The organism is Paenibacillus sp. H1-7 (assembly GCF_022354825.1).
GTDB lineage: Bacteria > Bacillota > Bacilli > Paenibacillales > NBRC-103111 > Paenibacillus_S.
On sequence record NZ_CP031168.1, the window covers coordinates 3,571,452 to 3,629,122 of the forward strand.

Sequence of the window (57,671 nt, forward strand, 5' to 3'; positions counted from 1 at the left end):
CGAAGGCGACGCCCCGTCAGCAGGCGCAGCCAAGCGGACGCGCAAGCGCGGCGCTGCCGCGACGGGCGAAGCCGCAGCGGCCCCTGCCGGGAAGCGCACGCGCGCCAAGCGCAGCGCCGACGCGGAGGCGCCTGCTCCGGCGGGCAGCAGCGCGCGTACGCGGCGCAGCACGGCGGCGAGCGCAGCTGCGGCAGCGCAGCCCGCGCCTGCCGCAGCTGGCAGCGGGGCCGCGCTGCAAGCCCGTGCGCCGCGAGCCGCGAGCGATGCTGGCGGCGCTACCGCCGCCGCGGCTAGGCCGGGCATAGCCGCGTGTCCGCGCCCGGGATGCGGCGGGCGCATCATCATGGGCAAGCGCGGCTACGGCTGCACCGAATACAAAGCCGGCTGCGGCTTTGTCATATGGAAGGACAGCTATGGCGCCTCGCTGTCCGAAACGGCCGTACGCTTCCTTATCGAGAAAGGAAGCACGGCTTGGATGAGCTTGACGGACGACAGCGGCATGCCCGTAGAAGGACGTCTGGTGCTGCTGGACCCAAGCACCGGGAAGCTCGGGTTGAGGCAGAGCTGATTATATACCCGGTGGAGGCTCTGTAAGCCTCACTGTATTGACATCATGGGGAAGAGGGTGTGTGAGATGCTGGAAATACCGGTGCCTTACGTGCGGGCGAATCAGGCAGGTATCGTCTTGTTCGTTCTATTGGGAATCGTGCTTCAACAGCCGGCATGGATCGTAGTGCTGTGGGCGATTCAGGTCGTCGGATTGTGGCGCGGGGCTCGCGGCAATGCGTTCATCGCAGCAGCCGCACCTTTGCTGAAGTCGCGAATAGCCGGCGCACCTACCGAATCGCGGGAGCTGCAGCGGTTCAATAATTCCATAGCCGTCCTGCTGCTTACGGTCTCGACGCTATGGTTCCTCTGGAGTCCGGAGTCCATCGGCGGATATGTTGCTGCAGGGATGGTAGCTGTCGCCGCACTGGCAGCGCTTTGCGGATACTGCGTCGGCTGCTTCCTTTATTACCAATTCAAGAAAAATACGAGAAGAAGAAAATAATCCAAGCACGCTGCATTCGAGGCGGCAGCGTTTCTTGATATTCAAAAGACCGGCCTTCACGGGTTCTGCCCGAAGTGCAGCCGGTCTTTTTCTTGTCGGTTAAATAGCGGAATATGCTGCTAAGCGAGAAGCGGGAGTACGTACCCATAGACACAAATAAAGTGGCATACGCTGCCTGCTACGACGAACAGATGCCATACCGTATGGTGATATCGTACCGTTCTCCAGAAGTAAAAGATGCTCCCGATACTGTACAGCAATACTCCCAGTAGAAGCCAGAACATCCCTTTATGGGGCAGCACCAGCTGCAGCGGCCGGATTATTAGGACGACCAGCCAGGCCATCGCCAAATATTGACCGATGGAGAAGGTCATGAACCGTCCTGGAAAAGCAAGCTTCATGGACACTCCGACCATAGCCAGCAGCCATACGATGCCAAGCATTGCTAGCCCTAATGTCTGGTTGCGCAGAAGAAGCAGGAAAGGTGTATACGTCCCTGCGATAAGGATATAAATGGCGGCATGGTCCAGCATCTCGTAGCGGATCATGGACTTCTCGTCCGAGCTGCTGTGCAGCAGCGTCGAGCAGACGTACAGTACGACGAGGGAGCCGCCGAAAGCTATGCTTCCGCATGCGTGCAGCAGGCTTCCGGTCTTCACGGACTGCATGATCAATAGGATGAGCCCGGCGGCGCTGAGAATGGCTCCAAGTCCATGGCTCAAGGCGTTGGCTCGTTCTTCGTTCCATGTGGATGCTGCGTTCATGGTAGTTTCACTCCTGTTGGTCCATTTATCCAGGCTCTTCTACCATTGTGTCCAAGGAGCGGATTTTTTACCACAATAGAACTTTTAGATTCCGATGTCATCGGAATGAAATTTCTATTTGGCGATAAAAACTACCGCTGAACGCGGTCGCTCATCTTCGCTAGATACGTAGAATATTCAAACAATACTTGACACCGGAGAATAAGTGATTTAACATTAAATCTAATATTTATAAATACATTGAGAAGGAATAGTACGGTTTTTTAAGCGAACAGAGAGCTGTTGGACGGTGTGAAACAGCCGCGGAGAAAATCGGAACTCACCTTGGAGTTGCTCGCTGAACCAGTAAAGTAGGTGGAGCCGGAGCCTGACCGTTATCATCAGGAGGATACGAGGTTACTCGGTTTGATAACCCGTGTCCGTAGAGTGCATGCCTATAGGGCGTGAATTCGGAGTGGTACCGCGTAAGATATCAAAGTCTTTCGTCTCTGTTTATGGAGATGAAGGGCTTTTTTTAGTTCCGTCCGATTTTCGGCAAAGCAGCGCAGAAATTGATGAGAGGAAAGATGACCATGAAAAATGTTGAAAAGTACGCAAGAGGATATTTTACGCCGCCGGAAACAAGCTTGAAGTGGACACGGAAGGAATATATTACGGAGGCGCCTATTTGGTGCAGCGTCGACCTTCGCGACGGAAATCAGGCATTAATCGTTCCAATGAATTTGGAGGAAAAGCTGGAATATTTCAAATTGCTTGTGGATATCGGGTTCAAGGAGATTGAAGTCGGATTTCCAGCGGCGTCGGAGACGGAATTTACCTTTTTACGCACATTGATTGAGCAGGAATTGATTCCTGATGATGTAACAATTCAAGTGCTTACCCAATCGAGAGAGCATATTATCCGTAAAACCTTTGAATCGCTGAAAGGCGCGAAAAAAGCCGTAGTCCATTTGTACAACTCGACTTCCGTAGCGCAGCGGGAACAGGTATTCCGCAAATCCAAGGAAGAAATTATTGAAATCGCTGTGAGCGGCGCGAAGTTGTTAAAGCAGTGTGCGGAGGAAACAGAGGGTAATTTTCAGTTCCAGTATTCGCCGGAAAGCTTCACAGGTACGGAGATTGATTTTGCGCTAGACATCTGTAACAGCGTACTCGATGTATGGCAACCGACGGCGGAAAACCCAGTCATCATTAATCTTCCTGCGACGGTATCCATGTCGATGCCTCACGTCTACGCCAGCCAGATCGAGTTTATGAGCGAGCACATGAATTTCCGTGAACATGTTATATTGTCACTCCATCCGCATAACGACAGGGGAACAGGCGTGGCGGATGCGGAGCTGGGGGTACTGGCCGGAGCTCAACGCGTCGAAGGCACCTTGTTCGGAAATGGTGAAAGAACGGGGAACGTGGACATTGTCACGTTGGCTCTTAATATGTATTCGCACGGAGTAGACCCGCAGCTGAATTTTAATAACATCCCTGCAATCATCTCCGTTTATGAGCGACTGACCAAAATGAGAGTAAGCGAAAGACATCCTTACGGCGGCGAGCTGGTATTCACCGCATTTTCCGGTTCGCATCAGGATGCGATTGCTAAAGGAATGAAATGGCGCGACGAGCAGAAGCCTAGAAATTGGTCGGTCCCTTATCTGCTGATTGACCCGAAGGATATCGGCAGAGAGTATGAAGGCGATATTATCCGCATTAACAGCCAGTCCGGCAAAGGCGGGATTGGGTACATTCTACAGCAAAAGTACGGTCTTGATCTCCCGGCGAAAATGCGTGAAAGCTTCGGATACTGCGTTAAGAACGTATCGGATCAGCAGCAAAAGGAACTGATGCCGGAAGAAATTTACGATATTTTCTTGAAAGAATATGTGAATTTAAATACTCCAATCGAGTTTGTCAAGTATCGCTTTACGGACAATGAAGATTTTCAAACCATCGTCACTATACGTTCCGGCAATGAAGTCAAGGAGCTTGCGGGCACCGGAAACGGGAGACTGGATGCAATCAGCAATGCACTCCAAACCCATCTTGGAATAGATTATTCCGATTTGTTCTATAAGGAGCATGCTCTGGAAACAGGCTCTAAATCACAAGCTGTTTCTTATATCGGTATCACGGCTCCGAACGGCATCGTATATTGGGGTTGCGGCATTGATGTGGATATCATGACCTCATCTGTAAAAGCTCTGTTTAGTGCTGTAAATCAGATGAGCAATAATACCGCAAACGTAACAAAGTAGAGTCGCAACATGTAAGGCATGAACATGAATCAAGTCTTGTTATTGGACAGAACTGCAAAAAGAGGAGCAGCTTGAGTACTCAAGCTGCTCCTTTTTGTTACCACAATAGAATTTATAAGATTTCGAGATCATCGGATGAAAAATTCTATTTGGCGATAAAACCTACCTCTGAACGCGGTCGCTCATCTTTGAAAGGCCTCGGTAGAGGGTTTCTCATTTATAAGGGTGAGGTCTACTTCCCGCATTCAAGGATTAACAGTCTGGCTGCTGCCATCTTTTTTGGCTGCTTCCGAACAGTCAATCATCCACTCGGACAATACACGGAGCCGGCACTTCATTGCCGCGCTTCTGGGGAAACAGCCACAGCTGCGGCGTATCCGATACTCCCGTGATGGATATCTGGAATGGACGATCCGGAAAATGACGGCTTCGCAGCAGGACATTGCTTCCGTCGGTTTCGGCCGATTCCGGATGAGTGCTTGGAACGGGCTTGCTGTCGCATAGAATTTTATAATTCGTGACATCGCTGCCGGAAGCCGTATCGATCCTCTTCTGAAACTGAATCAGCACGGCTTCCCGGCTTTTCCTTACCGCGTTCATGGGACGCGGTTTTTCGTCGTACATATACTTGCCAAGGTGATATTCATAGGCCGTCCAGGTGGCATATCTTAGCTTATCCGATGTATTTGCGAATTGCTCCAGCCAGCCTCTCGATCGGCGCATGGGCTTCAGCGACCCGATGTCGGTTTGCAGGCCTAGCGGCAGGGCAGGATGAAGCGCGCGGATTTTGGCGGCAAAAGGCTCATAGCGGCTTGCGTAGTCGGCAGGAAGCTTCCAGCGCATCCAATCCGGCCAATGCGTCTGGATGAAATGAACGTCCGGGCGGACGAACGAAATCATCGACGGTGCATCGATACCTTGGTATTCGCGCACCTTATCAACCGAATCGGGGCCGGCGTCCACTCCGAGCGACCACGTGGCAATGCGGATATCGGGCCTTGCTTCTCTTACGCCGCCTTTTCCGTTGATGAGCTCATAAAGAAACCGGTTGACGGCGGTGACCCTGAACTCGATCCACTGACGGTACAAAATCGGATTTTTCTTATAATACAGAGGCGAGGAGGAATGCTTGAAATCCGGGATATCCGACCCGCACTGCTGCTTGAAGGCCGCTCGGGCATAAGGTCCCACATCGCCGTACACGCCGCTAGACAGCCCGTTCCACTCCGGAAAATAGGGCTCGGCAACCTCCAGCCCGTCGAACGGATAATTTCGTACCAGCTCGGCCAGCGCGTGTTTTTTCCATTCGACATAGCGATAGCTGAACGGACTAAGACGATAGTAGCCGTCGTTAACCGGTTTGAGCAGCGTCATTTGCCAGTCCGGCCAATCGCCCGGCAAATGCTCGGTCGTATACGTTCCGTTGCCCAGTACCGTAGCCCACACGCCAAACCCAGTGGAACGAAGCGTGTCCAGCAGCCGGCCGTTCACCTTCGTTTCATTCGTAACGAAAAAATGGATGACTCTATAGCCCGCCAGCCAGAGCTCATCGGCAATGCTTTGGTCGGACCGGTTTAAATAATAGGGAAATGACGGGTCGATCTGAATGGAGGGGCCAAGCCATTGTCTATTCATCTTTGCACCGCCTTTCGGGAAAAAATCGTGCGGGTTAGGTGTATCTTTCCATCATACCGCTCCTGTGCAGCAATATAAAGCTTGCGATAGTGAATGATGATTTTGTTCGGCATACAAAACATATATGACGATTGACTTTTAATAGATGATGATTGATAATAACTAATATATTATAGACGTATTTATAAAACGTTAGTTATTTAGACAGCGAAAGGGGAAGGTGTCGTGAATCGCAGAAAAGAATTGGTACAGCAATATTTGGAGAAGAAGACGGTAGCGGGAGTGTATCAGATCAAAAACACCCGCAACGAGAAAATACTTATCGACAGCACCAAGAACATCAACACGATCAACGGCAAAAAGTTTATGCTGAATTTCGGCTCGCACCCGAACAAGCGGCTGCAGGAGGAATGGAAGCAGTACGGAGAGGAAAGCTTTACTTTTGAATTGCTGGAGCCGTTGAAGATGGAGGACAGCCCTTATTTCAACGCGAAGGAGGCGCTGGCCAAGCTGGAGGAGAAGTGGATACATGAGCTTCAGCCCTTCGGGGACCGCGGCTATCACAATAATGCATAGTCGCGGCTTATACACCGTGTATTTGCGGGCAATTGATCGGCAGCATCGCAGATCAATTGCTTTTTTTGTTGTCTGCTCGACAGGTTTAATAGTAATTATTACTTATAATTTGACATTAGGAGCGGCTAGGACTACAATTTTCTACATAGGTGTTGAATTGTCAGATGTTAGAGGAGAGAGAAGTCCATGGCCAAAGCGGTACCCGTACACATTTTATCCGGATTTTTGGGCAGCGGGAAAACGACCTTGCTGTCGCAAGCGATCGATTATTATAAACAAATGGGCAAAAGGCCGGCTGTTCTCATGAACGAGCTGGGAGATGTCAATCTGGACGGTATGCTGGTGGAAGACGACGTACCGATGACGGAAATGCTAAGCGGCTGCATCTGCTGTACGATCCGCGGCGATCTGGGGCTGGAGCTGCGCGATTTGATACGCGACAACGACCCCGACGTCATCTTCGTCGAGTGCACGGGCGCAGCCAATCCGATAGAGATTCTGGAAGGAGTGACCGACGCTTCGTTATTGACGGAGCTGGAGCTGAAATCGGTCATTACCGTGGTAGACGCAGCGCAGCTGCTGAGCCATCTGGAGCATGGCAAAGGCAAGACGTTCCGGCTGATGCAAGATCAGATCCGCTGCGCAACCCAGCTCATTGTGAACAAAATCGACCTGGTCAGCCCGGTACAGCTGCCTAGAATTGAGCATGCGATCCGTGAGCTGAACGCGGTTGCGCCAATGACCGCCACCATCCGATGCCAGGTGGATTTGTCGCTGCTGGAGAAGTTGGAGAGGCAGCAAGGGGCAGTTAGCGCGGCCTCTGCAGGCACAGGCGCATCATGCGGCCATACGCATCACGAGCATGGAGAATGCTGTAATGATCCGTCCCATTCCCATGATCATGAAGCCGGTGAGCATCGTGAACACCGTTCTCACGACCATACGGCCAGCCACCATTCTCACGATCATGTCATGGTGTACACGCATTATTTTGACGGTCCGATAGACAGCGAGCAGTTCGAGGCTCTGGTCGGGCGGCTTCCACAGGAAGTGTATCGTGCGAAAGGGATCTTGCGCTTTACCGATACGGCGAGCCCGTTCTTGTTCCAATACGCGTACCGCGAAATGGATTTTGTCAAGATTGCGCCGAAGGAGCAGGTGCCTAACGTAGCCGTGTTTATCGGCGAGCATTTTTCCAAGGAGCGCCTCGCTTCCGAACTGGCTGCATTAGAGCAAAAAGATTGACTCCATACCTGATTTGGGGCATTATTATCATAAGTATGCGATAAATCGAGGGATAAAAAATGGCAAAACACGAGCATGATCATACTATACAGGAAACGGTGCAGGAAATGGTCCGCGCCATGTCCAACAAGGGCTGGAGAATTACGGATCAACGTAAAAGCCTGGCTACGTTGTTCGCCGAGGCCGACGGCTATTTGTCGCCTAAGGATGTCTATGAATCGATGCGGCAAAAGTATCCCGGCGTCAGCTTTGACACGGTATACCGCAATCTTCGTTTGTTAAGCGAGATGGGGGTGCTGGAGCAGTTTTATTTGAATGAGGGCGTCAAATTCCGTGCCCGCTGCCAATCGCACCATCATCATCATATGATCTGTATCCAATGCGAGAAAACCGTCCCGTTCGAGTTTTGCCCGATGAAGCATGCTCTGAATTTGCCGGACGGATTTCAGGTTGTAAATCATCGCTTCGAAATATTCGGCTATTGCGACGAATGCGCAGCTCAATCGGCGTCGCCGCAATGACGGGAAGGAGCCTTCGGATTCCATGGGGAGTCCGGAGGCTTTTTTGCCTAAACTTTAGGTTTCGCTGCCTGTATCCGGCTTATTCGTTCGACAAAAGTGGAAGCCATTCGACATAAGTCGCTGTTGTCAGTTGGATATTTTTGTAATATACTTTTCACATAAATTAAAGTGCTTTAACTTTACTGCTGGAGATCGTCTGCAGACAAAGAGTATAAGCTCTTTTTTTAAATCAAAAGTTTAAGCGCTTTAACTTTAATATCGATATGGAGGTGGTTGGAATTGAAATTAAGCAAGGCCATGAGAAGGGAAGCCAGGACATTTTATTTCTTCATATCGCCCTGGATTATCGGCTTCCTCGTGATTACACTGTACCCGGTGGCAGCTTCGCTTGCTTACAGCTTTACGGACTATGATATCATTCACGATCCCGAATTTATAGGTTTGGGGAACTACTCGGAGCTGTGGAACGATGAACAGTTCTGGAACTCGATTTATGTTACGTTGAAGTATACGCTCATCAGCGTTCCGTTGACGCTGCTGCTTTCCCTCGCATTTGCTCTTCTGATCAACCAGAGAATTCCGCTGCAAGGCTTTTTCCGTACCGCGTTATATTTTCCGAGCATGATCTCGGGCGTTGCCATGTCTTTGTTATGGTTTTGGGTGTTCAATCCTCAAGCCGGACTCTTCAACTATATTTTGTCTCTGTTCGGCGTCGAGCCGATTCTATGGCTGCTGGATGCCAGCTATGCCATATGGGCTCTAATCATCATGTCGTTCTGGGGCATGGGATCAGGGATGCTGATCTTCTTGGCAGGACTGCAGGGCGTGCCCGTAAGCTTGCTGGAAGCGGCGAAGCTCGACGGCGCCAATCGCTGGACCTCGTTTTGGCGGGTTACGCTGCCGATGATTTCACCGGTATTTTTATTCCAGCTCATTATCGGAGTGATTGAGTCGTTCCAGGTATTTACGCAAGCCTACACCATCACACAGGGAGGTCCAAGCTACTCGACCTGGTTTTATGTATACAACATTTACGTCAGCGCTTTCAAAAATTTCCGATACGGCTACGCCTCCGCCATGGCATGGCTGCTGCTGGTCGGTGTTATGCTCGTCACGTTCCTAATATTTAATACGTCACAGAGATACGTTTACTACGAAGGGGGCCGGGAACGATGAACGAATCGTCTGTTGCACGTACGAGACATACTGCGGGCCGCACCGGCACATTCCGCTCGGATCCTGTACGGATTATCTGCTTTGTCGTACTGCTGGGATTAACGGCGGCCATGCTCTCTCCCGTTTGGTTCATGATATCGACCTCACTCAAAAGCCCGAAGGAAATGCTGATGTTTCCTCCTACATGGATTCCGCAAACGTTCGCATTCGACAACTTCGCGGAGCTGTTTAGGAACAGCGACCTCAAATTCGGCCGTCAGTACGCGAACAGCCTTATCGTCGCTCTGCTTGCCGTTATCGGCACGGTGCTCAGCTCCAGCTTCGTCGCATTTGGATTTGCACGGTATAGCGCGAAGATGAAAGGGTTCTTCTTCATGCTGCTGATGAGCACCTTGATGCTGCCTTATCCGGCGGTCATGATCCCGCAATTTATTTTGTTTTATAAAATCGGGCTGCACGATTCGCTGCTGCCGCTGATTGTTCCGTCCTTTTTCGGCTCGGCTTACATGGTGTTTTTACTGAGGCAGTTTTTCCTCTCCCTGCCTAACGAATTGTTCGATGCGGGACGAATGGACGGCTGCTCGGAGATCCGTTTGTATTGGAACATTACGCTTCCTTTATCCGGCTCCGTATTGGCTACCGTATCGATTTTTACGTTCATTTGGTCATGGAATGACTTGCTCGCTCCGGTGCTATATTTGGATTCGCAGGAGAACTTCACGCTTCCGATAGGCATGGCCGCCATGCTGTCGTCCAAGTTCCGCATTGCTCCATGGAATTTGTTAATGGCCGCGTCGATCTTGTCGGTGCTGCCGATCATCGCGTTATTTGCCGTTGCGCAGAAACGGTTTGTAGAGGGGATAGTGACTACCGGGATTAAGTAGCTCTAGGGATTGCATGAGAATCCATCTGAATATTAGGGGGAAGCCATTATGAAACGAATGAACAAGCGGTCGAAAGCGGCATTGAGTCTGATGATCGGATTAGCTCTAGTATTAACGGCGTGTTCGGGAGCGAATGACGCCAAGTCGGATAGTACCGTTACGATTACTCACTATACGATAGACTCGCCCGACAGGACGTTTGTCGAGAAGCTCATTCCGGATTTCGAGAAAAAGCATCCGAACATCAAGGTGAAAGTGACGAAAGCGCCTTATGAGCAGTTCGACTCGAAGCTGCAATCGTCTATCGCGGCCAAGAATGCCCCGGACGTCACCTCGCATTGGGGATACGGCGGCTTTATGGAGTATTACAACAAAGGAATTTTGGCCGATTTGACCGAAATCATGAAGAGCGACAATTTCAAAGCCTCCGACTACAGTATTCCGGAGGATGTAATGAATATATACAAGGTAGACGGCAAAACGTACGGCATCCCGTTGAACAGCTATGTTACCGTAATGCTTTATAACAAAGATTTGTTCGACAAAGCAGGACTTGCCTATCCGCCGACAAACTATGAGGACAAAAGCTGGACGTTTGAGAAAATGGTCGACTATGCGGCGAAAATGACCGTCGATTCCAAGGACTTGAGCAAAGCGCAGTACGGCGTCGATTTCGGCTGGGGAGAGCGCGATCAGCGGCCGCAATATTTCAATGGCAATGTATACTCGGAGGATACATGGACGAACGGAGGCAAGCCAACGGCCGTCAACCTGACCAAACCGGAGGTCGTTCAGGCGTACAAGACGATTTACGGGCTAATTTGGGATAAGAAGGTTTCTCCGACTCCCGCATTTTCCAAATCGGTATCCGGCCAATTCGGCGATCCGTTCCTGTCCGGCAAGATCGGGATGTCAGTAGTCGGATCGTGGAGCCTGGCGTCGGCCAAAGATTTCAGCTTCAAGGTCGGTGTAGCGGCTGTGCCTCAAGGGCCGAATAAAAAAGTCCGCAGCGTTCTCTACGTCGATCCGCTGTTCGTGCTGAAGGATTCCAAGCATCCGAAGGAAGCGTATGAATGGATCAAATATTTGATATCGACCGAGGTGCAGGAAAAGTCGATCGAGCTGAGCGGCGGCAACCCTCCGGTCAACCAGAAAGCGGCGGAGAAATACTATTCGAACTTCGAGGGCATCGATCCGAAGCAAATCAAGGAAGTGTACGAAGGGGCGTTCAAATACGGCTTCGAATCGTATAACCATCTGATTTCCGGCTACTCGCAAATTAACGAGCTGTTCATTAACGAATTGGCATCCGTGGAGAACGGGGAGAAGAAAGTCGAAGAGGTGCTGCCCGGCATCCAGGATAAGCTGTCGAAGCTGATTCAGCGTACCAATAAACAATAATGTTGGAACAGGAGCTGTTGCTTCATGAAAGTTAGCATCTACGATGTTGCCAAAAAAAGCGGCTTGTCCGTCGTTACCGTATCGAGAGTCATCAACAATGCAGGTTCGGTGCGCGAGAAAAACCGGGAAAAGGTGCTCGCCGCAATGAAGGAGCTCGATTACCGCCCGAATGCGGCCGCCCGGAGTTTGGCCCGGGGGAAAACAGGCATCATCGGTCTGTCGATTACGACGCTGCAGGATATGTTCCTTGATGCGGTGGTCAAGGAAGTGAACGACCGGCTGGCGGAAAAAGGGTACTTCCTGGCGCTTTCCGTATCCACGGACGGTGCGGATTCCATCTTCAGCGACTTGTTTCAGGAGGACCGGGTGGACGGCGTCATTGTGCTGTCCCCGTTAGAGGAGGACCCGTACGTTACGGAGCTGAAGAAAAAGAAAATCCCGTTCGTCATGCTCGATAACCAACGCAAGCATGCTTCCGTCTCATCCGTCCTTGTCGATAACTTCAAGGGAGGCTATGAAGCGACGAAGCATTTGATCGAGCTCGGGCATCAGCGCATCGCCCATATCAAGGGACCGGAGCCTTTCCTGAGCAGCGTGGAGCGGGAGCGCGGCTTCTTGCAGGCAATGCAGGAAGCCGGACTGACTCCTTTCGCCATCGAGCAAGGGGACTTCAGCATTACGTCGGGCTATCAAATTGCGAGCGGCTGGATTCAGGCGGGAACGCTCCCGACGGCGGTATTTGCGGCCGACGATTACATGGCGTTCGGCGTCATGGATGCCTTCAAGAACGAAGGCATCCGGATCCCCGGCGACGTATCGTTGGTCGGATACGACAATCATCCGTTTACGTCCGAATTTCAGCCGGGCTTGACGACGGTTCGCCAGCCTGCGGAAAAAATGGGAGCGCAGGGAGTGGACCTGCTGCTCAAATGGATTGAAGGCACGGGCAAGCGCAGCGTTACCATACAGCTTGAACCGGAGCTTATTATCCGGGGCTCTACGGGACGAGTATAAAAGATGAACGATTCAGGAGCGGATGGCGATGAAACATTATTTGGGTGTAGATGCCGGCGGCAGCAAGACGTACGCCATGATAACGAACGAACTGGGCGAAATTGTTGGCAAATGGCATAGCGGCAACGGGAATCATCAAATCAATTACGACGAGGCTAGAGCGAATATCGGCGAGTCCGTCCGGCTCGCGCTCCATCAAGCCGGACTCGATCCGGGCGGAATCGAATCCGCATGCTTCGGGCTGGCCGGAGCGGACCGGCCTGTCGATTTCTCAATACTTCGTCCCATGATCGGAGAACTTGGATTTGCAAAATACGATATCGTATGCGATACGATGATCGCGATGCGGGCAGGCACTTCGAGGTCTTACGGCGTCGTGTTGATTTGCGGCAGCGGTACGAACAGCGCGGGGCGGAACCGGCAGGGAGAGGACTACCAATGCGGCGGCTTCGATTATCAATTCGGCGACTTCGGCGGCGGATGGACGCTTGCCGTTGAGGCGTTTCGCTCGGTCATTCGCGCGTGGGACGGCCGGGAACGCCCGACGCTGCTAACCGGGCTGCTGCTTGAGTATTTGGGATATGACTCCGTGCTGAAAATGTTCAACGACTATTTGGATAACGGGAAGTCCGTACCGGTCGATGTGACCAAGCTGATTTTTCAAGCGGCGGGCCAAGGCGACGAGGTTTCGCTCGCTATTTTGCGCAGACAAGGCGAGGAGCTCGGCAAATCGGCTTGTGCCGTTATTGAACGGCTGAACATGCGCGAGGAGACGTTCGATATCGTGCTTGCCGGAAGCGTCGTTACTAAAGGAGAAGGACCGTATATCACCGACTGCATCCGTGCCGCGGTTCGCGGTTTGGCTCCCAACGCATCGCTGCTCAAGCTGCGTACTGAGCCGGTCATAGGCGCGTTGTGGATGGCTATGGAGGCGGAAGGAACGCCTCTCAACCGGTCTGTGTACGAACGGTTGAGTCAAGTGACGGATTATCATGATGTTCACTCACGAACGTAGGAGGTTCGCTCAATGAAAGACGCATTGAAAGTAGCGGTAATCGGCGGAGGCTCGTCCTATACGCCCGAGCTCATGGAGGGGATCATTACCCGCTTTGCGAAAATGCCTGTGAAGGAGCTGTGGCTCGTCGATATCGAGGAAGGACGGCACAAGCTCGACATCGTGGGCAATTTGGCCAAACGGATGGTTCGGAAGTCGGGTTTGCCCATGGAGGTCCATATGACTTTGGACCGTAGGCGGGCCATCGATCAAGCGGATTTCGTGACTACGCAAATGCGGGTAGGGCAGCTGGGGGCTCGCAAATGGGATGAGCACATTCCGAACCGGTATGGCGTCATCGGGCAGGAAACGACGGGTCCCGGGGGGATGATGAAGGCGCTGCGGACGATTCCCGTCCTTCTGGAGCTGTGTCGGGATATCGAGGAGCTGAGCCCTGACGCCTGGCTGCTGAATTTCACGAACCCTGCGGGTATGGTGACCGAGGCCATACACAAATATTCCAACGTAAAAAGCATTGGCTTATGCAATGCTCCCATCGGGCTGCACAAATGGCTGATGAATCTATACAATACGCCTGCAGAACACATTTACACAGAGTTTGTCGGCTTGAACCATCTGCACTGGGTGACGCGCGTGGAAATCGCGGGCGTTGACAAGCTGCCGGAGCTGCTGGCGCGGAGGGAGGAATATTCAGCCGGCAACGTCCCGCCGAGCGAATGGGATCCGGATTTCCTCGTATCGCTGGGAGCGCTTCCGTCGTATTATTTGAAATATTTTTATATGACCGACGCTATGCTGGATGAGCAGCTCGTATCCAAGGTGCACGGGGGGACCCGTGCGGAAATCGTTCAGAAGGTGGAGGCGGAGCTATTCGAGCTGTACCAGAGCCCAGATCTACAGGAAAAGCCGAAGCAGCTGGAAAAGCGCGGCGGTGCGTATTATTCGGAAGCGGCGGTTAATCTCATGGAATCGTTGTATAACGATAAGCGGGACATACAAGCCTTAAACGTCGTTAACGGCACGACACTCGATTTCCTGCCCGAGGATTCGGTTATTGAAGTCAACTGCGTCGTGACAAGAAGCGGCCCGCTGCCGGTTGCGGTAACGAAAGTACCGGAATCGGTCAAAGGCTTGACTGCCGCCGTCAAAACGTATGAGCGGCTGGCGATCGATGCTGCCGTTCAAGGCAGCCGCGAGCTGGCGCTGCAGGCGCTCGTTCATCATCCGCTTGTACCGTCGGTGCGAGTGGCCAAATTGATGCTGGACGATTTGCTGGAAGCGCACAAACGGTATTTACCGGCCTTTTTCTCCCGAGCCTAGTTCCCCAGAGGAACGACTAGACTCCAACCGGATACCAGAATAGTACCGTGTTCAGGAACCGAATGCGGACAGAGGAAGGTCCCATATCGGGATCCCCCTGCCGCATTTCATATTCATTGGTTTCCCAACCAACCCAAAGTCGCGATTAACGCGACTTTTTTATGTGAAAAAATCAATTGACACAAATCACCAGCGATGCTAATATACTGACTATAAATCATAGTAATCGCATCGGAATAAATGTTTAATCGACCGGACCACCGGAGATAGCATTCTGGATTAGGCAATCGTCCTGACCTTGCTCAACAGATTACATATGGTTTCTACCTAATGGTGGTTAGAAGAGGGGAGAAAGAAATATGTTTACATCCAACGTGTTGAATTGGAAAAAGTGGTCCGTCGTCAGTCTTGTCAGTTTATCCTTGCTCGGTCTTACCGCATGCGGAGGAGGTTCCTCATCACCCGCAGCGAATAATGCATCGCCTGCAGGCGCTTCCGACAACAAATCGGCTGCAGCCGCCAAGCCTGTAGAACTATTGAACGTTTCCTACGATCCTACCCGCGAGCTGTACCAGGATTTCAATAAATCGTTTGCAACCTATTGGAAGAACAAAACCGGTCAAACCGTAACCTTTAAACAGTCCCATGGCGGCTCCGGCAAACAAGGCCGGTCGGTCATCGACGGATTGGAAGCGGACGTCGTAACACTGGCGCTCGCTTACGATATCGATGCGATCCAGGAAGCGGGCTTGATTCAGAAGGACTGGCAGAAGAAGCTGGCGAACAACAGCTCGCCGTACACTTCTACGATCGTCTTCCTCGTTAAGAAAGGCAATCCGAAGGGAATCAAGGATTGGGACGATTTGATCAAGCCGGGTGTCCAGGTCATTACACCTAACCCTAAGACGTCCGGTGGAGCCCGTTGGAACTATGTAGCGGCTTGGGGCTATGCGTATCAGAAATACAACAAGGATGAGGCCAAAGCCAAAGAATTCGTTCAGCAGCTGTTCAAGAACGTGCCTGTTCTCGATTCCGGCGCACGCGATTCTACGACAACCTTCGTACAGCGCGGAATCGGCGACGTGCTGATCGCTTGGGAGAATGAAGCCTACTTGTCTATTAACGAGTTCGGTAAAGATAAATACGAGATTGTTACTCCTTCCATCAGTGTATTGGCGGAGCCTCCGGTTGCTATCGTAGATAAAGTAGCGGATAAAAAAGGGACCCGTGAAGTAGCGCAAGCCTATCTGGAATACTTGTATACGGAAGAAGGCCAAACGATTGCCGCCAAAAATTATTACCGTCCGCGGCTTGAAGCGGTAGCGAAGAAGTTCGAATCCCAGTTCAGCAAAGTCAACCTGTTTACCATTGACGACGCGCCGTTCGGAGGATGGACCAAGACGCAGAAGACGCACTTTAACGACGGCGGCGTATTCGATCAAATCTATAAGCCGTAAGTTCAAGTAGCTTGAAAGTCAGAGGAGAGAAATCCATGGCAAAAGGTTGGAAAGCACGCAGTATTTTACCGGGGTTCGGATTGTCGATGGGCTTTACGGTGCTGTATCTCAGCTTGATCGTCCTGTTTCCTTTATCTGCTATTTTTATTAAAACATCGGGATTGTCGTGGGAGCAGTTCTGGCACGTCATTACGGACCCGCGGGTAGTAGCTTCTTATAAAATCAGCTTCGGAACCGCCATCGGGGCGGCGCTGGTGAATACGGTGTTCGGCTTTATTGTAGCGTGGGTGCTGGTACGGTATTCGTTCCCCGGCAAAAGGTTCATCGACGCGTTGGTGGATCTCCCGTTCGCCCTCCCGACGGCGGTGGCGGGGATCGCACTGACGACCATCTACTCGCAGAACGGATGGATTGGCAGTCTTCTTGAGCCGCTTGGCATCAAGGTCGCATTTACTCCGATTGGGATTGCGCTGGCTCTGACCTTCATCGGAATTCCCTTCGTTGTTCGGACACTCCAGCCCGTGATCGAGGAGCTGGAGAAGGAACTGGAGGAAGCGGCGGTCAGCCTCGGCGCAAGAAGATGGAGGACGTTTACGAAGGTTATTTTTCCGGAGCTGCTGCCGGCTCTTCTGACCGGGTTTACCCTTGCCTTTGCGAGAGCGGTCGGGGAGTATGGATCGGTCGTCTTCATCTCCGGCAATATGCCGATGAAGACCGAGATCGCGCCGCTGCTCATTATGACCAAGTTGGAGCAGTACGACTACACAGGAGCAACGGCTATCGCTCTGGTAATGCTGGTCATCTCGTTCCTTATGATGCTTGTCATCAACTTCATTCAGTGGCGGGCCAACCGATTGAACACAAGCGTATAATCAACCCTTAGGAGGACCCACCATGGCCGGTTATGTGGCAACCGTAAAAACAGGTTCGGTATCGACGGACAGACCGCGGCACATTACCGAACCGGCGGTCGTAAAATGGATTTTGATTGCAATTGCATTATTGTTTCTCGGATTTCTGCTCGTGCTTCCTTTAGTATCGGTATTTGTTGAAGCGTTCCGCAAGGGAAGTGAGGTATACACTGCCGCATTATCGGATCCGGACGCGTTGTCGGCGATTAAGCTCACCTTGATGACAGCAGCGATAGCGGTGCCGCTCAACCTGCTGTTCGGTTTGGCTGCGGCATGGGCCATTACGAAGTTCAGATTCAAAGGGAAAAACTTGCTGATCACGCTGATCGATTTGCCGTTCGCCGTCTCTCCTGTCATTGCGGGCCTTATCTACGTGCTGCTGTTTGGAGCCAGAGGCTGGTTCGGACCTTGGCTCGCAGAGCACGATATCAAGATCCTGTTCGCCCTCCCGGGCATCGTACTCGCAACTGTGTTCGTCACGTTTCCATTCGTTGCACGCGAGCTGATTCCTTTAATGCAGTCTCAGGGCGTACAAGAGGAAGAAGCGGCCGTCACGCTGGGCGCCAAGGGCTGGCGCATCTTCTGGAAAGTGACGCTGCCCAATATCAAGTGGGGCCTGTTGTACGGTATCATCCTCTGCAACGCCAGAGCGATGGGCGAGTTTGGAGCGGTATCCGTCGTCTCGGGCCATATCCGGGGATCTACGAATACGATGCCGCTGCATATTCAAATTTTGTACAACGAATACAATTTTGCCGGATCGTTCGCCATGGCTTCCCTGCTAGTGCTGCTCGCTGTCGTTACTTTAGCGGTGAAGTCGATTGTCGAATGGAAGTTTAACGCAGCCAAGCATCAGGGAGGGGAGTAAGAGAGCATGCATATTGTAGCCAAACACTTGATGAAAAGCTTTGGCAGCTTTCAAGCTACCAAAGACGTCAGCTTCGAGATTGAGAAGGGAAAGCTGATCGGTTTACTCGGACCGAGCGGAGGAGGAAAGACGACGATTCTCCGAATGCTCGCAGGGCTTGAGGAGCCGGACTCCGGTGACATTTTGTTTCATGGCAAAGTCGTCAATAACCTGCCGCCGCAGGAGCGGGGCATCGGCTTTGTTTTTCAAAACTATGCCTTGTTCCGACACATGAGCGTTTTTGATAATATTGCGTTTGGTCTCCAGGTGCAGAAGCGCAGCAAGCAGGAGATCAAGGACCGGGTGAGCGAGCTGGTGGAGCTTACAGGCCTTAAAGGGTTGGAAAAAAGGCTCCCGCACCAGCTGTCCGGAGGCCAGCGGCAGCGGGTCGCCTTCGCCCGGGCGATAGCTCCCGAACCGCAGCTGCTGCTGCTCGATGAGCCGTTCGCTGCGATTGACGCCAAAGTGCGCAAGGAGCTTCGCACTTGGCTGAAGGACATGATCAACCGGGTCGGGATCACGACGATCTTCGTCACTCATGACCAGGAGGAAGCAGTAGAGGTTGCCGATCAGATCATGATCATCCATCAGGGCCGGCTGGAGCAGCAGGGCTCGCCGATCGATATTTACCAAAAGCCTGAGACGCCTTTCGTAGCCGGATTTATCGGCGAATCGAACAGCCTTCACGGCATTTCCGGCTTCAAAGGCTTCGAGAAGGCGGATTTGAAAGACGCCAAAGCGATCATACGCCCCGAATTCGTCGAAATCGGCTTCGCATCGGAGATTTCTTTTCCTTCGGCATCCGAGATAGGAACGGTCAAGAACAGTTATTTCCGCGGCACCAACTGGCAAATCGAGGTGGAAGTGAATGGTCAAACATTGTTTGCTTACCGGTCACTGGAATTGGAAACACTAAAATCCGGAGACCCGGTACACGTCCTTATACATCGCGTTTATATATTCAACGATCAAGAGAATCAAACGGTAGAGAACGGTCTGAAGGTCGACCCGCTTCCGGTACACATCTAATCGAATCGAGAGGAAGAGTTGTCATGGAACATCATATTCGAATACAGAGCGAACAAGCAGAGTTGGCGGCAACTCTTCACTATCCGGCAACCACCTGCTCCAAGAATCCGATTATTATCATCGCTCATGGGTTTATCGGCAGCCGAATCGGCGTGGACCGGTTGTTTGTGAAGGCGGCCCGCGATTTCAGCGAGCAGGGCTATATGGTGCTGCGGTTTGATTATGCCGGATGCGGCGAGAGCGAAGGAGATTACGGAGCCAATGGACTGGATGCCATGATCGATCAGACACGTTCGGTTATCGATTATGCATTGAAGATCGATTGCGTTGATCCTACCCGCGTCATTTTGCTCGGACATAGTCTGGGCGGCGCGGTGTCCGTTCTGACGGCAGCCAAGGACAAACGCGTCAAATCTCTGGTGCTTTGGTCCGCCGTTGCTCATCCGTTTAACGATATTATCAAAATTACCGGAAAGAAGGTCTATGAAGACGCAGTCCAGCTCGGTTCGTCCGATTATATGGGATATTCGTTCAAGCCGGAATTTTTCGATTCGCTGACGCAGCATCAGCCGTTTGATCAGACGCGGAAGTTTGGCGGTGATGTGCTGCTGATCCACGGAACGAATGATGAGGTAATCCCGGTTGATTATTGCTTTTTATATCAAAAGCTGTTTTGGATGAGATCGCAGGGCCAGTGTGACAAGGAAGTGATTTTCCAGGCGGACCATACGTATTCTTCCGGTCAAGCCTATGTTCAGCTCATGAATGCCACGAAGCATTGGCTGTTGTCTCTCGAAAAACGCAAAAGCGACTGGTATGACTGGACGATTTAGCACTATTTTTATGCATATAATCCGATAAAACAGATGGGAATAATATTTATAAACGGAGGGATTAGGATGGCAAAGCCTTTGGAAGTGGATGACGTTTGGAGCAAACGTATCGTGAATTCGGTCAACGGGTTGGAGTACGGGACGGTACAAATCGTTGTGCATGACGGCAGAATCGTCCAAATTGAGCGAACGGAGCGCAAACGGTTTGAATCCGAGGCGGCTCTGCGGGAACAAAATGTTGTGGAAAGCAAGTCGCAAGGCAGCCGACGTAAAGGCTAGCAGCCCCAGGTCCACCGGTATACCGGAGACTCCGGCCCTTTGAATCTGTGTTCGGCGTTCAGACCGGATGCGAGAGAGAAGAGCGGAGTCTCCTTTTTTGTCTAGAAGCAACCATCACTGCCTAAGGAGCTGATGAGAATGATTGCCAATGCAAGCACCTGGAATGAATTAACCGAAACGGATTTGGTCCATTTGCCGGACATTCAGTTTGTGACGTACTGCTTTCAAATGTTCGGTTTGAATCGCGGCATTTATAACACCATTGATCAATGGCTGTATGATTCAGGGTATAAGGATGTGCTGCAGCGCCGCAAAGCAACGGTTTCTTTCCTGCACTTAATCAATGAGAAAGGCGGCAGGGAGCGTACAGGCAGCCTTCTCCGCTTCGGCAAAGGCGGTGTAACCAAACAGCTGTATGATTTTATTCATTTACCGGAATCGGTATTTCTATCCCAACGGCTTATATCCGAATAAGGAGTATGCAAAAGATCAGCCCTCAACGCGGTACACATTATCCGTGTGAGGGCTGATTTCTTTTTTATGGCCGGTGCTCTATCTATTGCTGCGTTGCATAATGAACCCGGTTGTTCCTCAGAAATACCCATACTCCGATCAGAAGCAGCAGGCAGGCTCCAATCTGCACCGGCTGGATTGATTCCCCGAGCATCATCCAGGCGAGCAAGGAAGCCCCGACAGGCTCTCCCAGCACGGCTGTCGAAACCGAGGCAGCATTGACGAACTTCAAAGCCCAGTTGAACAAGATGTGGCCGAAAACCGTCGGAATGAGCGCCAACAGTATGAACAGAATCCACTCCTTGGGCGGATAAGCGGTGAAGGTATAGCCTTGAAAGACATTGTACACGGCAAAGCAGCACGCAGCGACGAAGAAGACGACGAAGCTGTACAGGAGCGAGGAAATATGCTTGCTCAGCTTTTGTCCCAGCAGCATGTGTATGGCAACAGCGGCTGTTCCGAGCAGTGATAGCAGGTCTCCCTTCAAAGCATCGCCGGAGACGGACATATCTTTCCATCCGACCAGCATCGCCCCGGATACGGCCAGAACGATCCCGGCTACGGCGGCCAGCGTTGTTCTTTCCCGGTACACGAAGTATGCGCCGGCCAAGACGAAGATGGGTTCCAGTGTAAGCAGCACGGTAGAGCTGGCTACGGAAGTGAAGCGAAGCGATGCCATCCATAGCAGGAAATGCAGTCCGAGAGCGATACCCGAGCCAGTCAGCATAAACCAATCGTGGGAAGACAAACCTTTTATTTCTGGAATATACTTCCACATTATTGGAGCCATCATAAGGCAAGTAAACAGCAATCGGTACATGCCGGAGACGGATACCGGAGCCGAGGACAGCTTGACGAGTATCGATGAGAAGGAAATGGCTATGATGCCCGATGTAAATATTATCCAAAGCGGGACAGGGCTTTTTTTATTGGTATACATTGGTATTCCTCCGATTATAGCAGCTTTCAAACCTATCCATTATACTAATAGAAACGCAATAATACTAGAGGAATTCACTAATATTTCATAGGTCGGAAGCGGTTGTCAAACAGGGGCTTGTATTATATAATGTTGAAGTTATTTAGAAAGGAGAATTGACCAATGTTTAAATCAAAAGCTATTATTCTCATGCTGATAAGTCTAGTACTAGTTTTGTCGGCGTGCGGTCAAAAGCCGGCGGCCGAAACAGCGGCTAACGGGAACTCGGGCCAAACGGGAACGCAGAAGGAAACCAAGCTGGACCAAATTAAAAAAGCAGGAAAAATTGTTGTCGGAACGAGCGCGGACTATCCTCCTTACGAATTTCACAAAGAAATCAACAAGAAAGATGAAATCGTAGGCTTTGATATCGAGATCGCCAAAGCGATTGCGAAAGATCTCGGCGTGACCCTCGAAATTAAAGATATGAAATTTGACGGTCTATTGGCTGCTTTGGAAGCGGGAAATATCGACTTCATTATTTCCGGCATGACTCCTACGCCTGAGCGTCAAGCAAGCGTTGATTTTACGAAAATTTATTACACCGCGGTACAAAAGGCTGTTGTTAGAACGGAAGACAAAGAGAAATACAAAACGATTGACGACCTGAAAGGCAAGCGCGTCGGCGCGCAAAAGGGCGCCACTCAAGAACAAATCGTAACGAAGCAAATGCCGCAATCCGAGATGAAAGCATTGGGCAAAATTTCCGATCTGATGCTTGATTTGAAAAACAAGAAAACGGAAGCTCTTGTTGTCGAGCTGCCTGTAGCTACGGCTTACTTGTCCAAAAATCCGGATTTGACCGTCTCCGACATCCAGTTGTCGACAGAAGACAGCGGCTCTGCGATTGCCGTGAAGAAAGGCAGCCCTGAGCTGGTTGAAGCAATGAACAAATCGTTGGACAAGCTGATTAACGACAAAGTAATCGATAAATTCGTAATTGAAGCTAACGATATGGTGGAATAATACGACAAGCACGCTAACAAAAACCTGTGCGGATCTCCGGCGGGTTTTTGTTAGGTTTGGTAGCTTGTACTAACAAGAAGGAGGAGGTGACCCGGTGGATTTTTCGTTTTTGCCCAAGTACTATATGTTTTTCTTGAACGGCGCCAAAATTACGCTGCTGCTTTCCTTATTTACGGTCATCCTTGGTGTCGTCCTGGGAGTGATCTTGGCATTGATGCGGTTGTCCCGTATTGCACCGCTCAAAATGTTCGCAACCGCCTACATCGAGTTCATACGCGGGACTCCGCTGCTGGTCCAGCTGTTTTTGTTTTACTATGGGCTGCCTAAGCTCGGCATCCAATTTCCCGATGTTCCGGCACTGGGAACGGCCTTTCCGGAATTTATGGCCGGAGTCATCGCGTTGTCCGTCAACAGCGCCGCTTACGTCGCCGAGACATTCCGCGCCGGCATTCAAGCGATAGACAAAGGGCAGATGGAAGCCGCCCGTTCACTCGGAATGCCGCATAGTATGGCGATGCGCTACATTATTTTGCCGCAGGCGATCCGCAATGTGCTTCCGGCCCTTGGCAATGAATTCATTGTCATCATCAAGGAATCGTCCATTGTGTCGGTTATCGGAATCAGCGAGCTGATGTACAACGCGGATACGGTACGAGGCAATTCGTTCCGCGCGTTCGAGCCGCTGATCGTCGTCGCGATCATTTATTTTGTCATCACCTTCACGTTATCCAAAGTTCTCGGTATTGCAGAAAGGAGGATGAGGACCTCTGATTAAAGTAACCGGACTTCATAAATCATTCGGAAGCAACGTCGTATTGAACGGTATCGATATCGATATTTCCAAGGGGGAAGTCGTTGTAGTAATCGGCCCGAGCGGCTCAGGCAAAAGTACGTTTCTTCGCTGCCTGAATTTGCTGGAGCAGCCGACCGGCGGAGATGTTGTGTTCGAGGGTGTCTCCTTGCTAAACGGAAAATCGGATATCAATCAGCTCCGGCAAAAAATGGGGATGGTATTCCAGCAATTCAATCTGTTCCCGCATTTGACCGTTCTGGAAAATATTACGCTGGCGCCGCGCAAGCTGAAAAAGCTGAGTGAGAACGATGCTAACGAAATCGCCTTCGAGCTGCTTCGCAGAATCGGCTTGTTCGATAAAGCCGATCGATATCCGAACCAGCTGTCCGGCGGGCAAAAGCAGCGTATCGCTATAGCCCGCGCGTTGGCCATGTCGCCGGATATGCTGTTGTTCGACGAGCCTACGTCGGCACTCGATCCGGAGATGGTAGGGGAAGTGCTGGATGTCATGAAGCGTCTCGCTTCAGATGGAATGACCATGGTGGTCGTAACCCATGAGATGGGCTTCGCGAGAGAGGTCGGAAGCCGCCTGGTCTTTATGGATGGCGGCAAAATCGTCGAGCAGGGCAATCCCGCCGACATTTTCGCCAATCCGCAGCATCCAAGAACGAAAGAGTTTTTGGGGAAAGTCCTGTAGTCGTGAAAAAACCTTGCCTTGGCTGGCTGAGCTTATCGAGAAACCATTAGAACTGATAAAGCTGCAAGGGAACCCCGGTGGGGTACCTCCATCCGGCCGCTGTTGTTTTCAGAAAGTATTTTTATTTCATCGCATTCTGGCGGTAATTTTCTGAAAACAAAGGCGGCCGCTTACGCTCCTCCAGGAGATACCCAACCTACCCCCCTTTAGCATTTTAGGGAAAAACGGGTTTCTCCAAAGCCTGAACCTTGCCTTGGCAAGGTTTTTTTGTTTTGTAGCAGCGGGTAGAGTAAATTCAGGATGGTTGGCGGAAAACGATAGGAGCGCCGTAATAGATAGCGGTGCCTTCGTCCTTGCCTTCGCAAATTGCTTTCATCGAACCGGCCTTATCGAAGTTAAAGACGAAGACCGGCAGCTTGAAATCGCGTGCGAGAATGAAGGCCGACTGGTCCATCACGGTCAAATTTTGCCTCAGCACTTCGTCGTAGGGGAGGGAGGCGTACGGCTTCGCCTTTGGGTTTTTCCGGGGATCGCTGTCCAATACGCCGTCGACACCTTGCTTCGCAACGAGAATCGCATCGCAATTGACCTCCAGCGCCCGCTGGACCGAAGGATAGTCGGTCGTCACATACGGCTGTCCGTTTCCTCCTGCGAAAATGACGATATAGCCTTTTTCCAGGTGATGAATCGCCCGCAACCGGATATAAGGCTCGGCAACGGCGTTTACGGGGATGGAGGACATGACGCGAACCTCCTTGCCTGTCTTGTGCTTAAGCACGCCTCTTAGCATCAGGCTGTTGATAACCGTAGCCAAAGTGCCGATATTGTCGGCTTCCGCACGCTCGATCCCCCAATCCTCCGCCATATTGCCGCGGAAAATATTGCCGCCCCCAATGACGATCGATACCTCGATCCCCATATCCAGCACCGTCATAATCTCTTTGGCAATATGCTCGAGCCGTCCGGGATTAAAGCCGAACTGGCTATCACCTGCGACTGCACCGCCGCTCAATTTGATCAATATCCGTTTGTACCTGGCCATAGGAATCCCTCCATAAGGTTAAATGATAAACCGACTTGCAAGGCGAAAAAAAAGAACTAAAGCACGATGTGCCTTAGTTCTTTATCCAATGTCAAAAAGGAAATAGGTCCCAGATTGTCGCCTATCCTGCGAATGCTGATCATGGAACCGCCTCCTCAATAGTTACTGATTAGTATTAAGATAGCCGAATTTGCGCGGCTTTTCAACCTTTTCTTTCCAGAGTTGGCCTTTTCAGTCGTCAGTTAGCCGAAGAACGGATGCTTTGCTCGAACTCGTCTCGAACGGCCTTCAATATCTCCGGGTTGGCGATGACGTCATAAACGGTGTTGGCCAATACCTTCGCTCCCAAAATCATTCCCTCAAAAGCGCGGTCCTTCATCGCCAAATCGCGGAACTCCTTCGTATGCAGAAGGTGTTTCTCGTCAATGACTTTAATGTACGGATGGATGGTCGGACAATGTCTGGATACGTTGCCCAAATCGACGGAGCCGTGATCTTTGCCGTATTGGATCTCGTCCTCACGGACTCCCATAGCGAGCAAATTGTTAGTAAACAGGCCGGAGAGCGTTTGGTTCGTTATCAGCTCATCGTAGGAGAATTCGTAATTTGATGTTTTCAGCGTACATCCGGTTTGCAGCGCGGCACCTTCTGCACAGCGGAGCACCTTTTGCACGACTTCGTCCGTATAAGGCCGGTTGGCGGAGCGGACATAGAATTGGGCGGCCGCATAATCCGGAATAATATTGGCGGCTTTGCCTCCTTCGGTAATAATGCCGTGGATGCGTACGTGGCTTTGCACCTGCTGTCTCAGCGCATTGATCGATTGGAACAGCAGGAGGACGGCATCCAGAGCATTGACGCCCTCATAAGGGCTTGCCGCAGCGTGTGCCGCTTTGCCGAAGTATTCGAACTGGATGGCATCCATAGCCAGCGACTCGCCTGATTTTTCATATGTGTGATAAGGATGGGCCATAAGGGCAAAATCAACATCATCGAACAATCCTTCCGCAGACATCGGCACCTTGGCACCCTTCGTTTCCTCTGCAGGCGTACCGTATACCCGGATCGTACCCCCGGTTTGCTCGATGACCGATTTCAAGCCGACCGCAGCGGCAACACCCATCGTTCCAATAATATGGTGACCGCATGCATGTCCTAGCTCCGGTAGCGCATCGTATTCACATAAGAAGGCAGCCGTAGGGCCTGGCTTGCCGCTGTCGTATGTCCCGATAAAAGCGGTCGGCAAACCGAGCACGGGGTTTTGGATTTGAAAGCCGTGCCGGAGCAGCTCATCCATAAGCAGACGGGACGATTGCCACTCTTCATGGCCCAGTTCCGGATTTTCACCGATCGTGCGGGATATTTGGATGAAGCTGGCGGAATGCTCGTCGATGGCGGCGGCAATAACAGGTTTCATTAGGAGGACTCCTTTATCGAAGGTATAGTCCTTTCATTATATACAAAAAGACCTCTGCTGCCCAATCATGAGCGAGTAGAGGCCTGTATTCCAATTATTCTTATTGAATGGTTCTGCGTTTAGGATCAAGCAGCAATTGGTCTTCCAGCGAACGCTTGATCTTGGTCATGGCGTCGACTTCCAATTGATGATTCTGAGGAAAACGGACACCGGTTAAAGCAAGCGCTTCGTTCAAGGTCAATTCAACGGAAATCTTTTTTTCTTGCTGATTTTGAGCTTCGTGAGTCATATGATATCGCTCCTTTACATGATCAATTGTGCTGCATCAAGCTAGAGGATTTCAACTGTGTGTAGAGAACCATGTCAGCAAAAAACCTTGATATTGCTTGATTTCAATTTAACACATCATGTCATGTTTTTCAAGTGCGAATTCGAAAAAGAGGCTCTATTTTTAAGAAGGCTTGTCCTTCTGTGCTTCATTCGCCTACGCTGCAGCTTGACTACCAAATGGTCTATTTGTTGACTTAATTCTACAACCTGCGGATCGACCAAACTGCCGGTTTCCTCGAAAAGCATGTACAAACGCTTCTGCATCTCCTCCATATGCTGACTCAGGTTTGACTCATCCATTTTTTTACGACTCCATTCGATAACAATATTTTCCTCACATCGTGCAATTATAATACAAACCTTTTATGAAAGATGTAAAACGCTGTCGACCAGTATGTTAAAGTTTTATGACAGATTAACACATAAAAAATGTAAAAAAAGGCATGCTATTTCCTGTGATACGGAAGGGGTGACGTAGTTATGGATAACAAAAAAGCCGATACGAAAAATAATCCCAATTACAGGGAAAATAAGTTTACGGAGGAAGAAGCGCTGGTACAAGCGGAGAATGCCGCCGAGCTGCCGGCAAGCTTGAACGAAATTCCTAAGGAAACGAATCCACAATAAGCTCCGACAATATGCTGCCGTAACCTTTTACAGGTTCGGCAGTTTTTTTACATTTTAGGACTTACTTCAGTAGATCCGAATCGACTTTGAAGTCAAAGCACAGCTTTGCGGAGGTGTTTTTTTACGACCGCATCTGACGCAATCCGATTGTCAAACAACAGCGCGTTTCGTTGTCGATTGCCGTAATTACCGCGCGGTATGGCGCGCAGCATGGGAACATGGTAGTATTTCATTATATGACAAGCACAATATGGCAAGAGAGGGGATTTACAGTCATGAAAATTGTTTTGGCTCCGGACTCATACAAAGGAAGCCTGTCGGCAAAAGAAGCCTGTGAAGCGATGGAGCTCGGAATCCGCCGCGCGCTCCCCGACGCGGAGATTTTGAAGGTCCCCATGGCGGACGGAGGAGAAGGAACCGTGCAGAGCCTCGTCGACGCGACCGGCGGTTCATTACATACTGTGCAGGTGCAAGGGCCTTTGGGCTCACCTGTTGAAGCTGTATACGGGATATTGGGAGACGGCGCGACAGCCGTCATTGAAGCGGCAGAAGCGTCGGGATTGACTTTAATAGAGCCAATTAATAGAAACCCTCTGCTCGCTTCAACGTATGGAACAGGGGAGCTTATTCGTCATGCCCTCGACAAAGGCTGCAGGACATTCATCATCGGACTGGGCGGCAGCGCTACCAATGACGGCGGAGCAGGGATGGCGCAGGCTTTGGGCGTCAGACTGCTGGATAGCGAAGGCGGCGCCATTGGTTTAGGCGGAGGCGCGTTGGCTGATCTGGCGTCGATAGATGTGTCGCAGCTCGATCCGAGAATCGGCGAGAGCCGGTTTACCGTCGCCTGCGATGTCAATAACCCGCTGTGCGGACCGCAAGGGGCGAGCGCTGTGTTCGGCCCGCAAAAAGGCGCGACGCCGGACATAGTCCGTCAGCTCGATATGAATTTGGAACGGTTCGCAGCCGTGGTCCTAAGAGACGCCGGCGCCGACATCCTGAATTTGCCCGGAGCGGGAGCAGCCGGAGGCATGGGCGGCGGATCGGTCGCCTTCCTGCGCGCGGAACTGAAGCCTGGCGTCGACATCGTGATCGAGGCGGCACAGCTCGCAAAACACGTACAGGGCGCGGATCTTGTCATCTCGGGAGAAGGCCAGTGTGACTTTCAGACCGAGCGGGGGAAAACTCCTTACGGCGTTGCCCGCACCGCCCGTCAGTACGGTGTCCCTTGCGTCTTAATCGCAGGCTCTATCGGCAAAGGAATCGAGGTCTTGTACGATAGCGGTGTCCTGAGTGTATTCAGCATGGTTGATAAACCGATGACATTGGAGCAGGCCATGGAAGAGGCTCCGCGATTGGCCGCAGATGCTGCGGAACGAATCGTCCGATTGTTCGCTCGTCCTGTTTTATTACGTTAATTATTTATAGTATTAATTATTATTAAGCCACAAAGGAGTTATTCAGTTATGCTTCGTTTCATTGCATCTTCGTTGAAAGCGCGCACTTTGATAAGCACCGTTGCAGCGGCAAGCTTGATCATGCCGTCGGCCGCCGGTGCCGTTTCGGTTACCCATCAGCATCTTCAGTTATTTGCAGACCAGTCCGAGGTGTATGTGAACGGACAGCAAGCCGAGGTGGACGAGCCTGCCTCGTTGATTAATGATCAATTTTACATCCCGGTCCGGTGGCTTGCAGATACGTTAAAGCTCGACCTGTCTTGGGTGAAGGATACGCAAACCGTACAGCTGATCACCTCCAAAGCTTTTATCGAGTTTCAATCCTCGCAGAACGCGATTAAGGTGAACGGGACTCCGGTTTCCTTCGATTCGGCGGCCGTCATCCGCAATGACCGGCTGTTAGTATCCTTGTCTTGGCTGGCGCAATACATTGACATGGATTATGAACTATCCCCTGACAAGAATAGTATCGAGATTCGTTATATCGGAACTCCGGGGGCTACATATAGAGAATCTTTGCTCGTAAAAGACGATGCTCAGCCGAATTCCCGTCCGGTCGCGTTGTTTGCTTTCGGCAAGCCGGAATACCGGCTTGGAGAGAAGGTGGAATATGTCGATCTGAGCTACGATCCCGATGCGGAGGGGCTGCCGGTTTACGAATGGACCGGTAATGAGAATGCCTTCTATAAGCCGGGCACTTATCCGGTGACGCTGAAGGTTAAGGATGGCAACGGAAATGTGAGTGCTCCGTTCACCCGGACTGTGACAATCGTGGATGAGCCCTATTTGAGCCAGGAGCAATACCCGTATTACTACGGCCCGGCCGGCAAGGTGTTCCCAGCCGAGTCGGAATGGCTCGAGCAAACGGTCGGCAAGGACCGCAAGGTGCCGGTCATTGTGCGCCAGCAGACGGAACGGCCGCTCCTCTTCGGCAGAAGCTCGGAACCGGTTAAGGAATTAGGGTTCTTATATCAGGAGAAGGTGAAGGGCAAGGCAAGGCTGTTCCCTCAGTTCACTAACGGGACCGGAAGTGCGGTTCAGTTCGCGATTGTGATCCAAAATCAGCAGGAGAAGGAAGTCAAAGTTACGACGACGAGGAAATCCGAGCAAGTGCCGTCGATCTATAACAGCGTACGCGGAGATAAAATCGCTGAAGATTTCCTTGGATCGGATCCGGTCGAAGATGTGCTAACCGTTCCGCCGAAATCAACCGTTTATTATAAAGTAAGCCCTCAAGCGGCCTCGGGACAGAGCTTCCAGGGGATGTACGACATAGAGACCGACGGAGAAGTGCTTGTTTCGTACGGCATGATGAAGCCGGATGAGCCGGCTTACAAGCTCGGATCGTATCGCTTCACGAATCAACAACCCGGGCAAAACGGCACCTATCCGGTGTCGGAAATAGCTTGGACGGTAGATTCGCGGGCACTGGTGAGCCCGACGAAGGCGGGGATCGGCGACGAGACGGTAGAGCCGGTCATTAAAGGCGCTGACTCTGTATTAAAGCAGGAAGCTGCTGCAGCCGGAAACGCCGGAATGCATTACAGCATCCGATTGTATGCCGGCAAGAATACGGCTATAGCGCTGCATCCGCGCGACGGATATTTCCAAGGAGCGGTCCGAGTCAACGGACAGTTCATTTCGCTGCCTGCAAGCGGTATGACTTCCCATGAAGCCGTGATCCTGTACAGAACGGGTGTCAAGGAAGAAGACGTCAGCATTGAGATTTTGCCGGCAGGAACAACGCAGCTTCCGGTCGATCTCGTGTTGTATCCGCTCATCAAGAAGTAAGTAAGAAATTGCACTACTATATTCATGCTTAATAAAGGAGCTTGTCATTATCATGGTTTTCGCCAAAAAATTGTGTCTGATATGGACTGCATTGTCATTAACCGCCGCAGCCGCACTGCCTGCTGCTTCGGCAGAAACGGCCGCTCCCGCAGCGGCTCAAGCCGTCTCCGTTCCGGAAAGCTTGTCGGCACTGTTGTATTTCGATAAGAATGACGCTTATATCAACGGCAACACAGTGAAACTTGACGTACCCGTTCTGGAGTCGAAAGGACAGGCTTACCTGCCGGCTGCGGTGCTTCCGTCCTTGCTCGGGCTCACCGTGCAATGGCAGGAAGCTACCAAGAGCGTGATGGTAACGACACCTTCGGGCTTCGCCGAATTCCAGCTGTCACCCAAGCAATTGCGCGTCAACGGAGCGGAAGAGGATTTCGATAAGGCCGCATGGCTGGTTCACGATCGGTTGTATGTATCGATGGATTGGCTGAACCGGTATGTAGGCTTCAAGGCGGTCGTGAACAAAGAGCTGAAGCGAGTCGAGCTTCAATATATCAAAATGCCTCAGAGCGGAGTATTCCATAACGATACGATGCCGAACACGAAGCCGGTAGCCCGGTTTACGGTAGACAAGGAGAAGTACCGGTTGGGCGAACCGATCCGGTATTCGAATATTAGCTACGATCCGGATGGCGATGCGATAACAAGCGTGAATTGGACCGGCAACGCGGAGGCGATTTTCGAACCGGGGTTGTTTAAAATATCGCTGCAGGTTACGGACAGCAAAGGGACGGTCAGCGATACATTCTCCCGCAATGTCGAAATCGTGAACGAGCCTTATCTCGATCCGTTCGAGTACAAAGTGTATCACGAGCCGGTAGGGACCTATGTGAAGGAAGAGGAGCAGACGCTGCGCAGCTACTTGCGCGGAATCCCGCAGCTTCCTAACGAGGCTAAGCTGTTAGCTGACCGTCCGCTTATCGTAAGCGACAGCCCGGAAACGTTCACGGAAAAAGGGTTTTTGTACCAGGAACGGGTCAACGGGAAAGCGAGATTGTATGCGGATCATGTGAACGGGACAAATGAAAAGGTGCAGTTTGCCATCGTGGTGCGTAATCCGAGCCCGGACAAGTCCGTGAAAATTACGACAACCCGTAAAGGCGAGGTATATCCTTCTATTTACGCCAACTTGATTGGTAACGAAGCGACCATCGAGTTTTTGCAGGATAGAGGCGACAAGCCGGAGACGATTGTCGTAGGACCGCATGAAACGGTGTACTACAAGAAAAATCCGGAGTTTTTCCCCGGCCAAGGGATGAATGTCATTTATGATGTGGAAACCGACGGCGAGGTGTACTTCTCCTTCGTGGCTATGGACGCCGGGGCGGGAATCGACTCCATCGGGATGTATCCTCAATTGGATTACACCGGGAACGTCCGGGGGACGTTTAACGGCTCGGATGTGATATGGAATGTGGACGCCAAGTCGTTCGACAAGCCTTCCAGCCTTGCGATCGGCGACGGTACAACCGACAAATTCGTAACGGGTAACGACTTCTTTATGAAGAAAGATTCGTTGAACCTCGGAAACTACGGGGTGGTATACAAGATTCATATCGATCGTCCGAGAGCGATGTCGATACTGCTTCTTCCGCGCGGAGGCGTATTTAAAGGACCTTTCGAGGTCAACGGCAGGATCGTGCAGACTCCACCGTCCGGGGCTATGATGGACTATACAGGGTATGTGATCCTGGGCAGAACCGATGGCACCGAGCCTTCACTGGATATTGAATTTTCTCCTGCCGCGGGCTCCGCTTTCCCGGTAGATGTGATTTTCTATCCGATAGACGAGAAATAAACCGTTTTTCTAAATCGGCCCGGGTACGGTATAATATAGGCAGCGCATTCGGACTACGGCAGGCAAAGGAGCAACGATCCGATGATCATTGTACGCAATTTATCGAAATCATTTCCGCCAGGGCAAGAGATTTTATCCAAAATCAGCTTCCAGGCCGACGAGGGCGAGCTTATCGCCTTGGTTGGAGCCAGCGGCAGCGGGAAGACGACGTTTTTTCGCTGCTTGGCTTTGAAGGAGAAGTGGGACGAAGGCCAATATATTTATAACGGCAACGACATTTCCCAGGTTCGCGGGCTGGAGCAGTGGAAGCTGCGTAAAGACTGGGCTTATCTGGAGGAGAAGCCGAATCTGAATTTGAAAAAGTCCGCATTGAAAAACGTATTAAGCGGCTTGTTTTTCCATAAGGCGTGGTGGAGAATTCTCTCGGGAACGACTTCCAACGACGACCATATGACCGCGATGGATTACCTGGATAAAGTCGGGCTGCTGGACAAGGCTCACGAGCCTGCGGAGAAATTGAGCGGGGGCGAGAGGCAGCGCGTGGCGATCGCCAAAGCGCTGATCCGCGGAGCCAAGGTTATCTACGCCGATGAGCCGGTATCCGGTCTCGATCCGGAGGCGGCGAGCAAAGTGCTGGATGATTTGAAGGAAATTTGCCGCAAGGATAAGGTCATCGTATTTTGCAGTCTGCACCAGCTGGAGCTGGCCGAGAAATACGGCTCGCGTATTTGGGGGCTGTCCGGCGGCAGGCTGGTCGTAGACATTGCAGGCAGAAGGCTTACGCAAAGGGAAAAAGATCTAATTTTTTAAGCTTCAAGCAAAAGGACATCCCGATTTCCTATGTCGGGATGTCCTTTTTATCATGTCATGGGGATGGCGGACTAGAGAGAGGAGACAATATGCTTTGCAATCAATCCGCCATGAAGCCGTCCGGTTTCAATGAATACTTCGTTCGCATTGCTTCCGGAAGCGGCCACGCCGGCTATGAATAACCGTGGTACGGTCGTTTCCATTGTCTCCGGGTTATAGACCGGTAGGGTCTGTGATTCGTCGAGCTCAGCGCCAGCTTCGGTCAGCATGCCGCGGTCCGGCCGAAATCCGGTGAGAGCCAGTACAAAGTCGTTATCGAGCACCTGCTCCTCTCCATCTTCCACTACGGTAATGGATCTTTCATCGACGCGAACCACTTGGGAACGAAACATCATCCGAATCCGTCCTTTGTTGACCATACTTTCGAAGAGAGGCAGCACCCACGGTTTTATGTTAGGGGAATAAGCATCGCCACGGTACACAACGGTAACGTCGGCTCCGACGCGAAGCAGGTCCATGGCGGCGTCTATCGCCGAATTGTTGCCGCCGATCACCGCCACTTTCGTGCAGCTGTAAGGATGAGCTTCTCTGTAGTAGTGAGTTACTTTGGACAAATCCTCGCCGGGAATGCCCAGCAGGTTCGGATGGTCGAAGTAGCCTGTCGCCACTATCACATAACGTGCTTGCGCGGAAGCTTGCTTGCCGAAACGATCGGTCAAGCTCAGGTCGAAGTGGCCTGCATCCGTTTTGCGAATGGAAGTGACCTCGGTATACGACTGAACGCGAACGTTGTTCCGCAGCGCCGCATTCCGGTAATAGTTCATGGCTTCCAGCCGGGTAGGCTTGTCATTCGGCGACGTAAAAGGAATGCCGCCGATTTCGAGCAGCTCCGGCGTACTGAAAAACGTCATATACGTCGGATACAGACTGATGGAATGTACTAGACAATGCTTTTCTATAATAAGGGGCTCGATCCCAAGCTTTTGCAGCTCCAGCGCCGCCGACAAGCCGCATGGACCGGCTCCTATAATAATGACTTGTTCCAAACTAATTGCACCTCGCTTATGATTACTATGGCTAGAGAACTAAACACGCTTCTCTTTTTATAGTAACCGATCAGAGAGAAGGATGCCACCGATCCGTCATCTTTTTCTGCAGACGTATACGAAAGCGGGAGGCACATTCCGCATTTCAAAGCGGATGGATTCAATATGGAATAGGCTTGCAAGCTGTTTTTTCATTTGCAGTGAATATTGGAATGCAATGAAGTAGCCTCCAGGCCGTAAAGCGCGACGGACTTGATCCATTAAAGCATTGCGGACCGGTTGAGGAAAATTGGCGAAGGGAAGTCCGCTGATGACACAATCGACATGCTCAAAGCCTGCTTCCCTTACAGCCGAGCACAGATGTTTCGCATCAGCGTATGTATTCGACTCGGGAAACTGCAGCGCCAGCTGCTTCCGCAGGTGCGAATCTTTCTCGAAAAGCAGCACCGTCGTGTTCGGCATCATTTTGCGATGGATGGCTTTGGTCATTACGCCCGTACCACAGCCTAACTCCGCTACGCAGTGAATGCTGCTCCATGGGACGGCGTCGATCATTTTATGGGTCAAATAGCGGGAGCTGGGTGTTACGCTGCCAATCGTTCTAGGAGTACGAATAAATTTGTAAAGAAACTTTACTTTTTCCATTGTTGAGGTAGACAGGTTGGCACTCATTCTTCAAATCTCCTCCTTTTCACCTGCTTCTATCATAGCCTAAGCTTGGCTGCTAAATATGAAGATAACCTGAAAATTCGCTTAATAATGAGTCGGCTATCGGGCCGGGCGGTCCAAGCGGAACAAGCCCGCATCGGGATGAGCTCCTCTGGCAATGATACCGCTTATGATTTGAGCGGCGATGGTGCTGTATACAGTCCCATTGCCCCCATAACCCAGAGCAAAATAACAATGGGGCAAATCCTCGCGTTCTCCGATTAGCGGCAATCCGTCGTGGGTCGTTGCATAGGGTGCCGACCAATAGTAGTCTGCTCGCAGTCCGGTCAAGGCGGGGAACATCCTGCTAATTTCTTCAAGCAATCGTTTGCTTTTTGAAGGAAGCAGGGCGTCGCGTTCCTCCGGAATCTTCGTATTTTCATCCAGCCCGCCAGCAATAATGCGCCGATCCGGCGTCGTTCGTAAATATAAATAAGGACGGGCCGTTTCCCAGATCAAGCTCTGCTCGTACCACCCGGGAAAGTCTGAAAGTGGCTCGGTAGCGATAGCATAGGTGCTTTCCATGACCGCATTGGGGTGACGCTTAACCTGTAAAGCTTCGTAGCCCGAAGCTACAACGGCTCTGGCTGCCGTAATGGTTCGGCGCTCTCTCGTTGTGAAGACCAACGGGTGCGTACCGGTTTTGTGCGAAACGACCTCCGTATGCTCATAAACCCGTACACCTGATCTTTTCAAAACCGATATTAATTCGGAAGTCAGCCGGTAAGGATTAATTTCGGCATCGCCGCTGCTGAAGATCGCGCCCGGTCTATGAAAAGAATAATGCCGCGCTATTTGCTCGGCTTCCCAATATTGCACGGGAAATCCATAGGTCCGCAGCGTATGGAATTCCTGTTTTAACGCTTCGACATCCTTCGGTTCCGATGCCGCGTACAGATTACATCTTCTGCGAAATTCCGCCTCAATGCCGAGCACGGAGCATATGCTCTCCAGCTCATCCAGCGCCTGACGGCATAGTTGATAGAATCGGACACCGTCTTTCTCGCCGAACGAATGGATGCAGGATGTCAGCGATTTGTCGTTGGCGAATTGAAGATGACCTGCATTGGCCGCTGTGCTGCCGCTCGCGATGGTGCGCTTCTCGACGATGACCGTATCGATGTCTAGCTTAGCTAAATAGTATGCGCACAACGCACCCGCAATCCCGCCGCCGATGATCAGCACGTCGCAGGATATATCTTCGGTCAGTGGGGGAGATACCGGCGGGGGTGGTGAAATGTCCGGCCATAACAGCTTGCCGACTGCTAAATCCATGCATGAACTCCTTTATTCATATGATTCTAATAGGCTTTCACGGCATTGATTTTTTATACTATGATTTATGGTTGAAGCAGCCGTTGACAATCTCTTATCGACTTGTATAGGATTAATGGGAATCATTTCTTAATCAGAGAGGAAGATTGGATATGTTAAAAGGAATTCCTTCGGTGCTTTCGCCTGAATTGTTGAAAATATTGATGGAAATGGGACACGGGGACGAGCTGGTGCTGGCTGACGGCAATTTCCCCGCAGCGAGTCACGCGCAAAGACTGGTACGCTGCGACGGTCACGCGATTCCCGGCTTGCTGGATGCGATTCTGACCTTTTTCCCGTTGGATACTTATGCGGATCATTCCGTTGCGCTGATGGAGGTCGTTCCCGGTGACCCGACGGTTCCGGTAATATGGGACGAGTATAAGGCTTTGGTGCAAAAGCACGATCCGCAAGCATCGGAGCTGAAGACGGTGGAGCGGTTCGCTTTCTATGAACGTGCGAAGGAAGCGTATGCGGTTGTAGCGACAGGCGAGAAAGCATTGTACGCCAATATCATTTTGAAAAAAGGCGTCGTTAAAGAAGGCTGATCATAAATCGGAATCTATTTTCATAGAATGAGAGTAATAGAATATATGATTCTATGAAAAACGGTGTAAATGGGGGAGCCTTGGATGGTTGTTCGTGCGCTGCGAGGAATGTTCGGCTGGCCGACAAGGTCGCAAATACCGATGCTTCTGGCCGCTTTTTTATTCGGCAATTTGTTGGCGGTGCTGTTCACAGCCGTACAGCCAGCCTCGCCGTTCTTTCACCCAAGGCATTATACCTACCAGGAAACGGTTGCCGCGAATGGAGTCAGGCTGTTTGCCTTGCAGACCGTACCGCAAAATATCTCATTGAAGCCTATTGCGACGAATGTTTCCCGCACGCCCGATTATGGCATTAACGGCGGTTTTTTCTGGGAAGGTTACCTGCTCAGCATTGCTGTCATTAACGACAAGCCTTTGATAGGACAGCCGGAGGACTACGGTTCCGGATGGTACAATATCGATTACCCGAAAGGGACGCTGGTCTGGGATGAGATTACGAGGCGATTTTCCGTGCAGGTCGTCCAGGACGCCCACGAAATCAAAGTAACGGACCGGCAGCGTTATTGGGCACAGGGCGGGGTAAGCATGTCTTTGCATAATGGAGCCCGTTGGGTTCAGCAGGCAAGGGCTGAGGATATGCCCGCATTTGACGAGCCGAGATTGCGCTCCGGCGTGGTTTACGACGACCGGCAAAACGTATGGATGGTCGTTACGGACAAGCCGTGTACGGTGGAGCAGTTCCGGACGGCGATAGTGGAGAAAATTGGCAACGGCAGGCTGGTGGACGGCGTGTTTCTCGATGGTGACGGCTCCAGCCAAATGAACAGCGCCCAGAAGGTGTTAAAGGGCGATTCGCGTGAAGTATACCAAATGATGGCGTTGAAGCAAAAATAAAGCAAGCCGCCGAAAGCGATTCTCAATGGCTTTCGGCGGCTTTGTTGTTTTACTGGCTAAGGCAGAGCCGGATTATGCCAGCAATGCTTTGACGCGGCTTACTACGTTGTCGACAGTGAAGCCGTATTCGTTAATAACCTTGGAAGCAGGCGCGGAAGCTCCGAAACGGTCGATGCCCATCACATCGCCTTGCTTGCCGACATATTGATGCCAGCCTTGCGGCGAAGCCATCTCGATGGCAAGACGCGCTTCCACGTCCGGAAGCAGCACGGAATCTTTGTACGCTTGCGGCTGCTGGTTGAACAGCTCCCAGCTCGGCATGCTGATGACGCGCACATGCACACCTTGCTCGGCGAGCTGCTTCTGTGCCTCAACCGCCAGCTGCACTTCGGAACCGCTGGCGATCAGCTGAGCTTGCGGTTTGCCGTTCGCTGCGTCGGACAATACATACGCTCCGCGAGTCAGCCCTTCGGCTCCCAACGTGGATGTGCCTGCCAGATTCGGCAGCGCTTGACGAGTAAGGACCAAAGCGACTGGGCCGGATTGATTTTGCACCGCGTATTTCCAAGCAAAGCCGGTTTCGTTGGCGTCGGCTGGACGCAGCACGGTGATGCCTGGGATGCTGCGCAGCGCAGGCAGCTGCTCGATCGGCTCGTGAGTCGGTCCGTCTTCGCCGACTGCGATGCTGTCATGTGTGAATACGTAGATCACCGGCAGCTTCATAATCGCAGCAAGACGAATGGCAGGGCGCAGGTAGTCCGAGAATACGAAGAACGTAGCTCCGAATGCGCGGACGCCCTGGTGAAGAGCCATCCCATTCAATGCGGCTCCCATGGCGAATTCGCGAACGCCGAAGAAAATGTTGCGCTGGCTGTAATCGTTTCTTGTCAGACGGCCAGAGATTTTGATATTCGTCTTGTTCGATGTTTCGAGGTCAGCCGAACCGCCCAGCAAATGAGGCACTTTCTTTGCGAGCGCATTGAGAGCGAGCTCCGATGCAGCGCGTGTAGCTATAGCTTTATCGTCAGTGGAGTAGACAGGAACCTCAGAGTCCCAGCCTTCCGGCAATTGGCCGCTTACCGCCGTTTCGAACTGCTTCGCAAGCTCGGGATACGACTGGCGGTACTGCTCGAACTTGGCTTGCCAAGCAGCTTCCTGGGCTTCGCCTTCGCGTGTGAATTGTGCAAAGTGAGCCTGAACGTCCTCCGGAATATAGAAATCCTTATCTTCCGGCCAGCCGTAGGCTTGCTTAGTCAGGCGCGTTTCCTCTTTGCCAAGAGGAGCGCCGTGAGATCCGTGCTCGCCTGCTTTGCCGCTCTTGTTCGGACTGCCGTAGCCGATCACGGTTTTAACTTCGATCAGAGACGGACGAGGGTCAGCCTGAGCTGCGGCAATCGCCTTATGGATGGCTTCCAGATCGTTGCCGTCCTTCACTAATTGAACGTGCCAGCGGTAGCTCTCATAGCGCTGCTGTACATTTTCGGAGAACGACATGCTCAAATCGCCGTCCAACGAGATGTCGTTCGAATCGTAGAGAACGATCAGCTTGCCGAGCTGCAAATGGCCGGCCAAAGAAGCCGCTTCGCCGCTGATGCCTTCCATCATGTCCCCGTCGCCGCAAATCGCATAGGTGTAATGATCCATGACGTTGAAGCTGTCGCGATTGTAGGTAGCAGCCATATGCGCCTCGGCAAGAGCCATACCTACTGCCATGGCGACACCTTGTCCCAATGGTCCTGTTGTTGCGTCTACGCCCGCCGTATGGCCATATTCCGGATGGCCCGGAGTCAGGCTTCCCCACTGACGGAACTGCTTCAATTCTTCTAACGGAAGGTCGTAACCGAACAAATGAAGCAGGCTGTACAGAAGCATGGAGCCGTGTCCGGCAGACAATACGAACCGGTCGCGGTTGATCCATTTCGGGTTGCTCGGGTTATGCTTCATAAACCGGGACCACAGCTCATAGGCCATTGGAGCCGAGCCCATTGGCATGCCGGGATGGCCTGAGTTTGCCTTGTCGATAGCGTCGATAGCCAGCGTACGGATCGTATTGACCGCTTTTTGCTGGATGGTAGTGTTTAGCAATGTCATTGGATTTCTATTCCTCCTCGAATTCGAAAGGTTAGTATCGATTCACTTTCTAGATTATAATAGGACGATGAGGTATATATGAAATCGATATTATACATAGCAGATATAGAAGGGAATAATACCATGATTGCCAATCTGGAATTGTATCGCGCTTTTTATTGGACAGCCAAGGAGCAGAACGTCTCACGAGCCGCGGAGCGTTTGTTCATTACGCAGCCCAGTGTCAGCCATGCGATCAAGCAGCTGGAGAGCGAGCTCTCCGTTCATCTGTTTCATCGGGGACCCAAAGGGATGAGGTTGTCGGAGGAGGGGCAGCTGCTGTATTCACAGATCGAGCTTGCTTTTCAAGTGATCGAATCGGCGGAAAGGCAGCTGGCGGACATCAATAACTTATTGCGCGGAGAACTGCGGCTCGGGAGCAGCGATTCGTTGTGCAAGCATTACTTGCTGCCTTCGCTCGGCCGGTTCTGCAACGATTTTCCGCATATTCGGCTGGACTTGGTACACGGGACGACTCCGGAAATTATACAGAACATCAAGGAGGGGCGGATTGAATTCGGCATCGTCAGGCTGCCGGTGGCAGACAGCTCGCTAACCATATTGGAGACGATCGAGGTACAGGATTGTTTCGTGGCGGGTCCGAGATATTTTCATTTGACGCAGCAGCCGATCCCGCTGTCGGAGCTTTCGGCGAATCCGTTGATTCTGTTTTCCAAAAACAGCAGCTCCCGGCGTTTTATCCAGGATTTCGCCCTGTCGCAGGGCGTCGCTATCGAACCGGAGATTGAGCTGGCCAGCGTCGACCTGCTGATCGAGTTCGCCAAGGCGGGACTCGGCATATCGTTCGTTACCCGGCAGTTTGTCCAGACGGAGCTTGCAACCGGCAAGCTGGCCGAGGTCAAGCTGACGGAACCCATTCCGCAGCGTAAAATAGGCATCGCCCTATTGAAAAATAGGCGGCTTTCGTCAGCCGCCACCATGTTTTTACAGCAATATTTGCATGTCGAGCCGGGCAGAAAGAACGGCAAACCGTTCGGTTAACGCCGGTTCGTTTGCTTCCAGAGCTCCATCGGGTTCTGCGCCGTATCCGGCTCCATCCGTTGAATAGGCAGAGATTGCCGCTCTAGAGGGAGCGATAGCTGCTGATACACATGCTTGGTGCTCATTCCGACGGCTGCCGCATCTTCTTCGGTATAGGCATAGTAGACCGCTTTCGCTCCGGTCCAATGGATGGCCGCGAGACACATCGGGCACGGCTGGCCGCTGGCATACACCTCGCAGCCGGTAAGCAGCGGGCTTTGCAGCTTATTGCATGCTTCGCGGATCGCCTGAATTTCCGCATGCGCAGTTACATCGTGCGTAACCAATACATCGTTGACTCCGGTAGCGATAATTTCGCCGTTCTTGACGATGACGGCTCCGAACGGCTTGCCGCCATGCTGCTTCGTATTGTTATAAGCGAGCTCGATCGCTTGACGCATAAACTCATTGGGTTTCATGGTGTCGTATCCCTCCTGTTGATCGATGCGCGTATTTTATTTGGCTCCTGCTTGAACCAGCATAGCTTCAATTTCTTTATAGCCGCGCGATCTCGCATGCTGCAATGGGGTAATGCCGTCCTTATCCGGTATGTTTATGTCAGCGCCATGTTCAATAAGCAGGCGAACGATTTGCTGATGTTTTTCTCCGCCATTGCTTAATACGATCGCCTCGATCAGTGCGGTCCATCCGAGATTGTTGATATGATTCACATTAATATCCGAATGCTCCAGCAGCTCCTTGACTACCTCGACGTGACCTCTTTCCGAAGCGGGAATGATGGCGACTCCGCCGTAACGATTCGTGAGCTTCGTATCCGCCTTGGCCTCTACGGCGATTTTGACGATGTCCAGCAATCCTTCCGCACCGGCGTACAAGAGCGGATTATCGCTGCGCTGGTCTCGGATATTCAGATCGGCGCCCTTGGCAATGAGCAGCCGCAAGGTTTCCGGCTTGTTCCCGTGCGTGGCGGCCATTGCAGCCGTTCTGCCTCTGCCGTCCGTGGCGTTAATATCGGCTCCCGATGCAAGCAGCCGTTCTACTGCTGCATTATCTCCTTTTTCCGCGGCCTCAATCAATTGGGCGTTCTTGTTCATTTCGGTTTCCATCGGTTGAACCGACTCCTTTCCGGTTTGGACGGGCTGTGTTGCATCTATTGAGCAGCCCGTAAGTGTAATGGCAATGGACAATAACGTGATGGGTATCCACATAGAGCGTACACCACCCTTTCGAAGTGCTTGTTTCTATGCTACCATGGATCTTAATATACGGAAAATATCATTAAAATTAGAAAAGCATACGTAATCCATATAGGAGATCATGGAGGTTCAAATGCTGGATATTCGGCAACTGCGTTACTTTATTGCAATTGCGGAGGAGAAGCAAATCTCCGCCGCCGCCAAGAAGCTGCACATGGCTCAACCGCCGCTAAGCCAACAGTTGAAACAGATGGAGGAGGAGCTGGGAGTTCCGCTAGTCATCCGCCACGGCCGCGGTCTGGAGCTGACGGAGGCAGGCTCGACCTTGTACAGGCATGCGCTTCATATTACCAAGTCGATGGAGCAAACGCAGATGGAAGTAAGGCAGACCGGACTCGGCATGCGCGGCAAGCTGACGATCGGCGTCAACACGCTATCAGCCGAGGCGTTTTCGCGGCATCTGCTCCAATTTCAATCCCAATACCCGGATATTACCTACAAAATTCAGCAGAACGAATCGGCGCATCTTTGCAGGTTGATCCGGGAACGGGCGATTGAGCTTGCCCTGATCCGCTTTCCGCTCCAGTTGGATGAATTCGCCTATTATCATATCAAAACCGAGCCGTTGTATTTTCTTACGTCTCCGTTATCGGCATTGGACGGACGTCAGGCTACGTACGAGCAGATGGGCGATTTCCCGCTCATCATCCCGAGCACAGACGGGCTGGGTCTCCATCACATGATTGTGGAACGGCTGTCTAGAGAACACATGGAGGCGAACATCGTATGCGAGTGCTCGGATATCGCCCTGTTGATGGAGCTGGTGGAGGCCGGCTTCGGGGCGGCGATAGTACCTGAGGTCGTCCTGCAGAAGCACCGGGGGTATAAAGTGAAGGTCCATGAGCTTGCGGATTCCGCCTGGACGGCATCATCGGGGTTTATATGGCTGAAGGAGCACCACTTGTCTCCATCCGCCAGCCGGTTCCTGGAGTTATGGAAGGACGGATAATTCAGGAAAAGTTTTGAAACTTTTCCTCGGATTTGGCGTATTACTTTACGAAGCTAACTAAATTAGTCAGGAGGGTGCCCATGCTGCAATTGTATTGGGGGTTGCTCATCACCGGCGTGCTGCTGGCTCTCGTAACCGTCGTTTTAGGCGATATTTTAGGCAATGTGCTGGACGGCATGTTTGACTTTTTGTCAGGCGAGCACCTGCACGCGCTGCAGCCGATGGTTCTGTTCAGCGGCATTACCGTATGGGGCGGAGCCGGCATTTTGTTGTCGAAGTATACGGCCTGGAGTGCGATAGCCGTTCTGTTCAGCTCTGTCGTATGCGCCTTACTGATGTCGGTCCTCATTTATTTCCTGTACGTGAAGCCGATGCAAAACAGTGAAAATTCGGTAGCGTTCTCCATCCACGATATGGCGGGCAAGATCGCGGAGGTTACGGTAACCGTACCTTCCGTCGGCTATGGAGAAGTCATGTTGCGCGCGGGAGCAGGCAACACGAATCAGATTGCCGCAAGCTATGAGGGAGACGAAATCCAAACCGGCGCGAGGGTCGTTGTCGTCGAAGTGAAGGACGATACGCTGTTCGTAGCCCGTTTAGATAAATTGGAGTAGAGGAGAGATGTTCATGCCAGAATCTTTAGTTATTCCAGCCGTGATAGTAGGGGTCATACTCGTTTTCGGACTCGCATTCTGGGCGCGGTACAAAACGGTAAGCCCTGACGAAGCAATGATCGTAACCGGATCGTTCCTCGGCGCGAAAAACGTCATGACGGACGATTCCGGGAGAAAAATCAAGATCGTCCGCGGCGGAGGCGCATTTATTATTCCGATATTCCAGCAGTCCCAGTTTCTTTCTCTGCTATCCCATAAGCTGGACGTTTCCACTCCGGAGGTCTATACGGAGCAGGGCGTGCCCGTAATGGCTGACGGCGTGGCGATCATCAAGATCGGCGGCAGCGTCGAGGATGTAGCGACTGCGGCTGAGCAATTCATGGGCAAGCCGACGGAAGCCTTGAAGGGAGAGGCGCAGGAGGTGCTGGAAGGGCATCTTCGCGCAATTCTGGGCTCCATGACGGTGGAGGAGGTTTACCGCAACCGCGATAAATTCGCTCAGGAAGTGCAGGGCGTTGCTGCGAAGGATTTGAAGAAGATGGGCTTGCAAATCGTTTCCTTCACGATTAAGGATTTGCGCGACAAGCACGGTTACCTGGATGCGTTAGGTAAGCCGCGAATCGCAGCGGTGAAGCGCGATGCGGAGATTGCCGAAGCGGAGGCGGTCCGGGATGCGAGGATCCAGAAAGCCCGCGCCGAGGAGGAAGGGCAGAAGGCCGAGCTGCTTCGGGACACGAATATCGCCGAAGCGTCGAAGGAGAAGGAGCTGAAGGTCGCTAGCTTCAAGCGCGAGCAGGATACGGCGCGCGCGGAAGCCGACCAAGCGTACAATATTCATGAGGCCCGCGCGAAGCAAAGCGTGGTCGAGGAGCAGATGAAAGTCGAGCTCGTTCGCAAAGAGCGCGAAATCGACCTCGAGGCGAAGGAAATTCTTCGCCGCGAGAAGCAATACGACGCCGAGGTGAAGAAGAAGGCGGACGCGGACCGTTACGCCGTCGAGCAAGCGGCCGAGGCGGATAAAGCGAAGCGTCTGCGCGAAGCCGACGCGCTGCAGTACCGCATCGAGGCGGAGGCGAAGGCGAATGCCGAGCAGAAGCGGCTCGAGGGCTTGGCTGTGGCGGATGCGGAGCGGGCCAAAGGTACGGCCGATGCGGAGGTTATCCGCCTGCGCGGTTTGGCCGAGGCCGAAGCGAAGCAGAAGCTTGCCGAGGCGTTCGAGAAGTTCGGCGAGGCCGCGGTGCTCGACATCATCGTGAAGATGCTGCCGGAGCTCGCCGGCAAAGTGGCGGAGCCGATCAAAGGCATCGACAAGCTGACGGTGGTCGATACGGGACACGGCGAAGGAGCCGCCCGCGTGAGCAACTACGTCACTTCGCTCATGGCTACGGCGCCGGAAATGCTCAAAAGCGTGAGCGGCATCGATCTCGAGAAGCTCGTGAAGGGGCTGACCCAGCGCGGTCAAAGTCCGGCGGCAGCGCCTAAAGCGGCCGAGATTGCTCCCGCATCCGCAGGTTCGACAGAAACTGCATCGTAATTAAGTTTGATCCCTTAAGCATCGACCCGGGTTCTTCGCAAGAAGACGCCCGGGTCGTCTTTTTTTCTACGCATGGACTGCGCAATTATTGGCGCTTTTTTCATTGAACAAACAAAGTAAACGAGCTATAGTAGAATGGATTCCAACTGTCAGGAGTTGGAACGCGAGCTGACACTAGGAGCAGGGAGATGGAAACCATATGACAGTCAATTTTTGCGCAGCATGCGGTCATCCAATGGAAACCCGGGAAATCGGAGGAGCGGAACGACGGGCCTGTACGAGCTGCGATGCGGTTCACTGGGGCAACTACAGCATCGGCGTCGGAGCTCTTGTAGTGAAGGATGACAAGGTGCTGCTCGTTCGCAGAGCCCAGGAGCCCGGCAAAGGGAATTGGACGAATCCCGGCGGCTATATCGAGCAGTTGGAGCCGATCGAGGAGACTATCGTCCGCGAGGTGCTCGAAGAAACGGGTGTCCATACGCGAGTGAAGGGTATTGTCGCATTGCGCGATCAACCAAGACAGATTCATAACATTTACATCGCCTTTGAAATGGATTATGTCGATGGAGAACCGAAACCGGATGAAGTGGAAGTGGACGCTGCCGGTTTTTTCACATTGGAGGAAATGAAGTCGATGAAGGTCGCGAGCTTCACCCAATGGCTCGTAGATGTGGCACTGAACGGCAAGTCGGACGGATTGCTTCCTGACCGGGAGCCGCTTGTTCATCTTAACGGATATGGAATATTTCGGGTGTAGCGGAGAAAAAAGTTTTTGGTAAAAAAGGAATTTGTCGATCTATTCCGAATATAAATAATATTTAGATACTCTTGCTGCAGTCTATTCTCGAAAGGAGTCATGCAATGGTTACGTTACCGAAAACGAACGAGCTGGGCTTTTTTGAAATCCGTCTTGAGTCCATAGGGGGACTTGGAGCGAATTTGGCCGGCAAAATGCTTGCAGAAGCCGGTGTAGTAGGTGCAGGATTAAACGGGGTTAGCTTCTCTTCTTACGGTTCGGAGAAAAAAGGCTCCGCCGTAAAAGCGCATATTCGATTTTGCGATATCAACACGAATATCCGCGATACGTCTCCCGTAGAGAGACCTCATGTGGTTGGCGTATTTCATGAATCTTTGTCAAAAACGGTCAACGTCGTCAGCGGGATTTACGAGGACAGCCTGGTGCTGGTCAATTCCACGAAAACTCCCGAGGAGTTGAAGGAAAAGCTGAAAATGCGAGGCGGCACGATCGCTGTCATCGATGCCATCGGTATCGCAATCGAAGAGAAAAACCGGGTTAACATGGCCATGCTAGGCGCTTTGTTCCGGCTCTGTCCATTTTTGAACCCTGACACGATGAAGAATGTCATCCGCAAATCGCTGGAGAAGAAGTATCCTCAAGCCGTCCAACCTGCACTCAACACTTTTGAAAGAGGTTACAACGAAGTTCAATTCCAGACGTTCGATTTGCCGGAAGGGGAGCAAATGCCCGATTTCATCCGTCAGGATACTCCGGTTCTCGGTTTCGAAACCCAGCCTATGGGTGGTGTCATCACTAACCCGGGCAACAGTATATTGAAAGATTTGAGCATTTCCAGGGCCGGCATGATGCCCAACTTCGAGGAAGACAAATGTATTCATTGCGCCGCCTGTGATACGGTCTGTCCGGACTTTTGCTTCGTATGGGACGAACAGGCCGACAAAAAAGGACGTCCGCAAATGTTTTTGCAAGGGATCGATTATCAATACTGCAAAGGCTGCCTGAAGTGTGTACAGGCTTGCCCGACCGAGGCGCTGTCGTCGCTGCGTGAAACGGACGGCTATGCCGAAGAGCACCGCGTGCCTCATCGATTTGATCTGGCTGCCAAATAAGCATGCTATCCATAAGCTAACCTGAAAGGTGGAATTCCAGTTGGCCATTGAGATTAATAAAGAAATTTCTCAAGGAAAAGTAGAGCAGCGTATTGTATACGAATCCGGTAATGAGATGGCTGCTTATGCAGCGCACCAGATCAATTATCATATTATGGGTTATTTTCCCATTTCCCCTTCGACGGAGGTCGCCCAATTTCTCGATTTAATGAAGGCTAACGGCCAGCACGATATCAAGCTGATTCCGGCGGACGGAGAACACGGCTCCGCAGGCGTATGCTATGGCGCTTCTACTGCAGGTGGACGCGTGTTCAATGCTACGAGCGCCAACGGTTACCTGTATATGCTGGAGCAGATGCCGGTTCAATCGGGAACACGGTTTCCGATGGTCATGAACCTCGTGTGCCGTTCGGTTTCGGGGCCGCTCGATATTCACGGCGATCATTCCGACTTGTATTACGCATTGAATACAGGCTGGCCGATCCTGATGTGCCGCGACCCGCAAGCCGTTTACGATATGAACATTATGGCGCTCAAATTAGCGGAGGACCCTGAGGTTCGCCTGCCTGTCTTGGTAGCATCCGACGGCTACTTCACTTCTCACCAAAAGCGCCGCGTCCAAACGTTCGCAAAACGTGAAGATGTGCACGCTTTCATCGGGGAGAAGCCGCCGACGGGATTCGCCGATACGCTGGACCGGGAGCATCCGATTACCGTAGGCCCGTACATGAACGAGCCGGACTACATTAACAACTGCTACCAGCAGTCGGTTGCAATGTACAATGCCGAACGCGTTTACGACCGTATCCGGGAAGAGTATGCCGAGCTGACCGGCCGGGACTACCCGATTCTGGACTTGTACCGGATGGAGGACGCCGAGGTAGCCGTATTCCTGATGAACTCCGCGTCGGAGATCATCAAGGACGTTGTCGACCAGCTGCGCTCTCAAGGCATCAAAGCCGGTTCGATCGCGCCTAACATGATCCGTCCGTTCCCGCAAAAGGCTATCGCCGAAGCTCTCAAGAACGTGAAGGCTTTGACAGTGGGCGACCGTGCTGATTCCTACGGCGGACACGGCGGTAACATGGTGAATGAGATCAAGGCGGCTCTGTTCACTCACGGCAACCGCGATACGATGGTTATCAGCCGTATTTACGGGCTTGGCGGCAAAGACTTTTATGCCGAGGACGGCCATAATATGTTCAAGTTCGCGATCGAAGCTCTGGATAAGGGCAAGGTCGAAGTACCGTTCGATTATTACGGACACACGCCGGGCGACCCTGCAAAAGCGCCGAAGCGCGTGCTGAATCCGATGAAATATGAGGATTTGAAAACCGGTCTTATTACGGTAACGCCGGATGAAGCCAGCGGCAAGCTGAATGTGCGGATTCCGCCGCTCCGTTCCTTGACCAAGAAGCCGAAGCGGATCGCTCCGGGGCACGGCGCCTGTCCGGGCTGCGGTATTTTCTCGGGTCTCGAGCTGTTCTTCAAAGGGATCGAAGGCGATATCGTAGCCTTGTTCCACACGGGCTGCGCCATGGTTGTTACCACGGGTTATCCATATTCGGCGCACAAAGCGACCTACATCCACAACTTGTTCCAAAACGGTGCGGCGACGCTGTCCGGTGTGGTGGAAATGTTCTGGGAGCGGAAAAAACGGGGCGAGCTCGATGAGCTGAACCTGAAGGATGACTTTACTTTCGTCATGATCACCGGTGACGGCGGTATGGATATCGGGATGGGACCGGCAATCGGAGCCGCACTGCGCAATCATAAAATGATCATTCTTGAATATGATAACGAAGGCTATATGAACACCGGCGCTCAGTTGTCGTACTCGACACCGATGGGACATAGAACGTCCACGTCGAATGTCGGCTCGAAGCAGGGCGGCAAAGTGTTCCACCATAAAGATACGGCTCAAATTATGGCTGCGACCCATATCCCGTATGTTTTCACCGGTTCGGAAGCATTCCCTCAGGATTTGGTCCGCAAAGCGGCCAAAGCTCAATGGTATGCTCAGAACGAGGGAATGGTATACGGTAAAATTTTGATCGCATGCCCGCTGAACTGGCTGTCCGAGGATGAGCAGGGCTCCAACATTGTTGGCGCGGCGGTAGATTCCTGCTTCTTCCCGCTCTATGAGATCGAGCACGGAGTCACGAACATTACGTACAATCCGGAGGACAAGAACAAGAAGGTTCCGTTGTCGGATTGGCTCAAAACGATGGGCAAAACGAAGCACATGGTGAAACCGGAGTACGAGGAATCGTACAAAATGTTCGAGGCGGAAGTAGAGCGCCGCTGGAACATGCTGAAGGCGAAGCACGAGAGCCCGTACCTTTAAACATCCCCAAAAAGTGAAGCAAAACTCTGGAGCGGATTCCGATTACTTTTCGGGGAGCCCCGGGGAAACATGCCTCAAAAAGTGAAGCGAAGCTCTGCACAAAAAAGACACCATCTCCGATGGAGATCGTGTCTTTTTTCCACTATGATCCGAAGTAAAGGAGGCAGGCCCAATGCCTTTTGTATTAAAGCATAAACAAACCTCGCAGTTGTATACATGCAATCTAATCAATGTATACCGGCTGCCTTACTACGGAACGAAATTTTGGGATTTCGAGGATGACGCCGCGACAAGCTATATTCCTTTTCTCGAATCCAAGGGCCAGCCTGTTGACGAATGGGAGCTGCTGGAGCTCTCCGAAAATCAGCTCAAGCTGTGCAATGTCAAGCTGAAGAATGATCCTCAGCTCATCCTTTTATGGGATGCAGAGACGCAGAAGGCTCGTGTAAGTACTTCTCCGTCAGAACCGTAAGCAGGTTAATGCCGACTTCGTTATGTCCGCCTTCGGGGATAATGATGTCGGCGTATTTTTTGGATGGCTCGATGAATGCTTCGTGCATTGGCTTGACGGTAGTCAAATATTGCTCATAAACCGATTCGATCGTACGGCCGCGTTCCTGCATGTCACGCAGCGCTCTTCTAAGGATTCGAACATCGGGGTCCGTATCCACAAATACTTTGATATCGAGAATGCTGCGGATCGGCTCGTCGGACAGTACGTGCAACCCTTCCAATATAACGATAGGATTAGGCTGCAGCCCCACCGTATCAAGGGAACGGGTATAAGTGGAGAAGTCATAGATCGGCGCGCTGACTGGATTTCCGCTTTTCAAGCTCTTCAAATGCTCCAGCAGAAGCTCATTGTCAAAAGCCAGAGGATGATCGTAATTGATCGCCTCCCGCTCGAAAAACTCCAAATGATTCTGGTTCATATAATAATCATCCTGGGAAATAAAGGTGACTTGTTCGCTGCCAAGCTTCTCTATTACGGAGCGGGCGACGGTTGTCTTGCCTGACCCTGTCCCACCGGCGATACCTATAATTAGCATGAAACGATAACCCCTCCGAACGTGTACTTTTTAACAATATCAAGTATTGTAGCACAAACAGTTTGCGGTTTCGAGCGCCTCATAATTGTTGCGAAACATGGCAAAATAATCGTGGACTTCAAGCCCACATCCAACAAGAATTGAGGTGCATCATGAGCTTACAAACGTTACAAAAACCGAAGGCTGCTTATCCGGAGCTCAAGGATAAAATTGCCGTCGTTACCGGGGCCGGTTCGGGGATCGGACGAGCCGCGGCGCTCGCGTTGGCGGCGCAGGGGGCGAAGATCGGCCTTCTAGATTTGAAGGATAGCCGGACCGAGCAGGTGAAGGCAGAGATCGAATCGTTGCAAACAGAAGCCATTATGGCCGATGTGGACGTCTCCGACCCTGAGAGATTACGCGAAGCCATAGAAAAGGTAGGCAAGCAATGGGGTAAGATCGATATTGTGTTTGCCAATGCAGGCATCAACGGCGTTCAGACGCCAATCGAGGACATGAAGCCGGAGGACTGGGACCATACGCTGTCCACCAACCTCAAGGGAACGTTTCTGACCGTGAAATACGCAATTCCTTATATGAAAAATGAGGGCGGCAGCATCATTGTCACCAGTTCGATTAACGGGAACCGGGTGTTCTCCAACTTCGGCATGGCTGCTTACAGCACGTCCAAGGCTGGGCAAGTAGCATTTGCCAAAATGGCTGCGTTGGAATTGGCCCGTTACAAAATCCGCGTCAATGCGATTTGCCCGGGGTCCATTCAAACTCACATCAGTGAGAGCACGCATCCGACGCCCGAGCTGAACAAAATAAAAATTCCGGTTCAGTACCCGCAAGGCAGCCAGCCTCTGGAGCACGGTCCGGGTCAGCCGGAGCAAGTAGGCGATCTCATCGCTTTCCTGGCCTCGAATGCGTCCAGTCATATTTCCGGGACCGAGATGTATATTGACGGAGTGGAATCGCTGCTATAATGTAACGGCAACTCCCGCTATGCAGCCCCATTTAGCCTGAAGCATCCGCAAAATAATTATGCTTCAGGCTTTTTCTCATTAGGAAAGAACGTGCGTACATCCCCGGATTGTGGTATGCTGGTTGAAAGCTTCGAAGGAGACAAGAATCCAGAGCTTCCGTCCCGCCGTTAAAGTCACGGAACACAGAAGAAGGAGGATTTCTTATGAATGAGAACTTTATCCAGATCAAATCGATCGAAGGCGATTTAAAGCTGTCGCACAAGAAAAGAGACTTCGGTATCACCGTCTCCACAAAGGAGGTAGTCTACCAGAAGCCTCATGCCAATTACCATTTGAAGCTGGAGGACATTATCAGCGTGGTGCCTTTCGACACCTCATCCTTGAAAAGCATCGCTTTTCATAACCGGAAAAGTCAAGGCAGCGAGCTGATGAATATGTCGGCCGGCATGCAGCACTACAAGATCTATGTCCGCAGCGCTACCGTCCATAACCGCAGCGGGATCTTCACGCTTGGGGCGGTACAGTTTATTTTGCCGATTCACCATGATTTGCTGCTGGCTATCTCCAAATACGGCGGCCTAAGCGCAGTCATATAACCGTTCGTTACTTTGTATTCATTCTTATGATATATTGCGCTTCGGGAATCCAGCGTTGACTGTGGAAATCACGTCCCTGAATAATTACTTTTCCGTCATACACTTCCACATGCAAGCCTTCGCTGGCTTCCGGAGACAGCATCCTTTCCCCGCCATCCTCTCCAACCGTCCACGGCTGCTCGACAGAAGAAGAATTCAACATTACGAAGCGATCCTGTACCAGCGTATCGGGATGCTTCAGCTCCCAGTGCGTATGCCCCGTGAAAAAAATGACCTGTGGGTAGGCCGACAGGATATTCTTAAGTTGCTGGTGCTGGATAACAGCCCGGTTGTTCACGCAGCAGGACGAACCCGCTACTGTATCGGGAAGCGGCTGATGCAAGAAGACGAAGATCGGCTTGCGGCTCGCCCCGTGCTTTTTCAATGATTGCTTCAGCCATTCCAGCTGACTGTCGGATAAGTAAGCATCCTCCGAATTTCCGGCATCCGATTGCCTGTACTGCTCGGAACCGAGAAACAAGAACGGATACCCCCCGATTTCTTTCTCATAATAAATACTCGATTCCTTGGTGAATTGCAAAAACCTGCCTATAGAAGCCTGCTCCGTTTCCCCATTGGGAAAACCTGCTTCATTCCAGCTTCCCTTGGCGTCATACCACGCCTGATAAAACTCGTGATTGCCTATCGTTGAATATACGGCCTCGGGATGAACGGTTCGTTTCAGCAGCTCATTCAGCTTATCGTAATCTGACTGTCGTCCGTTCGTTAAATCGCCGTTAAATATTAATGCATCCGCATCAGGGCTCATCGTATTAAGATCATTCAGTGCGGCCTGGAGCTTAACCTGCGACCGCTTGTCCCAAGCTTGGAAGTGAATATCGCTCAGGACATGGAAGGAGAGGAGAGGCTTGGCTGCAGGCTGTGCCGCTGTGAGCGGTTGGCCGTGCAGCAGCATGCTTAAGGATAGAGCAATAGATAATGTCCAGGATTTCATAACGGCTACCTCCGGCTGCAAAATTCAATCTGTTGCTATTACCCGTTTCAACTACAGAGTAACCAACAAATGTTTGACCAAGGTCATCGGAGTATGGAGCTTTCGTGAATAAGCAATAAAAGGAATAAAGTCTCACGTTTCTAGTTGTTTTGACTCATCCTTACTGCGGATACGCAGATTTTTCTTCGGGAATTCATGCATTTATGCTGTTTTTGTGACTTTCTTCACGGACATAAAGACTTTCGAACTAGCGTTCGTGCCATGTTGAAACATGTATTTTTTAGGATTGAAGGTGAATACCATTTTCACTCTATTGCCCTTATTCTTAGAATGGTCTGTTAGTACATAAATTAACAAAAAACGACACGGAACAAAGAGAAGAGAGGGTATTATGGTCATGAAGAAGTTTGGCTTGATTTCATTATCCATGGTGTTATGCTTCGGGATATCGGGAACCGCTTTCGGTCAGTCGGCAGAAAAGCCCAAATTTTCGGATGTGAAAGGACATTGGGCGGAGAGCGCCATTATGCGTCTGGTTAATGAGGGGATCTTGGACGGTTTTCCGGATGGGACGTTCCGACCGGACGAGCCGGTGACGGCGGATCAATTCGTCAAAATGCTGCTGATGTCGTATACCCAAATGTATCCGAACGGAGAACGCAAATGGACGACCGATTTCGTGCAGTCGTTAAGCGCGATGAACAAAAACATTTTGCAGCAGGACTACCGGACGTTCGATTTCAAGCCTAGTACAGTAGGCTATTGGGCGAAGCCTTACATCGATTTGGCAAGCGATTTGAATTTCATCAGCAAAACCCAGTTTCCCGATTTCAAAGCGAAACTGAAGCGGGAGCAAGTAGCCGAAATCATATACTATACGGCTAAGGAAACGGAATATTTGGAGAATGAGCAGTACAGCATGGCAACCGCAGCAGGCATCGGAGATTTGCAGAGCGCCAAAGCCCGTGAGCAAAAATTCGTCGCCGAAGCTTTCACGAAAGGGATTATGGAAGGCTACCCGAACGGCTATTTCGGTATCGGCCGGGACGTAACCAGAGCGGAGTCGCTGACGATTCTGGAACGGATTGTACATAGGGATAAGCGGATCAACGTGAAGAAGGCGGAAGACGGGCTTGAGAAAATCGTTCCGACGAAGGACGGAAGCTACAAAAAGCTGATCTTCCCTGATCAGAAAATGCTTAAGGCATATGATGTGCTGCAGGAAGCGGCTAAGCTGAGAGGGACGAACTACGATCTGGAGGAAACGACGCTGAAGCTGTATAAGGATGCGGAGATGAAAGCCAAAGATTTGAGCAAATCTACCGTATCGTCACAGCATTATGAGGAGGCCTCCTTATGGCTGGAGCCGGAATACAAGACGTATGGGGTTACGGTTCATGTCCAGGAAGGCATGCTCGCGCGGAACAAGGAAGCGATCAAGACGTTCACCAATTACTTGTTCTCCTATGACGCCCTTACCTTCGATAATATATTCCTGAATGTGTACAACCAGGTTGTCCTGAAGGAGGCGGTGGAGACGCAGACGGTTCAGGTAGGCAATTTCTCCGTGGAAATTCATGTTGAGGCTGACGGGGAAACCATCGTCTTTTCTATTTTGGAGAAAAACGGATAATCACCGCATACAACGCTTGTTCCTGTGAGGGGACGGGCGTTTTTGCTTCGTAATTTCATTTTGCGCAACCTAACGGGAATATGGTAATCTGAGTTTATATTTCACGAAGTGAATTACATATATTTACAGATGGGGAGGAGTCAACTGTGTCAACGGGTGCACCTGCTGCGGTGCGTACATCGGCGTCGAGCAAGCTGCCCGTTATGATCAGCATCGTGCTGGCGAACTTGGTCGCTTCCATGGATACGACAATCGCTAATACGACAATGCCGATTATAACGAAGGAGCTGGGAGGTTTCGAGCTGTATGCCTGGAGCTTCGCTTCGTATATGATTATGTCCACGGTCATCTCTCCTGTCGCAGGCCGGATATCCGATATGTTCGGCAGAAAGACGATCTTTGCCGTAGGGATCATTCTGTTCCTGATCGGATCGGTCTTGTGCGGATTTTCCAATTCCATGCTGCAGCTCGTCTTATTCCGGGCGGTTCAAGGGATTGGGGCAGGCGTCATGATGCCGTTTCCCGCGATCATTGCCGGAGATTTGTTCAAGGTGGAGCAGAGAGGGAAGATTCAAGCGTTTTTCACCGCGATGTGGGGATTGTCCGCCATCCTCGCGCCTATGCTGGGCGCTGCGTTCGTCGAATATGCCAGCTGGCGCTGGATCTTTTTTATTAATATCCCGATCTGCATCGTGTCGGTATTTCTGTTATGGGGATATAAGGAAGTGTACGAGCCGAAGCGGTCGAAGGTCGACTATTTCGGTGCGGTGCTGTTCGCGATCGGAGTCAGCCTGCTGCTGCTAACCACCATTGTGGAGAGCAGCATTTATGTGTACGCCCTGCTTGGCGTCATCGTGATCGGTATCTTCATTGCCTATGAGAAGCGTCATGAATCGCCTATCGTACCGCTGTCGTTACTGAAAAACCCGCCTATCGCCTGGATGATCGTCAATTCCTTCCTGGCTTGCGTATCGCTATTCGGGGCATCGAGCTACGTGCCGTTGTTTCTCCAACAGGAGGGATACTCCTTGTTTATTAGCGGTGTTGCTTTGCTAGGGACTTCGTTCGGCTGGATGGCGATGGCTGTTCCTGCGGGCAAATGGATATTGAAATGGGGCTATGGCCGGCTGCTTGTAGTCGGGAACATATTCCTCGTCTTGTCCGGAGTCACCTTGCTGTTCATGAAGGAAGGCACGGGATTCTGGTACGTGTTCGGAGCGATGGTCGTGCAAGGGCTCGCATTCGGCCTCATTGCAACCGTCTCGGTTATCGGATCGCAGCAGCTGGTCAAGCCGCACGAGAAGGGGGTATCTACCTCGCTGCAGCTGTTTTCGCGCAATATCGGGACAGCGATCGGGGTCACGATTATGGGGGCGTTTTTGGCCAAAACGACCGATTTTTACGCAGGCTTTGAAAATATGTTTTTATATGGATTTATCGTCAGCTTATTCGCCTTCGCTTCCTCGTTTATGATCAAGAAAGTGTAGGCGGACAAAAAAAGACATGCGTTCACAGACATAAGAGATCTGCGAATGCATGTCTTTATTCGTTCATCCAAGAAGGCTATTCGTTGGACAGCTTCAATGTTTCAATTAGTTTGAAGAACAGGCTGAGCAGGATGGCGATAACCGTGGCAAGAGCCATTCCTTTCAAGGAGAAGTTGCCGATAGTGACGGCTGCGCCGCTAATTCCGATAACAAGAACGACGGTAGTCAAAATCAAGTTCGTCGCTTTCGAATAGTCCACCTTCGTCTCCACCAGCATCCTGATGCCGGAGGAAGCGATGACACCGAACAGCAGCAGGGAAACGCCGCCCATAACCGGAGCCGGGATCGTGGTGATCAACGCAGCCAGCTTGCCGAAGAACGACAGGATAATCGCGAATACAGCGGCTCCGCCGATGACCCAGACGGAATAGACGCGAGTGAGCGCCAAGACACCGATATTTTCCCCATAAGTCGTGTTGGGAGTCGAACCGGCAAAGCCGGAAATAACGGTGGATATCCCGTTGCCGAGCAAGGAGCGGAATAGTCCCGGGTCCTTGGACAAATCTTTGCCGACGATGTTGCTCGTTACAATCAGGTGGCCGATATGCTCGGCGATAACGACAAGAGCTGCGGGAGCGATGATGGCGATCGCCGAAGGACTGAAGTTAGGCTTGTAATAAGTAGGAAGCGAGAATACGGGCGCCTGGGCTACAGCCTCGAAATTAACGTAACCTAGGACGAACGCTACGATATATCCGCACACGATGCCGATCAGGATAGGAATAATTTTGAGAAAGCCGCGGAACATAACATTGCCGATCACGGTAACCAGAAGAGTAACGGTAGAGATCAGAATCGCTTTGCCGTCAAAGCTCCATTTGGCCGCATCCACGGCTGCAGGCTTGATGTAACCCGCCATTTCGGCAGCTACCGGAACGAGCTCCAGACCGATTACGGCGACTATGGCGCCCATCGCGGCGGGAGGAAACACAACATCGAGCCATCCCGTCCCAACATATTTGATCAGCAGCGAGACCAGAATGAAGATCGCCCCGGTGACAATGAAGCCTCCAAGCGCCGACTCATAGGACTGGCTGGCCAGCACGACAAAGACGGGAGAGATGAAGGCGAAGCTGGAACCGAGGAATGCAGGGATTTGACCCCGGCATAAAATCAGATACAGCAGGGT

57 protein-coding genes and 1 other annotated feature (2 of these 58 cut by a window edge) are annotated in these 57,671 nt (G+C 51.7%); of the genes, 41 read left to right on the top strand and 16 right to left on the bottom strand.

Features of this window, described 5'->3' with window-relative positions; translation table 11 throughout:
* Positions 1-568 carry the final stretch of a DNA topoisomerase 3 gene (locus DVH26_RS15965; RefSeq protein WP_239634756.1) on the top strand. Its footprint begins 1,850 nt before the window's first position, so the window shows 568 of its 2,418 coding nt (coding positions 1,851-2,418); its start codon lies off the left edge, out of view; its stop codon occupies positions 566-568.
* Positions 569-634: 66 nt separating this feature from the next.
* Positions 635-1,051: a DUF4395 domain-containing protein gene (locus DVH26_RS15970; protein ID WP_239634758.1), complete on the top strand. Its 417-nt coding sequence runs from the start codon at positions 635-637 to the stop codon at positions 1,049-1,051.
* Between the two features lie 119 nt (positions 1,052-1,170).
* Here DVH26_RS15970 and trhA read toward each other — a convergent pair whose 3' ends face one another.
* On the bottom strand, positions 1,171-1,815 hold the full coding sequence (gene trhA, locus DVH26_RS15975; RefSeq protein WP_239634759.1) for a PAQR family membrane homeostasis protein TrhA: 645 nt from the start codon (positions 1,813-1,815) through the stop codon (positions 1,171-1,173).
* A gap of 231 nt (positions 1,816-2,046) precedes the next feature.
* Positions 2,047-2,308: a binding site (T-box leader), on the top strand.
* Between the two features lie 79 nt (positions 2,309-2,387).
* On the opposite strand from trhA, the gene leuA reads away from it, so the two are divergent.
* The gene (leuA, locus tag DVH26_RS15980; RefSeq protein WP_239634761.1) at positions 2,388-4,067 is read left to right on the top strand and encodes a 2-isopropylmalate synthase; all 1,680 of its coding nucleotides are present in this window, start codon (positions 2,388-2,390) and stop codon (positions 4,065-4,067) included.
* 297 nt (positions 4,068-4,364) lie between these two features.
* Here the strand turns inward: leuA and DVH26_RS15985 are convergent, their stop codons facing one another.
* A complete protein-coding gene (locus DVH26_RS15985; protein WP_239634762.1) occupies positions 4,365-5,702 on the bottom strand; it encodes a poly-beta-1,6-N-acetyl-D-glucosamine N-deacetylase PgaB in 1,338 nt (445 codons plus the stop codon).
* Positions 5,703-5,927: 225 nt separating this feature from the next.
* On the opposite strand from DVH26_RS15985, the gene DVH26_RS15990 reads away from it, so the two are divergent.
* The 16 genes from DVH26_RS15990 to DVH26_RS16065 all read left to right on the top strand — a co-directional run bounded on the left by DVH26_RS15990 (position 5,928) and on the right by DVH26_RS16065 (position 20,744).
* The gene (locus tag DVH26_RS15990) at positions 5,928-6,278 is read left to right on the top strand and encodes a GIY-YIG nuclease family protein (protein WP_239634763.1); all 351 of its coding nucleotides are present in this window, start codon (positions 5,928-5,930) and stop codon (positions 6,276-6,278) included.
* Between the two features lie 186 nt (positions 6,279-6,464).
* Positions 6,465-7,523, top strand: a complete 1,059-nt coding sequence (locus tag DVH26_RS15995; protein ID WP_239634764.1) for a CobW family GTP-binding protein — start codon at positions 6,465-6,467, stop codon at positions 7,521-7,523.
* A gap of 59 nt (positions 7,524-7,582) precedes the next feature.
* Entirely contained in the window at positions 7,583-8,044 is a 462-nt protein-coding gene (locus DVH26_RS16000) for a Fur family transcriptional regulator (RefSeq protein ID WP_239634765.1), read from the top strand.
* Between the two features lie 279 nt (positions 8,045-8,323).
* On the top strand, positions 8,324-9,220 hold the full coding sequence (locus DVH26_RS16005) for a carbohydrate ABC transporter permease (protein WP_239634766.1): 897 nt from the start codon (positions 8,324-8,326) through the stop codon (positions 9,218-9,220).
* On the top strand, positions 9,217-10,104 hold the full coding sequence (locus tag DVH26_RS16010) for a carbohydrate ABC transporter permease (RefSeq protein WP_239634767.1): 888 nt from the start codon (positions 9,217-9,219) through the stop codon (positions 10,102-10,104). Before DVH26_RS16005 ends, DVH26_RS16010 begins: the two co-directional genes overlap by 4 nt.
* 48 nt (positions 10,105-10,152) lie before the next feature.
* Positions 10,153-11,505 carry an ABC transporter substrate-binding protein gene (locus DVH26_RS16015; RefSeq protein ID WP_239634768.1) on the top strand — a complete coding sequence of 451 codons (1,353 nt, stop codon included), beginning with the start codon at positions 10,153-10,155 and terminating at the stop codon, positions 11,503-11,505.
* A gap of 24 nt (positions 11,506-11,529) precedes the next feature.
* Positions 11,530-12,519, top strand: coding sequence for a LacI family DNA-binding transcriptional regulator (locus tag DVH26_RS16020; RefSeq protein WP_239634769.1), 990 nt, complete (start codon positions 11,530-11,532; stop codon positions 12,517-12,519).
* A gap of 28 nt (positions 12,520-12,547) precedes the next feature.
* On the top strand, positions 12,548-13,534 hold the full coding sequence (locus tag DVH26_RS16025) for an N-acetylglucosamine kinase (RefSeq protein ID WP_239634770.1): 987 nt from the start codon (positions 12,548-12,550) through the stop codon (positions 13,532-13,534).
* A gap of 12 nt (positions 13,535-13,546) precedes the next feature.
* On the top strand, positions 13,547-14,854 hold the full coding sequence (locus tag DVH26_RS16030) for a 6-phospho-beta-glucosidase (RefSeq protein WP_239634771.1): 1,308 nt from the start codon (positions 13,547-13,549) through the stop codon (positions 14,852-14,854).
* A 359-nt stretch (positions 14,855-15,213) separates the two neighbouring features.
* Complete coding sequence (locus DVH26_RS16035; protein ID WP_239634772.1) at positions 15,214-16,311, top strand: sulfate ABC transporter substrate-binding protein; 1,098 nt, start codon at positions 15,214-15,216, stop codon at positions 16,309-16,311.
* Positions 16,312-16,346: 35 nt separating this feature from the next.
* Positions 16,347-17,183 carry a sulfate ABC transporter permease subunit CysT gene (gene cysT, locus DVH26_RS16040; protein WP_239634773.1) on the top strand — a complete coding sequence of 279 codons (837 nt, stop codon included), beginning with the start codon at positions 16,347-16,349 and terminating at the stop codon, positions 17,181-17,183.
* A 22-nt stretch (positions 17,184-17,205) separates the two neighbouring features.
* Positions 17,206-18,090, top strand: a complete 885-nt coding sequence (gene cysW, locus DVH26_RS16045) for a sulfate ABC transporter permease subunit CysW (RefSeq protein WP_239634774.1) — start codon at positions 17,206-17,208, stop codon at positions 18,088-18,090.
* Between the two features lie 6 nt (positions 18,091-18,096).
* Positions 18,097-19,158 (top strand): sulfate/molybdate ABC transporter ATP-binding protein, encoded by a 1,062-nt coding sequence (locus DVH26_RS16050; RefSeq protein WP_239634775.1) that lies wholly within the window; start codon positions 18,097-18,099, stop codon positions 19,156-19,158.
* 23 nt (positions 19,159-19,181) lie between these two features.
* Positions 19,182-19,991 (top strand): alpha/beta hydrolase, encoded by an 810-nt coding sequence (locus DVH26_RS16055; protein ID WP_239634776.1) that lies wholly within the window; start codon positions 19,182-19,184, stop codon positions 19,989-19,991.
* Positions 19,992-20,057: 66 nt separating this feature from the next.
* Positions 20,058-20,270: a YezD family protein gene (locus DVH26_RS16060; protein WP_239634777.1), complete on the top strand. Its 213-nt coding sequence runs from the start codon at positions 20,058-20,060 to the stop codon at positions 20,268-20,270.
* Positions 20,271-20,408: 138 nt separating this feature from the next.
* Positions 20,409-20,744, top strand: coding sequence for an RNA-binding protein (locus tag DVH26_RS16065; RefSeq protein WP_239634778.1), 336 nt, complete (start codon positions 20,409-20,411; stop codon positions 20,742-20,744).
* 82 nt (positions 20,745-20,826) lie between these two features.
* Here the strand turns inward: DVH26_RS16065 and DVH26_RS16070 are convergent, their stop codons facing one another.
* Complete coding sequence (locus DVH26_RS16070; RefSeq protein ID WP_239634779.1) at positions 20,827-21,723, bottom strand: DMT family transporter; 897 nt, start codon at positions 21,721-21,723, stop codon at positions 20,827-20,829.
* Positions 21,724-21,885: 162 nt separating this feature from the next.
* On the opposite strand from DVH26_RS16070, the gene DVH26_RS16075 reads away from it, so the two are divergent.
* From DVH26_RS16075 to DVH26_RS16085, 3 genes are all read left to right on the top strand, one after another.
* Entirely contained in the window at positions 21,886-22,728 is an 843-nt protein-coding gene (locus DVH26_RS16075) for a transporter substrate-binding domain-containing protein (protein ID WP_239634780.1), read from the top strand.
* Positions 22,729-22,822: 94 nt separating this feature from the next.
* Positions 22,823-23,503 (top strand): amino acid ABC transporter permease, encoded by a 681-nt coding sequence (locus tag DVH26_RS16080; protein ID WP_239634781.1) that lies wholly within the window; start codon positions 22,823-22,825, stop codon positions 23,501-23,503.
* The gene (locus DVH26_RS16085; RefSeq protein WP_239635388.1) at positions 23,496-24,218 is read left to right on the top strand and encodes an amino acid ABC transporter ATP-binding protein; all 723 of its coding nucleotides are present in this window, start codon (positions 23,496-23,498) and stop codon (positions 24,216-24,218) included. Before DVH26_RS16080 ends, DVH26_RS16085 begins: the two co-directional genes overlap by 8 nt.
* Before the next feature lie 295 nt (positions 24,219-24,513).
* Here the strand turns inward: DVH26_RS16085 and pyrH are convergent, their stop codons facing one another.
* The 4 genes from pyrH to DVH26_RS16105 all read right to left on the bottom strand — a co-directional run bounded on the left by pyrH (position 24,514) and on the right by DVH26_RS16105 (position 27,307).
* Complete coding sequence (gene pyrH / locus DVH26_RS16090; protein WP_239634782.1) at positions 24,514-25,260, bottom strand: UMP kinase; 747 nt, start codon at positions 25,258-25,260, stop codon at positions 24,514-24,516.
* A gap of 238 nt (positions 25,261-25,498) precedes the next feature.
* Positions 25,499-26,677 (bottom strand): M20 family metallopeptidase, encoded by a 1,179-nt coding sequence (locus DVH26_RS16095; protein ID WP_239634783.1) that lies wholly within the window; start codon positions 26,675-26,677, stop codon positions 25,499-25,501.
* Positions 26,678-26,777: 100 nt separating this feature from the next.
* Positions 26,778-26,966, bottom strand: a complete 189-nt coding sequence (locus tag DVH26_RS16100) for a hypothetical protein (protein ID WP_239634784.1) — start codon at positions 26,964-26,966, stop codon at positions 26,778-26,780.
* 116 nt (positions 26,967-27,082) lie between these two features.
* Positions 27,083-27,307, bottom strand: coding sequence for an aspartyl-phosphate phosphatase Spo0E family protein (locus DVH26_RS16105; protein WP_345774059.1), 225 nt, complete (start codon positions 27,305-27,307; stop codon positions 27,083-27,085).
* Between the two features lie 180 nt (positions 27,308-27,487).
* Between DVH26_RS16105 and DVH26_RS16110 the strand changes: the two genes are divergently transcribed.
* The 5 genes from DVH26_RS16110 (at position 27,488) to DVH26_RS16130 (ending at position 33,544) form a co-directional block, all read left to right on the top strand.
* Positions 27,488-27,634: a hypothetical protein gene (locus DVH26_RS16110; RefSeq protein ID WP_239634785.1), complete on the top strand. Its 147-nt coding sequence runs from the start codon at positions 27,488-27,490 to the stop codon at positions 27,632-27,634.
* A gap of 275 nt (positions 27,635-27,909) precedes the next feature.
* Positions 27,910-29,052 carry a glycerate kinase gene (locus tag DVH26_RS16115; protein WP_239634786.1) on the top strand — a complete coding sequence of 381 codons (1,143 nt, stop codon included), beginning with the start codon at positions 27,910-27,912 and terminating at the stop codon, positions 29,050-29,052.
* Positions 29,053-29,100: 48 nt separating this feature from the next.
* Positions 29,101-30,882, top strand: coding sequence for a stalk domain-containing protein (locus DVH26_RS16120; protein WP_239634787.1), 1,782 nt, complete (start codon positions 29,101-29,103; stop codon positions 30,880-30,882).
* A gap of 52 nt (positions 30,883-30,934) precedes the next feature.
* A complete protein-coding gene (locus tag DVH26_RS16125; RefSeq protein ID WP_239634789.1) occupies positions 30,935-32,734 on the top strand; it encodes a stalk domain-containing protein in 1,800 nt (599 codons plus the stop codon).
* 81 nt (positions 32,735-32,815) lie between these two features.
* Positions 32,816-33,544 carry a phosphonate ABC transporter ATP-binding protein gene (locus DVH26_RS16130; RefSeq protein WP_239634791.1) on the top strand — a complete coding sequence of 243 codons (729 nt, stop codon included), beginning with the start codon at positions 32,816-32,818 and terminating at the stop codon, positions 33,542-33,544.
* Between the two features lie 71 nt (positions 33,545-33,615).
* Here the strand turns inward: DVH26_RS16130 and DVH26_RS16135 are convergent, their stop codons facing one another.
* The 3 genes from DVH26_RS16135 to DVH26_RS16145 all read right to left on the bottom strand — a co-directional run bounded on the left by DVH26_RS16135 (position 33,616) and on the right by DVH26_RS16145 (position 36,573).
* Positions 33,616-34,590, bottom strand: coding sequence for a YpdA family putative bacillithiol disulfide reductase (locus DVH26_RS16135; RefSeq protein WP_239634793.1), 975 nt, complete (start codon positions 34,588-34,590; stop codon positions 33,616-33,618).
* 96 nt (positions 34,591-34,686) lie between these two features.
* Complete coding sequence (locus tag DVH26_RS16140; protein ID WP_239634794.1) at positions 34,687-35,262, bottom strand: class I SAM-dependent methyltransferase; 576 nt, start codon at positions 35,260-35,262, stop codon at positions 34,687-34,689.
* A 96-nt stretch (positions 35,263-35,358) separates the two neighbouring features.
* Positions 35,359-36,573, bottom strand: coding sequence for an NAD(P)/FAD-dependent oxidoreductase (locus DVH26_RS16145; protein WP_239634795.1), 1,215 nt, complete (start codon positions 36,571-36,573; stop codon positions 35,359-35,361).
* A gap of 152 nt (positions 36,574-36,725) precedes the next feature.
* Here DVH26_RS16145 and DVH26_RS16150 point away from each other — a divergent pair, with 152 nt between their 5' ends.
* A complete protein-coding gene (locus DVH26_RS16150; RefSeq protein ID WP_239634796.1) occupies positions 36,726-37,160 on the top strand; it encodes an RbsD/FucU family protein in 435 nt (144 codons plus the stop codon).
* Positions 37,161-37,244: 84 nt separating this feature from the next.
* The gene (locus DVH26_RS16155) at positions 37,245-38,054 is read left to right on the top strand and encodes a phosphodiester glycosidase family protein (protein WP_239634797.1); all 810 of its coding nucleotides are present in this window, start codon (positions 37,245-37,247) and stop codon (positions 38,052-38,054) included.
* A 72-nt stretch (positions 38,055-38,126) separates the two neighbouring features.
* Here the strand turns inward: DVH26_RS16155 and tkt are convergent, their stop codons facing one another.
* Positions 38,127-40,145, bottom strand: coding sequence for a transketolase (tkt, locus tag DVH26_RS16160; RefSeq protein WP_239634798.1), 2,019 nt, complete (start codon positions 40,143-40,145; stop codon positions 38,127-38,129).
* Positions 40,146-40,268: 123 nt separating this feature from the next.
* Here tkt and DVH26_RS16165 point away from each other — a divergent pair, with 123 nt between their 5' ends.
* Positions 40,269-41,186, top strand: coding sequence for a LysR family transcriptional regulator (locus DVH26_RS16165; RefSeq protein ID WP_239634799.1), 918 nt, complete (start codon positions 40,269-40,271; stop codon positions 41,184-41,186).
* On the opposite strand, the gene DVH26_RS16170 is transcribed toward DVH26_RS16165, so the two are convergent.
* Entirely contained in the window at positions 41,183-41,644 is a 462-nt protein-coding gene (locus DVH26_RS16170) for a nucleoside deaminase (protein WP_239634800.1), read from the bottom strand. The two genes, DVH26_RS16165 and DVH26_RS16170, sit on opposite strands and share 4 nt — an antisense overlap.
* Before the next feature lie 36 nt (positions 41,645-41,680).
* Positions 41,681-42,394 carry an ankyrin repeat domain-containing protein gene (locus DVH26_RS16175; protein ID WP_239634801.1) on the bottom strand — a complete coding sequence of 238 codons (714 nt, stop codon included), beginning with the start codon at positions 42,392-42,394 and terminating at the stop codon, positions 41,681-41,683.
* A gap of 121 nt (positions 42,395-42,515) precedes the next feature.
* Between DVH26_RS16175 and DVH26_RS16180 the strand changes: the two genes are divergently transcribed.
* The 7 genes from DVH26_RS16180 to DVH26_RS16210 all read left to right on the top strand — a co-directional run bounded on the left by DVH26_RS16180 (position 42,516) and on the right by DVH26_RS16210 (position 50,227).
* Positions 42,516-43,391 carry a LysR family transcriptional regulator gene (locus DVH26_RS16180; RefSeq protein ID WP_345774060.1) on the top strand — a complete coding sequence of 292 codons (876 nt, stop codon included), beginning with the start codon at positions 42,516-42,518 and terminating at the stop codon, positions 43,389-43,391.
* An 80-nt stretch (positions 43,392-43,471) separates the two neighbouring features.
* Entirely contained in the window at positions 43,472-44,005 is a 534-nt protein-coding gene (locus DVH26_RS16185; RefSeq protein ID WP_239634802.1) for an NfeD family protein, read from the top strand.
* 13 nt (positions 44,006-44,018) lie between these two features.
* Complete coding sequence (locus DVH26_RS16190; RefSeq protein ID WP_275590474.1) at positions 44,019-45,539, top strand: flotillin lipid rafts scaffold protein FloT; 1,521 nt, start codon at positions 44,019-44,021, stop codon at positions 45,537-45,539.
* Between the two features lie 199 nt (positions 45,540-45,738).
* Positions 45,739-46,296 (top strand): NUDIX hydrolase, encoded by a 558-nt coding sequence (locus DVH26_RS16195; RefSeq protein ID WP_239634804.1) that lies wholly within the window; start codon positions 45,739-45,741, stop codon positions 46,294-46,296.
* A 104-nt stretch (positions 46,297-46,400) separates the two neighbouring features.
* Positions 46,401-47,408 (top strand): 2-oxoacid:acceptor oxidoreductase family protein, encoded by a 1,008-nt coding sequence (locus tag DVH26_RS16200; RefSeq protein ID WP_239634805.1) that lies wholly within the window; start codon positions 46,401-46,403, stop codon positions 47,406-47,408.
* A gap of 40 nt (positions 47,409-47,448) precedes the next feature.
* Positions 47,449-49,755: a thiamine pyrophosphate-dependent enzyme gene (locus DVH26_RS16205; protein ID WP_239634806.1), complete on the top strand. Its 2,307-nt coding sequence runs from the start codon at positions 47,449-47,451 to the stop codon at positions 49,753-49,755.
* 172 nt (positions 49,756-49,927) lie between these two features.
* The gene (locus DVH26_RS16210) at positions 49,928-50,227 is read left to right on the top strand and encodes a hypothetical protein (RefSeq protein ID WP_239634807.1); all 300 of its coding nucleotides are present in this window, start codon (positions 49,928-49,930) and stop codon (positions 50,225-50,227) included.
* Here DVH26_RS16210 and udk read toward each other — a convergent pair.
* A complete protein-coding gene (udk, locus tag DVH26_RS16215) occupies positions 50,163-50,804 on the bottom strand; it encodes a uridine kinase (protein WP_239634808.1) in 642 nt (213 codons plus the stop codon). The genes DVH26_RS16210 and udk overlap by 65 nt on opposite strands.
* Positions 50,805-50,956: 152 nt before the next feature.
* Between udk and DVH26_RS16220 the strand changes: the two genes are divergently transcribed.
* Together DVH26_RS16220 and DVH26_RS16225 are read left to right on the top strand one after the other, a co-directional pair.
* Complete coding sequence (locus DVH26_RS16220) at positions 50,957-51,772, top strand: SDR family oxidoreductase (protein ID WP_239634809.1); 816 nt, start codon at positions 50,957-50,959, stop codon at positions 51,770-51,772.
* 203 nt (positions 51,773-51,975) lie between these two features.
* Positions 51,976-52,368 carry a hypothetical protein gene (locus tag DVH26_RS16225; protein WP_239634810.1) on the top strand — a complete coding sequence of 131 codons (393 nt, stop codon included), beginning with the start codon at positions 51,976-51,978 and terminating at the stop codon, positions 52,366-52,368.
* A 7-nt stretch (positions 52,369-52,375) separates the two neighbouring features.
* Here DVH26_RS16225 and DVH26_RS16230 read toward each other — a convergent pair whose 3' ends face one another.
* A complete protein-coding gene (locus DVH26_RS16230; protein WP_239634811.1) occupies positions 52,376-53,362 on the bottom strand; it encodes a metallophosphoesterase family protein in 987 nt (328 codons plus the stop codon).
* Positions 53,363-53,753: 391 nt separating this feature from the next.
* On the opposite strand from DVH26_RS16230, the gene DVH26_RS16235 reads away from it, so the two are divergent.
* Positions 53,754-54,995 carry an S-layer homology domain-containing protein gene (locus DVH26_RS16235; RefSeq protein ID WP_239634812.1) on the top strand — a complete coding sequence of 414 codons (1,242 nt, stop codon included), beginning with the start codon at positions 53,754-53,756 and terminating at the stop codon, positions 54,993-54,995.
* Positions 54,996-55,198: 203 nt separating this feature from the next.
* A complete protein-coding gene (locus DVH26_RS16240) occupies positions 55,199-56,482 on the top strand; it encodes an MFS transporter (RefSeq protein ID WP_239635391.1) in 1,284 nt (427 codons plus the stop codon).
* A gap of 76 nt (positions 56,483-56,558) precedes the next feature.
* On the opposite strand, the gene uraA is transcribed toward DVH26_RS16240, so the two are convergent.
* Positions 56,559-57,671 carry the 3' portion of a uracil permease gene (uraA, locus tag DVH26_RS16245; RefSeq protein ID WP_239634813.1) on the bottom strand. 159 nt of this gene lie beyond the right edge of the window, so only the last 1,113 of its 1,272 coding nucleotides appear in the window; its start codon lies off the right edge, out of view; the stop codon is at positions 56,559-56,561.

Coding starts and splice junctions, on each gene's coding strand:
- DVH26_RS15970 (WP_239634758.1), top strand. CDS start 635: ATGCTGGAAATACCGGTGCCTTACGTGCGGGCGAATCAGGCAGGTATC.
- trhA (WP_239634759.1), bottom strand. CDS start 1,815: ATGAACGCAGCATCCACATGGAACGAAGAACGAGCCAACGCCTTGAGC.
- leuA (WP_239634761.1), top strand. CDS start 2,388: ATGAAAAATGTTGAAAAGTACGCAAGAGGATATTTTACGCCGCCGGAA.
- DVH26_RS15985 (WP_239634762.1), bottom strand. CDS start 5,702: ATGAATAGACAATGGCTTGGCCCCTCCATTCAGATCGACCCGTCATTT.
- DVH26_RS15995 (WP_239634764.1), top strand. CDS start 6,465: ATGGCCAAAGCGGTACCCGTACACATTTTATCCGGATTTTTGGGCAGC.
- DVH26_RS16000 (WP_239634765.1), top strand. CDS start 7,583: ATGGCAAAACACGAGCATGATCATACTATACAGGAAACGGTGCAGGAA.
- DVH26_RS16010 (WP_239634767.1), top strand. CDS start 9,217: ATGAACGAATCGTCTGTTGCACGTACGAGACATACTGCGGGCCGCACC.
- DVH26_RS16015 (WP_239634768.1), top strand. CDS start 10,153: ATGAAACGAATGAACAAGCGGTCGAAAGCGGCATTGAGTCTGATGATC.
- DVH26_RS16020 (WP_239634769.1), top strand. CDS start 11,530: ATGAAAGTTAGCATCTACGATGTTGCCAAAAAAAGCGGCTTGTCCGTC.
- DVH26_RS16025 (WP_239634770.1), top strand. CDS start 12,548: ATGAAACATTATTTGGGTGTAGATGCCGGCGGCAGCAAGACGTACGCC.
- DVH26_RS16030 (WP_239634771.1), top strand. CDS start 13,547: ATGAAAGACGCATTGAAAGTAGCGGTAATCGGCGGAGGCTCGTCCTAT.
- DVH26_RS16035 (WP_239634772.1), top strand. CDS start 15,214: ATGTTTACATCCAACGTGTTGAATTGGAAAAAGTGGTCCGTCGTCAGT.
- cysT (WP_239634773.1), top strand. CDS start 16,347: ATGGCAAAAGGTTGGAAAGCACGCAGTATTTTACCGGGGTTCGGATTG.
- cysW (WP_239634774.1), top strand. CDS start 17,206: ATGGCCGGTTATGTGGCAACCGTAAAAACAGGTTCGGTATCGACGGAC.
- DVH26_RS16050 (WP_239634775.1), top strand. CDS start 18,097: ATGCATATTGTAGCCAAACACTTGATGAAAAGCTTTGGCAGCTTTCAA.
- DVH26_RS16055 (WP_239634776.1), top strand. CDS start 19,182: ATGGAACATCATATTCGAATACAGAGCGAACAAGCAGAGTTGGCGGCA.
- DVH26_RS16060 (WP_239634777.1), top strand. CDS start 20,058: ATGGCAAAGCCTTTGGAAGTGGATGACGTTTGGAGCAAACGTATCGTG.
- DVH26_RS16065 (WP_239634778.1), top strand. CDS start 20,409: ATGATTGCCAATGCAAGCACCTGGAATGAATTAACCGAAACGGATTTG.
- DVH26_RS16070 (WP_239634779.1), bottom strand. CDS start 21,723: ATGTATACCAATAAAAAAAGCCCTGTCCCGCTTTGGATAATATTTACA.
- DVH26_RS16075 (WP_239634780.1), top strand. CDS start 21,886: ATGTTTAAATCAAAAGCTATTATTCTCATGCTGATAAGTCTAGTACTA.
- pyrH (WP_239634782.1), bottom strand. CDS start 25,260: ATGGCCAGGTACAAACGGATATTGATCAAATTGAGCGGCGGTGCAGTC.
- DVH26_RS16095 (WP_239634783.1), bottom strand. CDS start 26,677: ATGAAACCTGTTATTGCCGCCGCCATCGACGAGCATTCCGCCAGCTTC.
- DVH26_RS16100 (WP_239634784.1), bottom strand. CDS start 26,966: ATGACTCACGAAGCTCAAAATCAGCAAGAAAAAAAGATTTCCGTTGAA.
- DVH26_RS16105 (WP_345774059.1), bottom strand. CDS start 27,307: ATGGATGAGTCAAACCTGAGTCAGCATATGGAGGAGATGCAGAAGCGT.
- DVH26_RS16110 (WP_239634785.1), top strand. CDS start 27,488: ATGGATAACAAAAAAGCCGATACGAAAAATAATCCCAATTACAGGGAA.
- DVH26_RS16115 (WP_239634786.1), top strand. CDS start 27,910: ATGAAAATTGTTTTGGCTCCGGACTCATACAAAGGAAGCCTGTCGGCA.
- DVH26_RS16120 (WP_239634787.1), top strand. CDS start 29,101: ATGCTTCGTTTCATTGCATCTTCGTTGAAAGCGCGCACTTTGATAAGC.
- DVH26_RS16125 (WP_239634789.1), top strand. CDS start 30,935: ATGGTTTTCGCCAAAAAATTGTGTCTGATATGGACTGCATTGTCATTA.
- DVH26_RS16130 (WP_239634791.1), top strand. CDS start 32,816: ATGATCATTGTACGCAATTTATCGAAATCATTTCCGCCAGGGCAAGAG.
- DVH26_RS16140 (WP_239634794.1), bottom strand. CDS start 35,262: ATGAGTGCCAACCTGTCTACCTCAACAATGGAAAAAGTAAAGTTTCTT.
- DVH26_RS16145 (WP_239634795.1), bottom strand. CDS start 36,573: ATGGATTTAGCAGTCGGCAAGCTGTTATGGCCGGACATTTCACCACCC.
- DVH26_RS16150 (WP_239634796.1), top strand. CDS start 36,726: ATGTTAAAAGGAATTCCTTCGGTGCTTTCGCCTGAATTGTTGAAAATA.
- DVH26_RS16155 (WP_239634797.1), top strand. CDS start 37,245: ATGGTTGTTCGTGCGCTGCGAGGAATGTTCGGCTGGCCGACAAGGTCG.
- tkt (WP_239634798.1), bottom strand. CDS start 40,145: ATGACATTGCTAAACACTACCATCCAGCAAAAAGCGGTCAATACGATC.
- DVH26_RS16165 (WP_239634799.1), top strand. CDS start 40,269: ATGATTGCCAATCTGGAATTGTATCGCGCTTTTTATTGGACAGCCAAG.
- DVH26_RS16170 (WP_239634800.1), bottom strand. CDS start 41,644: ATGAAACCCAATGAGTTTATGCGTCAAGCGATCGAGCTCGCTTATAAC.
- DVH26_RS16175 (WP_239634801.1), bottom strand. CDS start 42,394: ATGTGGATACCCATCACGTTATTGTCCATTGCCATTACACTTACGGGC.
- DVH26_RS16180 (WP_345774060.1), top strand. CDS start 42,516: ATGCTGGATATTCGGCAACTGCGTTACTTTATTGCAATTGCGGAGGAG.
- DVH26_RS16185 (WP_239634802.1), top strand. CDS start 43,472: ATGCTGCAATTGTATTGGGGGTTGCTCATCACCGGCGTGCTGCTGGCT.
- DVH26_RS16190 (WP_275590474.1), top strand. CDS start 44,019: ATGCCAGAATCTTTAGTTATTCCAGCCGTGATAGTAGGGGTCATACTC.
- DVH26_RS16195 (WP_239634804.1), top strand. CDS start 45,739: ATGACAGTCAATTTTTGCGCAGCATGCGGTCATCCAATGGAAACCCGG.
- DVH26_RS16200 (WP_239634805.1), top strand. CDS start 46,401: ATGGTTACGTTACCGAAAACGAACGAGCTGGGCTTTTTTGAAATCCGT.
- DVH26_RS16210 (WP_239634807.1), top strand. CDS start 49,928: ATGCCTTTTGTATTAAAGCATAAACAAACCTCGCAGTTGTATACATGC.
- udk (WP_239634808.1), bottom strand. CDS start 50,804: ATGCTAATTATAGGTATCGCCGGTGGGACAGGGTCAGGCAAGACAACC.
- DVH26_RS16220 (WP_239634809.1), top strand. CDS start 50,957: ATGAGCTTACAAACGTTACAAAAACCGAAGGCTGCTTATCCGGAGCTC.
- DVH26_RS16225 (WP_239634810.1), top strand. CDS start 51,976: ATGAATGAGAACTTTATCCAGATCAAATCGATCGAAGGCGATTTAAAG.
- DVH26_RS16230 (WP_239634811.1), bottom strand. CDS start 53,362: ATGAAATCCTGGACATTATCTATTGCTCTATCCTTAAGCATGCTGCTG.
- DVH26_RS16235 (WP_239634812.1), top strand. CDS start 53,754: ATGGTCATGAAGAAGTTTGGCTTGATTTCATTATCCATGGTGTTATGC.
- DVH26_RS16240 (WP_239635391.1), top strand. CDS start 55,199: ATGATCAGCATCGTGCTGGCGAACTTGGTCGCTTCCATGGATACGACA.